The organism is Neisseria sp. P0017.S009 (assembly GCF_051957375.1).
In the GTDB taxonomy this organism is placed as follows: Bacteria; Pseudomonadota; Gammaproteobacteria; order Burkholderiales; family Neisseriaceae; genus Neisseria; species Neisseria perflava.
Genome location: NZ_JBQCWL010000009.1, coordinates 57,672 through 114,438, shown reverse-complemented (window position 1 = coordinate 114,438; position 56,767 = coordinate 57,672). Strand labels below are relative to the sequence as shown.

Below are 56,767 nucleotides of genomic sequence, written 5' to 3'. Positions count from 1 at the left end.
TTACACGAAAGACATCATGAAAAACATTACGATACAAAAATTTGCCGATAAGACCGCAAAAATCGGCATCGTTGGCTTAGGCTACGTCGGTTTACCACTGATGTTGCGCTATGTGGATATCGGTTACCAAGTTTTGGGTTTCGACATTGACACCAACAAAGTCGACAAGCTCAACAAAGGCGAAAGCTACATCGAGCATATCCCTTCCGACAAAATTGCCGCTGCTTCCAACAGCCTGTTTGAAGCAACGACAGACTTCTCCCGCATCGGCGAAGTAGAAGCCGTCATTTTGTGCGTACCGACTCCGCTGAACAAATACCGCGAGCCGGACATGAGCTTTGTGATCGACACTACCGATGCGGTAAAACCTTACCTGCGCGCCGGCCAAGTGCTGTCTTTGGAATCCACTACCTACCCCGGTACTACCGAAGAAGAATTGCTGCCGCGCATGGAAGAAGGCGGCTTGAAAGTCGGTCAAGACGTGTTCTTGGTTTACTCTCCTGAGCGTGAAGACCCGGGTAACCCTAACTTTGAAACCCGTACCATTCCAAAAGTCATCGGCGGCCATACCCCTGCTTGTTTGGAAGTCGGCCTGGCGCTGTACCAACCTGCCATCGATAAAGTTGTTCCAGTAAGCTCCACCAAAGCGGCAGAGCTGACCAAACTTTTGGAAAACATCCACCGCGCCGTAAACATCGGCTTGGTGAACGAGATGAAAATCGTTGCCGACAAAATGGGCATCGACATTCACGAAGTCATCAATGCCGCTGCAACCAAACCGTTCGGCTTCGTTGCTTATTACCCAGGCCCTGGCTTGGGCGGCCATTGTATCCCTATCGACCCGTTCTACCTGACTTGGAAAGCACGCGAATACGGCGTAAACACCCGTTTCATCGAATTGGCAGGTGAAGTGAACTCCCACATGCCCGACTACGTTATCGAAAAAGTCGGCCTGGCTTTGAATGATCACAACCGTTCTATCAAAGACAGCAAAATCTTGGTATTGGGTATCGCCTACAAGAAAAACGTGGACGATATGCGCGAAAGCCCGTCCGTGGAAGTTATGGACCGCCTGCACAAACTGGGCGCAGTGGTTTCCTACTCCGACCCGCACGTTCCGGAGTTCCCGCACATCCCCGGCCACCACTACTTCGACCTGAAGAGCGAAGCGCTGACCCCTGAAACTGTCGCCCAATACGATTGCGTGGTTCTAACCACCGATCACGACAAATTCGACTATGACATGATTACCGAACATGCCAAGCTGATTGTCGATACACGCGGCAAATTCCCAGTGAAAAATCCTAAAGTCATCAAAGCATAATCTTGATTCAGACGCATCCGGCTGCCTCCGGTTTCCCCGACCGGGACGGCGGCCGGTTTCCCAAGGCCATTTGTTTTTTTCAGACGGCCTTGGCAAACCGGCAACGGTAACAACGCATCTCTTACGAAAAACGCTCAGCTCGAACTTCTGGCCGTCTGAAAACAAATAATATGAACGCGAAAAAAATCCTCGGCTACGCATTGGGCCCGGTAGGAAGCGCCGCTTTCGGCCTACTTTCCCTGCCGCTCATCTCATGGTACTTCCCTGCGGAAGACATCGGCCGTATCGTACTCTTGCAGACCATTGCCGGATTGAGCATCCTGTTGCTGGGCTTGGGGCTGGACCAATCCTATATTCGCGACTATTACGCCGTTAAAGACAAGGCCGCGCTGTTCAAATCCGTTTTTTTATCGCCATTGATTCTGACGGTGGCGGTTGTGGTTTTAGTGTTACTGATAAACGCATCATGGCCGTCTGAAATCATTTTTGACATCCCCAGTGCAAATTTGGGGATTCTCTTTCTGATTTTCTTAGCCACCACGCTGATTATCCGTTTTTTAGCCCTGATTTTACGGATGAAAGAGCAGGCATTGGCTTTTTCTGTCAGCCAGCTTGCGCCGAAATTTTTGATTTTGGTGTTGGTTTTTGCCGTAATCGCTTCCGGCCTGCCCGCCAATACCACTTCGCTGGTTTTTGCCTACACCGCCGCCCAAGTGCTGACCGTTGTACTGTTGATATATCAGCTGCGCCAAGACTTGCAAGCCGTTTCCCATGCAAAATGGTCGTCCGATCTGCATCGGGACGGCCTACGCTACGGCCTGCCGCTGGCATTCGGCAACTTGGCCTATTGGGGGCTGACTTCGATTGACCGTTTTGTCCTCAAAAACATCTCAGGCTTGGACGAGTTGGGTATTTATTCAATGGCGGTCAGCTTTGGTGCCGTCGCCTTGATTTTCCAAAGCGTGTTCTCCACCATTTGGGCGCCTTTGGTGTTCAAATGGGTAGAAGAAAAAACCAATCTGGACAAAATCGGCGACATCACGCTTTCCATGACCGTCCTCATCAGCGCAATGATTTGCCTCATCGGAATTTTCTCGCCGATGGCGACCTGGATACTGCCGGAAAAATACACGCAGGTTCAATTTATCCTGCTCTCGTGTATGCTCTTCCCCCTGTTTTACACGCTGACCGAAGTCAGCGGCATCGGTTTGAACGTCGTCCGCTCGACTTGGCTGATTACTGTCATCAACATCGTTGCCTTTATCGTCAATACCGCCCTGCTCTATCTGTTGGTACCGAAATTTGGTGCAAAAGGTGCAGCTATGGCCAGCGCAACGGCTTTTTGGCTGTTTTTCATCTTTAAAACCGAATTCTCTTCACGCCTGTGGCAGCCTTTGCCGCGCCTGAAGATTTATACCAACTCAACGCTCTGCCTGATAATCTGCCTTGCCTACACTTGGCTGGGTACGCGCGACAACTACATTTGGTTCGCGCTGGCATGGGCAGTCGGACTGGGTTTCCTGTTCCTAAAATACAAACACGCACTATTTGCCGCGACCGAAAAAATCAAAGCCAAATTAAACCGTTCGGCAAAATAGCCAACCTGAGATTCACGTCTCTACGATAACAACAGAACGACTATGAAAATAAAACGTCTGAACTTATACACTTACATTCTATACATCATGCTCGCAGCCTATATGCTGGGGCCCGCGCTGTCCTTTAAGGTCGGCGTACCGCGTATTGACAACCCGCTGACCCTGATATTTGTACTGCTTGGTTTTGTCGTATTTTTTCTGGAAAGCAAGCATATTCCGCGCAAGATTTTTGCCATGCTCTGCGCCCTGACCGCCATGTGCATCTGGCCCGCCATCCACATGGGCATTACGTCGCTGACGCCGACGCAGTACATGGATATTTTGTTTTTTATGGCGGTTCCGGCTTTCTTCTACTTGTTTTACCAAGTATTGAAGCGCGCCGACGACCCTTTGGGGACGATTCAGAAGTTCCTCATCGTATTTACGCTGTTTATCGCCGTACCGCCGTTTGCAGAACTGGCCACCGGTATTCAGTTTGTGAGTGCCAGCGATGAGTTGGCTATTGACGAAGGCTCGCTCAAAGGCTTGTTCTTTAACCCGAACAACCTCGCCGCCACCGCGGTCTGCCTTGCGCCTGCCATTTTGTTTTTCTTCCAACTCCAAGGGCGGAAACACAAAGAAAAACTACTTGGCTGGGGCTTGTTCCTGCTGTTGGGCATGGCCATTTTCGCCAGCGTATCGCGTACCGCCATCGGCTGCTACCTGTTGATTTTGTTGGTTTATACGGCCTATCGCAGAAACGGTTTTATTACGGTCGGCGTTGCTGGTTTGCTGGCATTGGTATTGTCGATGATTCCGTCACGCGCGATTGCGGAATTTTTGCTCTCACTCAACGGCAACCAGTTCTTAGAACGCTTTTCCAGCCGCGTGTACCTTTTCCTGTACGACTTGGGCAGCGACAACTCCGTGTCCTACCGTCAGGAGATTTACAACTACTTCTGGAACAATCCGCCCCTGCTGCTGACCGGCTACGGTCCTAAAAACTTCCGCGAATATTTCGGCGGCCATTTGAGCGGCAGCTTGGGCTTTGAAAACCCACACAGCTTCATCATCGAGCTGTATTTGGGTTTCGGCATGATTTCCTTGCTCGGCTTTATTGCTTTTGTGGCGTGTTATTTCCTCTACACCGCCTCAAACCGAGCAGTAACCGGCAAATCGCGCGTTTTGGCTTGGGTTGCCTTGGGCATTTTCCTGCTGGCCGGTTTTATTCCGTCCACCATTTTGCGTATGCCGTTTATCTGGCTGCCCTGCCTGCTGATTTTTATTTACAGCGTATTTGTTGCGCCCAAGCTGAAAGATATGGCCGCTTACGCATACAACGAAACACTATACGATACGAAGAAACCATCATGAAAATCATCCTGACTACCTCCATGTCCGGCCTCGGTGGCACTGAAAACGCCACTTTCCGCCTCGGCCGCCTGCTCAAACAACGCGGACACGATATCGTATTGGCCTCTTCAGACGGCCCTTTGATTCAGGAAGCGCAAGCATTGGGCATCCGTTGGCAGCCGATCGATTTTTACCAAGGCGGATTATTGGGTTACGTCAAAGGCATGTTCGCCTATATGAAACTGCTGAAAAAAGAGAAACCCGATGTGATTCACTGCCAAATGGCGCGTATCGTTCCGGCCTGCGCCATTGCGGCCAAGTTCGCTTCACCGAAAACCAAAGTGTTCTACCACGCGCGCGGCCTTGATCCGGAAACTTATCCGAAAATTGCCAAGCTTTTCGACAAGCTGGGCGTGTACATTATCGGCAACTGCAAACACGAACGCGAAAAACTCATCCGTTACGGTTTCCCTGCCAACCGCATTACCTACACTTACAACGCCCTGCACAAAGCAGATTTCGTTCCTGAAAAAACGGTCAAAGACTATGTCCAACTGGGCACACTTTCCCGTTTAGATACCGTCCGCGCCGTGCATTTAATGCTGGACATTTTGAAGAAAATGGTTGACCGCGGCATGCCTGTACGCCTTAACGTTGCAGGCATCGGCGAAGAAATGGACAACCTCAAAGCCCAAGCCAAACGTTTGGGCATTGAAGACCAAGTTACCTTCCTCGGCGGCGTCCGCGATTTGACCGGCTACTTCAAAGAAGTCGATATTTTGGTGAACACGCCGCATTGCGTGGGCGACCACGGCGCAGGTGTCGGCAACAATATTTTGGAAGCCGGCCTTTACGACACACCTGTCGTGACCTACAACATGGCGGGTATTTCGGAAATGGTCATCACCGGCCAAACCGGCTACTGCATTCCTTTCGGCGATGACGAAGCGTTTATCGAAGCCGTCGATACACTCATCAAGCATCCTGAGTTGCGCGGTCAAATGGGCAAAGCCCTGCACAAACACGTTGAGACCTTATGCTCCGACGATGAAATCTACCGCACCACCATGGCTGCGTACGAAATGTAAGGCCGTCTGAAACATGAACATTACCATCGTCGCCCCTTATTGCTCGCTACCGTCCGAGCCGCATTTCAACCGCTTCTGGTATCTTGCCGAGCTGTTGTCGCAGTCGCATGACGTGTTGCTGATTACCAGCAACTTCAAGCACTACGACAAATCTTTCAGACGGCCCGAAGATGCCGAGGCTGCCTCACAAGGCCGTCTGAAAGTCATACTGTTGGAAGAAAGCGGATACAGCAAAAACGTGTCTTTGGGACGCGTGACCAGCCATCACCGCTTCGTCAAACATTTTGAACAATGGTTGGAAAACTGCCGTCCGGGCGAACAAGACGTCGTCTTTTCCGCCTATCCGCTGATTGCCACCAACCTGCTGTTGGGCAAACACAAAGCGCGTTTGGGTTACAAACTGATTGTCGATGTGCAGGATGTATGGCCGGAGTCTTTCTCCTCGGTCATACCGTTTTTGAAAAAAGTACCGCACAACCTGCTGCCCTTTGCTTCACGCGCCAACCAAGCCTACCGCTACGCCGACGCACTGGTTGCCGTATCGCAGACTTATCTCGACCGCGCCAAAGAAGCCAATCCGAACGTACCTGGCGAAGTCGTTTATATCGGCGCGGATTTTCCCAAACTCGATGCCGCGCCTGCCAAAGATTTTGGCGACGACAAAACCCGCTTTTTCTACTTGGGCACGCTCAGTTACAGCTATGACGTAGAAACTGTGTGCAAAGGCGTTCGCAAGCTGTTGGATGCCGGCGAAAACGTCGAATTGCACATCATGGGTGGCGGCCCCGATTTTGACAGGCTCAAACAATATGCCTGCGACGGCATCAAGTTTTACGGCTACATTCCTTACGCCGAAATGATGTCGGTCGCCAAAGGCTGCGACATTTCCGTCAACGCCATCCACTCTTACGCCATGCAGTCGATTACCAACAAACTGTCCGACTATATGGCTTTGCAAAAACCGATTCTGAACAGCCAGGTCAACGACGAAGTTGCCGAAGTCCTTACCCTGCTGCCGCATGCGAACTATCGTTCCGGTGATGTGGACGGTTTCGTTCAAGCCGCCAAAGATATTTTGAAGCGCAAAAACGATCCTGTTCAGTCCGAAGAAATCGTCCGCCGCTTCAAACGCGACGTTGCCTATCAAAAAATCGTCAACCTGATTGAAAGATTAGCTCATGAATAAATTTTTCAAACGCCTGTTTGACATTATTGCCTCTGCTTCAGGGCTGATTATCCTGTCGCCTGTGTTTTTGATTTTGGTGTACCTCATCCGCAAAAACTTAGGCTCGCCTGTGTTCTTCATCCAAGAGCGACCGGGCAAGGATGGCAAACCGTTTAAAATGATTAAATTCCGCTCCATGCGCGATGCAATCGATAAAGACGGCAACCCTCTACCGGACAGCGAACGCCTGACCGATTTCGGCAAAAAATTACGCGCCACCAGTTTGGACGAACTTCCTGAATTATGGAATGTCTTAAAAGGCGAGATGAGTCTAGTTGGACCTCGTCCGCTGCTGATGCACTACCTGCCGTTGTACAACGACTTCCAAAACCGCCGCCACGAAATGAAACCGGGCGTGACCGGTTGGGCGCAAGTCAATGGCCGCAACGCCATTTCATGGGATGAAAAATTCGCCCACGATGTTTGGTACATCGACAACTTCAGCTTTTGGCTGGATATCAAAATTTTGTTCCTGACGGTTAAAAAAGTCTTCGTCAAAGAAGGCATCTCAGCCGAAGGAGAAGCCACCATGCCTTATTTCACGGGTAATAAAACTGATGAAAAAAAATAACATACTGATTCTGTCGGCAGGTCGCCGTGTCGAATTGGTGCAGGACTTCCAAACCGAAGCCGCACGTTTTTCAGACGGCATCGGCGTTTTTGCTACTGACCTCAACCCCCACATGTCTTCTGCCTGCCATGTTGCCGACCGCGCTTTCAGCGTGCCGCGCATCGATGCAGCCGAATACATTGACAGCATTTTCGAGCTGGCCAAACAACACGACATCGGTCTGATTGTGCCAACCATCGATACCGAGCTGCTCAAACTGGCCGAAGCACGTGACCGTTTTGAAGCTGAAGGAATACATATTGTCATTTCGGATGCAAAACTGATTACCCTGTGCCGCGACAAGCGCCTGACCGCAGGCCTGTTTGCACAATACGGCATCCGTTCGCCTGAAATTTACGAACGGGACCGCCTGGTTTTCCCATGTTTTGCCAAGCCTTATGACGGCAGCCGCGCCATCGGTGCGAAAAAAATCAACACACCGGCTGATTTGACTGTCGACATTACCGAAGACCCGAAAATGATGTTCGCCCAATACATCGATATTGAGAATACTTTCTCCGAGTTTACCGTCGATATGTATTACGACCGTCAAGGCCGTCTGAAATGCGCCATTCCTCGCGAACGTTTGGAAGTGCGCACCGGTGAAGTCAGCAAAGGCGCAACCCGACGCAATGCCCTGTATAAAGAGCTGGTTGAAAAAATGGCCGTATTGGAAGGCGCACGCGGCTGCATTACCGCGCAATTCTTCGTCAGCAAAACCGACAGCACGACCTACGGCGTGGAAATCAACCCGCGTTTCGGCGGCGGTTTCCCACTGACTTACGCAGCAGGCGGCAACTATCCGGGCTGGCTGATTCAAGAATACATCGGCGGCCAAGATGTCCCTTTCTCCGACGACTGGGAAAACAATTTAATCATGCTTCGTTACGATGCTAAGGTTTTGGTAAGAGAACATGATTAAGCCGGAAGAATCTGTCATCGTCTTCGATCTTGACGATACGCTTTACTCTGAGTACGACTACAAATGCTCCGGAATACAGGCAGTTGTAGGGACAATTACGTCGCTTTACCCGCAATACGATGCCGACGTACTAAATGAAATTGCAGACAATAAAAGTAAAGACTGGCTCGACAATTTGTGTCATCATTGCAAATTAAACGAACTAGAGAAACAATCACTTTTGTGGCAATATCGACTACATAGGCCTGTTATCCGACCTTATGTCGAACCGTCTTTTTTACGGAAGCTGATGCGCCCTTTTGCCGCACGCGCCCTGATTACAGACGGCCGCAGCCTGACACAGCGGTTGAAAATACAGGCCTTGGGCCTGACCGATTTGTTTGACGACATTTTGATTTCGGAAGCCATGCAATCGGAAAAACCCGACGATAAGCGTTTTGTCTTCCTGCAAAACAAATATCCGGCCGCAAAACGTTTTATTTACATCGGCGACAACATCAAAAAAGATTTTGTCGCACCCAACAAACTGGGTTGGCTCTCCATAGGCATCATGCCTAAGCCGCACAATATTCATCAAGCCGAGCCCGAGCAATACGGCCGTGAATACCAGCCCACCCTTTGGATAAACACCCTGGAAGAATTGACTACACTGACAACTTCCGCCACCGAAAAAGCAAATGCATAAGGGACATTTCTCCATGAAAATCTTATTTATGGGTCGTAAACAGGTTTCCGCCAACCTGCTTCGTTTTTTGACCAAACAAGACCATATCGAAATCGTCGGCGTCTTGACCGACAGTCATTTGCAAGGCTCGCCGACCACGGCTGCCGCGCAGGAATTGGGCCTGCCCCTGTACACCTTCGATACGGCTTTGGAAGCAATGCGTGAAGGCCGTCTGAAATACGATTTGGGCTTGTCCGTCCTTTACTGGCGCAAGCTGCGTGATGAATTCCTGAGCATTCCGACTTTAGGCACGATCAACTTCCACCCTGCGCTGTTGCCCGAATACAAAGGCACAGGCGGCTACAACCTGGCCATCATGGACGAGCTGAACGAATGGGGCAACACCGCCCACTACGTCGATGCCTCCATCGACACCGGCGAAATCATCGAAGTGGACCGCTTCCCCATCGACGCCGAAACAGAAACCGCCCAATCGCTCGAACGCAAAACCATGCAGGCGCTGGAGCCGTTCGCACAACGCATCATCGCCCGCGCCATCGAGTCGAAAACCAAATTGCCGACCACGCCCAACATCGGCGGCCGCTACGTCAGCCGCGACGAAATGGAAGCCATGAAGCAAATCCTCGACGGCGACAATATCGAGAAGAAAATCCGCGCCTTCTGGTTCCCGCCTTACGACGGCGCATACGTCGAAATCAACGGTCAGAAATACACCCTGATCAACCGCCAACTGCTGGAAGAAATCGCCCCCAAAGGCTCAACCAGTCTTTTCGCAGGAAAAACAAATGCTTAATACATCACTCTCCCCATGGCCAAGCTTTACTCAAGAAGAAGCCGATGCCGTTTCCAAAGTCCTGCTGTCCAACAAAGTCAACTACTGGACAGGTACGGAATGTCGCGAATTTGAAAAAGAATTTGCTGCTTTTGTCGGCACGCAATACGCCGTCGCCCTTTCCAACGGTACGTTGGCTTTGGACGTAGCCCTCAAAGCAATGGGCATCGGCCAAGGCGATGATGTGATTGTCACTTCGCGCACCTTCTTGGCTTCAGCGTCCTGCATCGTAACCGCCGGTGCCAATCCGGTTTTCGCCGATGTCGATTTAAACAGCCAAAACATCAGCGCTGAAACCATCAAAGCTGCGCTGACGCCAAACACTAAAGCCATCATCGTGGTTCACCTTGCCGGCATGCCTGCCGAAATGGACGACATCATGGCGTTGGCCAAAGAACATAACTTGTGGGTTATCGAAGACTGCGCCCAAGCACACGGCGCGAAATACAAAGGCAAATCCGTCGGTTCTATCGGCCATGTCGGCGCATGGTCGTTCTGCCAAGACAAAATCATGACCACCGGCGGCGAAGGCGGCATGGTGACCACCAACGACAAAGAGCTGTGGAGCAAAATGTGGTCATACAAAGACCACGGCAAAAGCTACGATGCCGTGTACCACCGCGAACACGCACCCGGTTTCCGCTGGCTGCACGAAAGCTTCGGCACCAACTGGCGCATGTTGGAAATGCAGGCGGTCATCGGCCGCATCCAGCTCAAACGCATGCCCGAATGGACGGCGCGCCGCCAAGAAAACGCCGCCAAACTGGCTGAAAGCTTGGGCAAATTCGCCAGCATCCGTTTGGTCGAAGTGGCCGACTACATCGAACACGCGCAATACAAGTTTTACGCCTTCGTCAAACCCGAACACCTCAAAGACGGCTGGACGCGCGACCGCATCGTCAGCGAACTGAACGCGCGCAAAGTCCCCTGCTATCAAGGCAGCTGCTCCGAAGTGTATTTGGAAAAAGCCTTCGACAACACGCCTTGGCGTCCGAAAGAGCGGCTGAAAAACGCTGTCCAACTGGGCGACACCAGCCTGATGTTCTTGGTGCACCCGACCCTGACCGATGAAGAAATTGCGTTCTGTAAAGAAAACATAGAAGCCGTATTGACTGAAGCCACGGCATAATCATTTTCAGACGGCCTGCAACTTCAGGCCGTCTGAAAAAAACAAAACAGCCTGCTTCAAACAATCCGTACCAAGCCACATTACAACACTCAGACACGTAAAAAATAAAATGAACTTGGAAACCCTGCTGGCTCTGCCGCGCAATCTAAAAAAAACCTTCTTCGTCATTCACGATATCTTGATGATCTTCGTGGCGTTTTGGTTTGCCCAAAGCCTTAAAGTGCAATATTCCGACGAATGGTTGAGTATCGCCAACTGGCTGGCTTTCGGCAGCACCGCGTTACTGACCATCATCCTTTTCATCCGTATCGGCCTCTACCGCGCCGTTACGCGCTTCGTCAGCGTCCGCGTCCTGACCGCCGCCGCATTCGGCAGCATTATTTCAGCAGTCTTGTTCTGCCTGACCACCCTGGTTTTTGAACAAAAACTGCACCTTGCCCTGCCCATCGTTTATTTCTTGGTCTTGGTGGTCGGCGTAACCAGCTCGCGCATGATCCTGCGCGCGATTCTGACCGACCACCACCGCAAGCAGATGACGCCCGTCATCATCTACGGCGCAGGCCAATCCGGCCGCCAATTACTGGAAGCCATCAAACAGGTTAACGAATATTCGGCCATCGCCTTTGTCGATGACAACCCGAAAATCCAACGCACCGTCATCTATGACCTTGCCGTCTACAACCCCAACGAAATCCCGATGCTGATCAGCCGCTACGGCGTACGCAAAATTCTGCTGGCGATTCCAAGTTCTACGCCTGAAGAACGCAAAGACATCATCCGTCGCCTCGAAGCCTACAAATGCGAAGTCCTGACCATTCCGGGCATGAAAGATTTGGTGGACGGCAAAATCAGCGTCAGCTCATTGAAAAAAATCTCCGTGGTCGATTTGCTCGGCCGCGCCCCTGTGGCACCGCGCCCTGAATTGATGAGCGCCGACATCAGCGACAAAGTCGTGATGGTAACCGGCGCAGGCGGCTCTATCGGCTCCGAGCTTTGCCGTCAGATTCTCAACTGCCGTCCGACCAAACTGCTGTTGTTTGAATTGTCCGAATTCGCCCTGTACAGCATAGACAAAGAATTGCGCGAAACCCAAGCCGCGCAAGGCAGCCAAGTCAAAGTCGTACCGCTTTTGGGTTCGGTTCAAAACAAAGAACGCCTCAGCAGCGTCATGAAGGCCTACCAAGTCGATACCGTCTATCATGCCGCGGCCTACAAACACGTCCCTATGGTCGAGTTCAACACCATCGAAGGCATTCAAAACAACGTATTCGGCACACTCTGCTGCGCACAGGCTGCTGTAGATGCAGGCGTTTCCACCTTTGTTTTGATTTCCACCGACAAAGCCGTCCGCCCGACCAATACCATGGGCGCCAGCAAACGCATGGCCGAACTCTGCCTGCAAGCCCTTGCCGCCGAGCCGGAACAAAAAACACGCTTCTGCATGGTGCGTTTCGGCAATGTATTGGGTTCGTCCGGCTCCGTTGTCCCGGTATTTGAAAAACAAATTGCCGAAGGCGGCCCGATTACCCTGACCCACCAAGACATTACCCGCTACTTCATGACCATTCCCGAAGCGGCGCAACTGGTTATCCAAGCCGGCGCAATGGGTAAAGGCGGCGACGTCTTCGTCCTCGACATGGGCGAATCCGTCAAAATCATCGACCTTGCCCGTCAAATGATTGTCCTCAGCGGCCTCAAAGTCAAAGACGAGCAACACCCGCACGGCGACATCGAAATCAAGATTACCGGTCTGCGCCCGGGCGAGAAACTTTATGAAGAACTGCTCATCGGCGACGAGGTGCAAAAAACCACTCATCCCCGGATTATGACCGCCAGTGAAGTAATGCTTCCATGGACGCAATTATCTGACATACTGTCGGAACTCGAAACCGCTTGTCTCCAAAGCGACCAAAACAGCCTGCGCCAGCTTCTGTTGCGCGCACCGACAGGCTTCGTACCTAAAGACGGCATCTGCGACTTGGTTTGGCAACAAAACAACAAAGCCGTCTGAACATTTTCAGACGGCCCGGACACCATACTGCAAGGACTACTACATGAAAAAAACGCTCTCCCTGCTTACTCTATTTGCACTGGCTGCCTGTAACAGCACGACAGTCATTCCCGGTTCGACCATCAAAACCCGAACCAAAACCATTGTTTACACCGACAACGACACCGCAGCCGATACCAACCTCGACAGCCGCGTTGCCGTTTACCCCATCACGCCCAACCTGATTGAAAAAATGCGTACGCCGCCCGTACTTTCCCAAGCCAACCAAGGCTTGGAGCAAAGCAAGAGCGCTTACCGCTACCGCATCGGCAGCGGCGACGTCCTCAACATCATGGTTTGGGCGCACTCCGACCTCAACTCCCCCATCCAGCAAAGCAACCCGCAAACCAACCAAGTCAGCCGCGGCGCCTGGGTGGATGAGGGCGGTTACATCACTTACCCGTTGGCAGGCAAAATCCAAGCCAAAGGCAAAACTTTGGACGAATTGCAAAACATCCTGACCAACCTTTTAAGACGCTACATCAAAAACCCTCAAGTCGCCATCAACGTTACCGAGTTCCGCTCGCAACGCGTTTCTGTATCCGGCGCCATCAACCAAGCCGGCCAATTGCCGATTACCAATATCCCGATGACCATTTTGGATGCCATCAACCAAGCCGGCGGCGTTACCCAAAGCGCCGACACCCAGCACATCAAATGGACGCACAACGGCGTCGACCGAACCATTTCCCTGCAAAACATGCTGCAATACGGCGATATGTCGCAAAACCACCTCCTCAGCCATGGCGACATCGTTTACGTTCCTAACAGCAGCAACAACAAAATCTACATCATGGGCGAAGTCGGCAAACAAGCGACCCTGCCGATCGGCAACCACGGCCTCAACCTGACCCAAGCGCTCGGCGAAGTGGGCGGTATGAACCAAGCCTATGCGGATGCAACCGGCGTATTCGTGATCCGCCGCGTACCTGAAGATGCGGCCAAACCTATCCACATCTACCAGCTCAACCTGAAAGATGCAACCTCTTACGCGCTGGGCAGCGAATTCAAACTGCGTTCGGAAGACACCGTTTACGTTACCTCCGCCCCGGTTACCCGTTGGAACCGCGTAATGTCACAAATTACCAACTCCATCAGTAACGTCAACACCCTCGACAATACGTTTAAATAAGCAGTGGTTCCTGCTGTCAGACCTTGTTTGACAGCAGGATACAAAATCACGCACAATCCGACCAAATTACATAAACGGCATATAAAAGCCGTACACACCGCACAAACGGAAAAGCAGTACCTTATAGTCTGACTCACGCTTTTTTCAGACCATAAACCGAAACAATATCATGTACCACAACATACTCATTGTCTGCCTAGGCAACATCTGCCGCTCCCCCACCGCAGAGCGGATTATGCAGAAAAAACTACCCGGCCACCGCATCAGCAGCGCCGGCATAAAAGCACTGGCAGGTAAGGATGCCGATTTCCAAGCCATCAAAACCGCACTCAAACACGGCGTTATCGTTGCAGGCCATACGGCACGCCAACTGACTGCCCAAATGTGCGAACAGGCCGATTTGATTCTCGTCATGGAGCCCTGTCAAATCGATATGGTGGCCGACATCCATCCGCCGGCACGCAGCAAAACCATGCTGTTTGCCCAATGGTTGCCGAAGAAAACCGTACCTGACCCATACAAACAAAGCAGCGAAATGTTTGAAGCCGTTTTCGAACAGCTCAATGCTGCCGCAGACACTTGGAAAACCAAACTAAACGGAAAAACTCAACCGGTATAAAACCGGCATGAACAAGAAAGCAAGCAATGAAAAAAACGACCTACACACCTTATAGCGCAGACAACGACGAAATCGACTTCGGCCAACAGCTCCGCGTCATTTGGATGCACAAATACAAAATCCTCGCCGCCCTGCTTGCAGGCGGCATACTCGGCGCAGCCTTCAGCCTGGCATCCACCCCGCAATACCGCGCCGACGCCATGTTGGAAATCGAAACGCGGCAAAACCAAATCCTGACCGAAATCAACAGCATCTTCAACAACCAAACCACGCCGTCTGAAGCAGAAGTCGAGCTGGTTCAATCACGCCTGGTGCTGGGTAAAACCGTTGACGACCTCCAACTCGACCAAGAAGTCAAAGCCAAATACACGCCTGTTATCGGCAGCCTGATGCACAACATCAGCGGCGACCCCGATCCCAAACTGACCGTCGGCAACTTTACCGTACAAGAAGAATGGTTCAACAAAACCTTCACGCTGACCGCCAAGAGCAACAAAGCCTATACTCTTACCCTGCCTGACAAACGCGTCGTCGAAGGCAAGGTCGGCGTGCCTCTGAAAATCAACAATCAAACCACCCTCAAAATCGATCAAATCCTGGCTAATCCGGGTCAAGAATTTGCGTTGACCAAGTTCTCCCGCATCAGCGCCATCGAAAACATCCAAAACAAACTGGCGGTCATCAGCAAAGGTAAAACCAGCCCCATCATCAACCTTACCTTTACCGGCACCGACCCTAAACGCACCAGCGTCATCCTCAACAGCATTGCCGACAACTACGTTGCGCAAAACCGCGAACGCGACGTCCAAGTCGCATCCAGCGGCTTGGCTTTCATCAGCGAAGAATTGCCGCGCCTGAAAGAAACCTTGCAAGACGCTGAAAACAAACTCAATGCCTACCGCCAACAATCAGGCTCCCTCGACATTCCGCTCGAGTCCAAAGGCGCATTGGAAAGCCTGACCGGCATCGAAACCCAAATTACCCTGCTCAAAACCGAAGAAGCAGGGTTGGCCGAGCTGTACACACCGGAACACCCTTCCTATAAAGCCGTATTGGACAAACTCTCCGTCCTCGAACGCGCCAAAAACAAAATCAACCAACAAATCGCCGAATTGCCCAATACCCAACAAGAAGTCATCCGCCTGACCCGCGACGTAGAAACCAACCAAGCAACCTACGTCCAACTGTTGAGCAAACAACAAGAGCTCAACATCATGAAAGCCAGTGCGCAAGGCAATGTCCGCATCGTCGATTATGCTTACGTCCCTGAAAACCCGGTTGCACCGCGCAAAGCCGTCATCACGCTCCTGAGCGCACTTGCCGCAGGCTCGTTGACCGCTTTGTGGCTGATGATCCGCAACCGCATGAAAAACGGCATCACTTCATCCGAAGAAATCGAAAACCTCAATTTGGAAGTCGTCGCTCTTGTTCCGCATTCCAAAACCCAGCAAAAACGCGACTTCTTCAAAAACAAATTCAAGAAGACCGGCGGCCGTTCCAACTATCTGCTGGCCAGCGAAGACCGTACCGACACGGCCGTCGAAGCCATCCGCGCCCTGCGTACCAATATCTACTTCTCCATGCTGGACGCGCCCAACAACGTCCTCATGATTACCGGCGCCGCGCCTGAGGCAGGCAAATCCTTTATCTCCGCCAACCTCGCCGCTGTAATGGCGCAGTCGGGCAAACGCGTCCTGCTTATCGATACCGATATGCGCAAAGGCTATCTTGACCGACTCTTCGGCCTTACCCCCGAGTTCGGCTTGTCCGACATCCTAAGCGGTAAAGCGGCTCCAGCCAAAGCCGTACAAGAGACCGGCATTGAAAACCTCCACCTCATCAGCAGCGGCAGCTATCCCAGCAATCCGTCCGAACTTTTGATGGACAACCGCTTCAACGAGTTGCTCGCCCACGCGCGCCAACGCTACGATTACGTCATCTTGGACACGCCGCCCGTATTGGCCGTGACCGACGCCGTCATCATCGGCCAACATGCCGGCACCGTCCTGATGATCAGCCGTTATGCGCACACCCGTGCACGAGAGCTTGAGGCCAGCGTCGAACGTCTCAAACAAAACCACATCAACATCAAAGGTGTCGTCCTCAACGGCATGAAGCGCGAAGCCAACAACAGCTACGACTACTACGCCTACGATGCCTACCATTCCGGCAACAATAAATCATAAACCGAAGCAGGCCGTCTGAACTTTCAGACGGCCTGAGGCTTGTTAAACGGCACAAAATATTTTTCACAAACGCCGCCCTTGCACCCCAAAGCCGTTTGTTTTAAAGTAAGCCCCGTTCCCATATGGAAGAGAAACATGAAAATTACCGTCATCGGCGCAGGTTCGTGGGGTACAGCTCTCGCGTTGCACTTTGCGCACCACAACAATGAAGTCGCCCTTTGGACACGCAATCCCGACCAAATCCGCACCCTGCAAGCAGACCGCGAAAACAAACGCGGCCTGCCCGGCTTCCCTTTCCCTGAGTCCCTGACCGTTTATGCCGATTTAGGCGAAGCGCTGAAAGACAGCCAACTTGCCCTGATCGTTACCTCCGTAGCCGGCCTCAGAAGCAGCGCCGAGCTGCTCAAACAACATAACGCCGCCGACATTCCCGTTCTCGCCGCCTGCAAAGGTTTTGAACAAGATACCGGCCTTTTGACTTTCCAAGTACTGAAAGAAGTCCTGCCTAACAATAAAAAAATCGGCGTTCTCTCAGGCCCGAGCTTTGCCCAAGAACTGGCCGCCCAACTGCCTTGCGCCGTCGTTCTCGCCTCCGAAAACAAAGAATGGGTGGAAGAAACCACCGCCCAACTGAACACCAACGTAATGCGCCTGTACGGCAGCACCGACGTCATCGGCGTTGCCGTGGGCGGTGCCGTTAAAAACGTCATGGCAATTGCCACCGGCCTTTCAGACGGCCTCGAATACGGCCTCAATGCACGCGCAGCCTTAGTAACACGCGGCCTTGCCGAAATCACCCGCCTTGCCATCGCCATGGGCGCACAACCCAAAACCATGATGGGCTTAGCAGGCATCGGCGACCTTATCCTGACCTGTACCGGCGCACTCTCGCGCAACCGCCGCGTCGGCCTAGGCCTCGCAGAGGGTAAAGAGTTGCATCAAGTGCTTGTCGAAATCGGCCACGTTTCCGAAGGCGTCAGCACCATTGAAGAAGTCTTCAACACCGCCGCCAAATACCAAATCGATATGCCCATCACTCAAACCCTGCTGCAACTCATCCGCAAAGAAATGACCCCGCAGCAAGTCGTTGAACGACTGATGGAACGAAGCGCGCGCTTCGAATAAACGGTCGCGCCGTCTGCCATTCAGACGGCCTGACGCACAATATGGCGGCCATCAGGCCGTCTGAAGGGAAACACATGAACCAATCACTGAACAATCTGGAAATCAACGTTTACCAACTTGTCCAAAAATTTGAAACGCTGGTTTCAGAAAACCGCCGTCTCAACGAAGAAATCGACAGACTCAAACTCGAGCAAGAGCAACAAAAACGCCAACACGACGCGGCCATTGACGAACTCAGCGAAGCCTTGCTGGTTCAAGTCGGCAAACTCAAAGAGGACCTGCAAAGCAAAATTGACAACCTGACTGCCGAAAAAGAAAACTACCGCAACGCACTGGCCCAAAGCGCAGACCAAATCCGCAGCCTCATTACCCGATTGCCCCAAGAAACACAACAATAAAAGGATGCCCCGTGAGTATCGAACAAGTCAATCTCGACATCATGAATGTCAACTTCACCATCAACACACCGAGTGAAGAAAAAGCCACCCTTCTGCAAGCCGTTGAAATGCTCAACAAGAAAAGCGATGCGATTAAAGAAAGCGGCCGCATCGTCGGCACAGACAAAATCGTCGTCATGGCAGCCCTCAACGTCGTGCACGACCTCTTGAAAACCACCCTCAACGACGATTTGGCAATCGGTGAATTTGAGCGTAAAATAACCGACATGAGCAACGCGTGCCAAAAAGCACTGGCGCGCTTGGAGCAAAACTGATTTCCCCCTTTTCCCTGCGGTGTTCGCGAAGGCATATATTCCTTTGAACCAATACGTTCGCTTTAGGTTGCCGGGAGCTGTAGTGGGCGCGAGCGTCCGTTTATTGGACGCACCCGAAACTACCCGAGGTGACCGCCTTGTCAGCAAGGTTCAAGCGGATTCAGCCTAAACGGCACTCGTGGGGATTCCCTAAAAAAAGCCATACCGACAGGTGTGGCTTTTCCCTTTCCAAGTAAAGACTTTCGTAAAGATTTCCGGCCGTCTGAAAAAACCGCATATTCATGCATCAAACACACTCAATTAAGATTGACAAAAACCAATCTCCTCTTTAAAATCCATAACTTTCTATATATATCTGGATTCCAACCATGAAAACCTTCTCTGCAAAACCCCACGAGGTGAAGCGCGAATGGTTCGTCATTGACGCAGAAGACAAAGTTCTGGGTCGTGTCGCAGCCGAAGTCGCACACCGTCTGCGCGGCAAACACAAACCCGAATACACCCCTCACGTTGATACTGGCGACTACATCATCGTCATCAACGCAGACAAACTGCGCGTGACCGGTGCTAAATTCGAAGACAAAAAATACTTCCGTCACTCTGGTTTCCCAGGTGGCATCTACGAGCGTACTTTCCGCGAAATGCAAGAGCAATTCCCAGGCCGCGCTTTGGAACAAGCCGTAAAAGGCATGTTGCCTAAAGGTCCTCTGGGCTACGCCATGATCAAAAAACTGAAAGTGTACGCTGGCGCCGAACACGGCCACGCTGCACAACAACCTAAAGTTTTGGAACTGAAATAATAAGGACACGACATGAACGGTAAATACTACTACGGCACAGGCCGCCGCAAAAGTTCAGTGGCTCGTGTATTCTTGACTAAAGGTACCGGCCAAATCATCGTAAACGGCCGTCCCGTTGACGAATTCTTCGCACGTGAAACCAGCCGCATGGTTGTACGTCAACCTCTGGTTCTGACTGAAAATGCCGAATCTTTCGACATCAAAGTTAACGTAACCGGTGGCGGCGAAACCGGTCAATCCGGCGCCATCCGTCACGGCATTACCCGCGCCCTGATCGACTTCGACGCAGCCCTGAAACCAGCCCTGTCTCAAGCAGGCTTCGTTACTCGCGATGCTCGTGAAGTTGAACGTAAAAAACCTGGTTTGCGCAAAGCACGTCGCGCAAAACAATTCTCCAAACGTTAATACGTTTTCAGAATCGAATCAAAAAGCCTTGCTCTGCAAGGCTTTTTTCATTTATAAAACAATAATCCAATATCCTCCGCAATATATGATGAAAACCCTGCTCCACTACGCCAAATCATTGCTTCAGGCCGTGATTATTTTCATTTTGCTCTCCTTGATTGTCGACTGGGTACGCAAGCCTAACCAGCCCTTACAATCAGCGGCACAAACCATTACTTTAACCGATGGGCAAACCACTTCCCTTCAATCCTTCAGCCAAAATCGGGTTGCCGTCGTTTATTTTTGGGGTAGCTGGTGTCGTATTTGTTCATACACATCATCAACCATAGAAAAACTGCACCAAGACAATATCCCAACATTGGGCGTAGCCTTGCGCTCCGGAAGCGACACGGACATTGCCCACCATATGCAAGAAAACAACCTATCCTTTCCAAATTTCAATGATTCAGACGGCCTGATGGCTCAAAAATGGAATATAGCCGTCACACCGACCATTATCATATTAAAAGATGGCAAAATGATTCATCACACATCCGGGCTTTCTAGCTACATCGGCTTAAAAATCAGAATTTACTTAGCAGACATCTTCGGCTAAATTCATTGAAAATCCACCAAAAATAGAAAATCCAAAGAATCATCTTCGCCGAATATTTTTATCCTATTCCACTTCATAAATAAATAAACTATCTCTTTCCCGATAACATATGATTTTGTTGAGATTATAAAGAAAATAGACTAAGATATAACCATAAGAACAATTGGAAACATTATTATCAAAACAAACTGTTAGAGATCTTCATCTAATATTGTGGCAGTGATGCTTTTGTTCCCATGACCCGGCTGCCGACGGCAGCCTTAAAACAGCAATATTCGCCTTTATCAATCTACCTCACGCTTCAACGGTTTGATTTTTGATAACACCGGAGACTTAGTAATGCCCAACCAATCTAAACATGCATCTATCAATATCGGTCTGATTCAGGCACGGGAAGCATTGATGACCCAATTCCGCCCTATTCTGAACCAAGCCAATATTACTGACCAGCAATGGCGTATCATCCGGCTCTTAGCGGAAAACGGCACACTCGACTTTCAAGATTTGGCCAATCAGGCCTGCATCCTCCGTCCCAGCCTGACCGGCATTCTGACCCGCTTGGAAAAAGCAGGTTTGGCCGTGCGCTTGAAGCCTTCCAACGACCAACGCCGCGTTTATCTGAAACTGACGCCCGAAGGCGAGAAACTCTATGAATCCACCGGCGCATTGGTTGACGAGCGCTATGACGCAATTGAAAAAGTCCTCACCAAAGAAAAAATGGCACAACTCAAAGAACTCTTGGCAGAGCTGGCAAAAATCGAACAGGCATTAAAATAAAGCGAGCCGGATGACAGATTCAACACACACACTCAAGAGATCTTTCCGAGATGCCATGGCCTCCTGTGCCGCCGGTGTACACGTTATCACGACAGACGGTGAAGCAGGGCGCTATGGCATTACTATGACTGCCGTAACTGCCGTTACCGACGAGCCGCCGACGGTCATGCTGTGCATCAACCGCCAATCCGCCATCATTCCCATCCTGCAAGGCAACCGTGATTTGTGTATCAACACACTCAACGACGGCCAACAGGATGTTGCTGAACACTTTGCCGGATTGACCGACCTCTCGCCCGAAGAACGCTTTGAATACCATATTTGGCATAGAGGACAAACCGGACAGCTAGAAGTCGAAGGCGCGCTGGCGCACCTGCACGGCAGCATTGTCGATCAACGCGAAATCGGCACGCATTACGTCTTTTTCGTTCAGATCAATGAAATCCGCAATACCGATACGCAAGCGCCGGCATTGCTGTATTTCCGTAGGCAATTCAAATCTTTGGCATAAATAAAGGTCTCATGCCGTCTGAAACATCGGTTTCATTTTTTCAGACGGCCTGAGACCTTTTCTGTTTCACACATTATAGGCACACCCATGAAAGCAATGATACTGGCCGCCGGTCGCGGCGAACGCATGCGCCCCCTGACCGACCACACGCCCAAACCCTTACTCGAAGTAGCAGGCACGCCGCTTATCGGCTGGCACTTACGCCGCCTGCGGAAGGCCGGCTTTACTGAAATCGTCATCAACCATGCCTGGCTTGGCCAGCAAATCGAAGACACCTTGAAAGACGGTTCAGCCTACGGCGTACACATTGCCTATTCTCCCGAGCGCGCCGGAGGCCTGGAAACTGCCGGAGGCATTGCCACCGCCCTGCCGCTTTTGGGCAACGAGCCGTTTTTGGTCGTCAATGGCGACGTGTTGACCGACATTGATTTCCAAGCTGCACGACTGGCTGCCCAGCGCATGCAGGAACACAACCTTCTCGCCCATTTGTGGCTGGTGGACAATCCACCCCATCATCCCGAAGGCGACTTCGGCCTGCTTTCAGACGGCCTGGTATCCGCATCATCCTCAGACGGCCAGGCCCTGACTTTCAGCGGCGTGGGCGTTTATCATCCCGCGCTTTTCAAAGATACCCCGGCGCACCAGGCTGCCAAGCTTGCCCCTCTGTTGCGTCAAGCTATGAGCCAAAGCCAAATCAGCGGCGAACACCATAACGGCCTTTGGCTGGACGTCGGTACAGTCGAACGCCTGCAAGAAGCTGACCGTATCGCCCAATGCTGGTAAAACAAAAGGAACGTATCCGATACATCCCTTTCAATATCAAAGGCCGTCTGAAAATATTGGTCAACCCATTTTTCAGACGGCCTCAATCTATCATCAAGCTTTAGCCAATTTCTTTTCTTTATTCATTCCTAACAAGCCATTAACAATCATCACGCACAATCCCGACCAAATCAGGCCATAGCCGATCAATGCGCCTTTTTGCACCGGCTCGCCCAGCCATACAATCGACACAATAAAAAGCAATACAGGCTCCAAATAGCTCAACATGCCGAACACTGCCACCGGCAGCAACTGATTCGCCTTCAAATTCAACTGCATGGATATTGCACTATTAAAACCCAGCAACACAATAAAAAAGATTAAAACCGGTTTGGCCGCAATCATCGCCGGCGTATCCGTTGCCAGCAAAATATACGCCAACGCAAACGGCGTAATCATCAATAAATCAAAGGTCAGCCCGATTAAGGAAGGCACGCCCAGCTTGCGGCGCAGCAGATAATAAAACGGATAAGTACCGAACACCCATACAGTCGTCCACGAAAACGCGCCCGACCGCACCAATTCACATGCCACGCCTGCACACGCCAAGATTACCGCCACCCTCTGCAACCGGTTCAAACGCTCTTTAAACCAAATCCGTCCACCCAGCATCATCACCAAAGGAAACAGGAAATAACCCATGGCAATGTTTACTCCTTCCCCATTGACCGGCCCCCAGACAAACAGCCACAACTGGCTGGCAAATATCGGCGTCGGCAATACAATCAGCAGCCACCGTTTCCAATCCCGGCCGACTCCATAAGCAAAACGCATTGCCGCCAGCCAACCGCTGACCATCGTCATCAGCACGCACAAAGCCGACAGCATGGCGACCATGCGCCAGGCAAACACCTCCGTCCCCGTCATCGGCCTCATCCACATACCGTACAGAAACAGCATGGAAAACAACAAATTGGACGCTATCGCAGCCAGCAAACCTTTGGATAAATTCGTCATTTCAGACGGCCTTTTGCAATCAATCAAAGTTAATATTGTAGAAAAAACGGATGAAAAAATTACTCATCTTTTTGAATGAAGTTTTACCGTAAACATCCGTTTCATTAAAGGCCGTCTGAAAACCATGTTTTCAGGTTTTCAGACGGCCTTTCATTGCATCAAAGCAGTCTAATGCATCAACCCTGCTTCACAATATCCGACAGCGGCCAGCGCGGCTTGACATTGAATGCGCCGACAGCCTGACGCTCGGCAAGACGCATCGCGCCGGCAAAGGCAATCATTGCTCCGTTGTCGGTACAATATGCCATCGGCGGGAAATAAACATTGATTTTTTCTTCCTGCGGCTTTGGTTTGCCTTTTTCAGATGGCATTTTGACGGTTAAGCGCGAAAATTCATCACGCAGCTTCCAGTTTGCACCCACACCGCCGGCAACCACCAAAGTTCTGAAGCCGGTATCCAACAACGCTTTTTTGGCTTTGGCCGCCAACACGTCAACCACCGCATCTTGGAAAGCGCGGCAAATGTCGTTACGTGTCTGCTCGGGAATTTCATCGTTGCCGGTTTCGGCGCGGACTTTTTCGACAGCGGTCAAAACGGCTGTTTTCAAACCGGAAAAGCTCATCTGCAAATCGTGCGAATGGAGCATAGGACGTGGGAATGTGAAGGCATCAGGCGTGCCGAGTTTGGCCAGCTCGGATAATTTGGCACCGCCGGGATAAGGCAAACCTAAAAGCTTGGCCGTTTTGTCGAACGCCTCGCCTGCCGCATCATCCACGCTTTCACCCAGCAAGGTGTAATCGCCGATACCGCGTACAGCCATAAATTGTGTATGCCCGCCCGACACCAGCAAAGCGACAAATGGAAATTCAGGCTTGTCGTCTGCCAACAAAGGCGAGAGCAAATGGCCTTCAAGATGGTGGACAGGGATAACGGGCTTACCGATGGCAAATGCCAAGGCGTTGGCGAAGCCTGAACCGGCCAGCAATGCGCCGCCCAAGCCCGGACCTTGCGTAAAGGCAACCGCGTCGATGTCGGCATAGCCTACGCCTGCTTCCTTCAAGCAACCTTGCGTCAACGGCACGACACGGCGGATATGGTCGCGACTGGCCAATTCGGGGACAACGCCGCCGTATTCGGCGTGCATCGCCATTTGTGTGTGCAAATGATGCGCCAACAGGCCGCGCTCGGTATCGTAGAGCGCAACGCCGGTTTCGTCGCAAGATGATTCAATTCCTAATACCAACATGGTTTGAGGCCGTCTGAAAAAATGATTAAAAACGATTCAGACGGCGTTTTCTCCGAAAACGGAAAAAGGCCGTCTGAAATAAAGTGCGGAATAAGCGGTTTACAAAGTGCCGTAAGAATGCAGGCCGCTCAAGAACATATTCACGCCGATAAAGGCAAAGGCGGTAATGACCAGGCCGATGACTGCCCACCAAGCCAACACCCTGCCGCGCCAGCCTGCCACCAGCCGCAAATGCAACCAAACAGCGTAATTCAGCCAAACGATGAATGCCCAAGTTTCTTTCGGGTCCCAGCTCCAATAGCGACCCCACGCAGAGGCTGCCCACAATGCGCCGAGAATGGTGGCAATCGTGAAGAATAAGAAACCGACAGCAATCGCTTTGTACATAACTTCTTCAATGACTTGCGAGTGCGGCAGCCATGATTTTTTGCCCGCATCTTCTTTTCTGAGCGCCAGCAGTTCGGCAATACCCAGCATGGCAGCGATACAGAATGCGCCGTAGCCGATAAAGTTGGCCGGAACGTGGATTTTCATCCACCAAGACTGCAAAGCCGGAATCAGCGGCTGAATGGCATGAGCCTCGCGTGAAACGCTGTACCATAAGACAAATCCGACCACAATTGCCATAAAGCTGAAGACAAAGCCACCCAGTTTTTGTACGGCAAAACGGCCTTCGTAATAGAGGTACATCAGTGCCGTAATGACCAAGAACAAGATAAATACTTCGTAAAGGTTGGAAACCGGAATATGGCCGGCATCGGGACGCAGCAGATAGCTTTCATGCCAGCGTACCAGCAAACCGACAAAGCCCGCCATCGCGGAAACCCACGCAAACACGGTACCCATGCCCAAAAGCGTATTGGACGACACATTTTTGCGCACCGCCGCTATCGCGCCGACGATATAGGCAAACAAGGCAAAGAACACAAACGCGCATTGCCACATAATCGCCGACTGGCTGCTTAACAGATATTTGAGCAGGAAACCGTCTGCGTGTTTGATGTCACCGCCATACAAATCAACGGCCAAATACGCCAAGCACACGCCCAAAGGGATAAACCAGCGCATCGGTTTGAAAAACCAACCCAGAAAAACGGCAATACCGGCACTCGCCCACAAAATCACCATTTCGTAGATGTCCATGTGCAGACCGGCTTGGGTTTGGGCAATAAACGCACTGATGGCAATCAGCAGTGCGAATGCCCAGTCGAAGAGGTTGAGGTTTCGGATAAATGATTTGTGTGTCAGAAGCTCATGCTCGGGCAAGGCCTGATGTTTGTTATTCATGGTTCAAATCCTTGGCAAGCTGCTGCAATTGCCGTGTGTGTTGCGGAAATTCTTTCTGCAAGTCGCGTTCGTTGCGGCTGGAAGACATGGCAAAACGGATACGGCCGTCTGAAAACAGCAGCCAAGCACGTTTTTCACGGATATAGAACATAAACACCGTGCCCAACACCAGCAATACCGAACCCAAATACACCAAGAATGCGCCCGGCGAACGGGTCATCTGCAATCCGGAAGAGCGCACTTCGGAATAGCCGTCCAATTGCAGCAACATCGGCGCAGGATACTCGGTCAAACCGGTGTACGCGTCCATTGCATGCAGCAGGAAGCGGTTGCGCTTTTCGTCTTGCGGCCAAGCCGGCAGATTGTATGTGCTGATCGTATCTTCCAAAGCGGCATTCATCACGCCATAGAGCATCTCGTAGAAATAGCCCTGCATTTTTTCCTGCTGATCTTTGGGAATGTTGGTGGTAACAAATTCGTCCAAAGCCAAATAGCCGCCTTTGGCAAAAATCGACAAAGTATTTTCCGCCGCCGCCATGAATTGCTCGCGGATTTCGGCAGGCGCGCCTTTGACGGCGTTGGCAACGGTTTTACGGCGTGCCGCGTCGTCTTTCAAATATTGGCGCAAAGCCATAAAGGTATCGATTTTACCGTTTTTATCCATCGGAATGCGCAACCAACGATATTGCTGCGCCAAGCCGCTGCGCGTGCCGGTAATGAAGAAATAGTCTTCATCTTGTTTTACCGGCAACATATAGTTTTTATATTCGACCGCCTGCCCTGCTTTGTCGCGGATGCGGTAAACGATAGATGGGCCAATATTGGTGTATTTTTTGCCTTCCTGACGGACAGAACGAACATCATTGATGGCGGATTTCAGGTTTTGCTCTTTTTCAGACGGCTCGCTCATGTCTTCGACGTTCATCGAAGTAAACTGGTCGAATTCCAATTTATAAGAAGCCTTGCCCAAATCCAGCGGAAACTCGCGCATGGAAGTTGCTTTGAGTTTGACCGGAGTGCGGTCGGCATCAGCCAGATTCCAAGCTTTAAACGTCAAGTCTGAGCCTCCGTCGGCGAAACTTGCCTGATAAACCGTAATACCGTGCAGCGTCAAAGGATGGTTGACGCGGATGGTGTGTTCGCTGACTTTGCCGGTCGCCTTGTCCGTGACTTCCAAGTCGCTGGCGAAATCGCGCGGCATACCGGTATCGTAAAAATCAATATGGAATTTCTTCAATTTGACCGAAAACGGCAAGTCTTGCACGAGCATGCCGTTATCCGCATTCAGAAATACCACGTCCGCGCTCTGACCTTCCGAAATATTGACATTGCCCCTAAACGACAAATTGGACGTACCCAACACGCTTTCGGGCTTAAAGTCTTTGGCGTAAACCGCCGTATTGTCCGGCACGACCCGGCCGGTAAGCATACCGATTTTCAGCAGGATATTGCTGTCTATCAAACCGCCCAAACAAATCACAATCAGCGCGGCATGGGCAAAGATATAGCCCCATTTGTTCATCGCACCTTTTTTTGCCGCCACCAAAACCGAACCGTCTTCACGCGTAACGGTTTTGCAGCCATAGCCCTGCACTTCCAAATAACGTTGCGCAACTTCGGGCGTTACCTGTCCGTCTAAAACGATGGAATGGCGCATTGCCACCAGTGATTTTTCCTTGGCGTTTTCACGGAAGGAACGAATCTCGCGCAAAAACGGCGGAACATTGCGAATCAGGCACAATCCGGTGGAAATCACCAAAAACATCATGATGACAACGAACCACGCCGATGCGTACACGTCGTACAGGCCCAAAAAGCCGAAAATCTGCGACCAAAACGGGCCGAATTTCACCAAATAATCGACTTGCGGCTGATTTTGCTGCAAGACCGTACCGATAATCGAAGCCACGCCCAATAGGCTGAGCAGGGCGACGGCAAAACGCATGGAGCTGAAAAAGGCAAACCACGGTCTGCGGATGAGTGGGACGGATGAAGAAGATTTACTCATGTCTCAAATGTCGGCTTGGGGCAACCCGATTGATGGAACGGACTGCAATGACGTGTGATGCGAAAGGAAGAATACTGCATATTGCAGTAAAAATCTTGCCGTCGCTATTTGAAAAAACCAATCAGGCTTATCGGCCTATATTGGCTAAGGCCGTCTGAAGGGTTTTCAGACGGCCTGTATCAATAAACTCGTTTCAGAACGAAATTTAGTGCAAACCTTGAATAAAGTTGGCTACTGCGTTCAACTCTTCTTCGCTCAGGCGGTTGGCAATATCGGCCATGATGGCGTTTTTACGTTGGCCGGACTGGTAAGCTTTCATTTGCTCGACAACGTAAGCTTTGTGTTGGCCGCCCAGACGAGGATAGGCTTGGATTTCAGTACCGCCGCCAGGGATACCTGCGCCGCTAGGACCGTGGCAAGACATACATGCCGGTAGTTTTTTAGCGCTCAGGCCGCCGCGATAGATTTTCGCACCCAGCTCTGGGTTTTCTTTAGGATTGGCTTCGCCCGGTTTGCCTTGTTGTTTGGCGTAGTAGGCGGCAGCGTCGCGGATGTCTTGTTCGGACAAGTTCATCACCATCGGTTTCATCACGCCGGCAGCACCGTGGGCACGGGTACCGTCTTTGATGGCCATGGTTTGGCCGTAGACGTAGGCCGCAGCCTGACCTGCCAGTTTAGGATAAGTTGCGATACCGCTGTTACCATCGGCTGCGTGACACGCCGCACAGATAGTAGTCGCTACCTGTTTGCCTTTTTCAGCATCTGCTTTAGGGGCAGCGGAAACCGCACCGGCAGCCAATACCAAGGCCAATAAAGTCAATCGTTTCATGGAGTGCTCCTGATTACAGCATTGCGTACCGCGTCAATGCCTTTTTTATACTCAAATACCGGGGAATTTTCCCGATTAAAACCGATAATTCTATAAACGTGCTATTCTATACCAAGTTTACATTAAATTACTACTCAAATTACCAAACTGCTGCAACATAAATGCCCGATACAAATTATGATGTTGCAGTTTTGTTTCCACGCAAGGAAATACTGATGAACCTTTTTCAAAACGCCAAATTCTTTACAACGGTCAACCATCTGAAAGACCTGCCCGACACACCGGCCGAGATTGCCTTTGTCGGCCGAAGCAATGCCGGCAAATCCAGTGCCATCAATACTTTAACCAATCATGTGCGCCTTGCCTACGTTTCCAAAACACCGGGCCGCACCCAACACATCAATTTCTTTGAGCTGGAAAACGGCAATTTTATGGTCGACTTGCCCGGCTACGGCTACGCGCAAGTACCGGAGGCCATTCGTGCGCACTGGGTTAAACTCTTGGGCGACTACCTGCAACAACGCCGCCAACTGATCGGCCTGATTTTGATTATGGACTCGCGCCATCCGCTCAAGGCTTTAGACATTCAAATGCTGGACTTTTTCCACATCACCGGCCGTCCTGTGCATATCCTGCTGTCAAAAGCAGACAAGCTGTCTAAAAACGACCAGATTAAAACTTTAGCGACGGTAAAAAAATCACTCAAACCCTACACCGATCGTCAAAAAATCAACGTTCAACTGTTCTCCAGCCTGAAAAAACAAGGCATGGACGAAGTCAATCAAGTGGTCGGCTCATGGTTTGACGCGCATCGCGAAGAAATCGAAAATCTTGCAGGCGAAACATCGCCTGAGTGATTGTAAAACAAGGCGGAATGAGATAAGTTGACCAACCGCAAATCTTATTCCGTCATTTGGTTTCTCACCATCGCATTTACCATTTAATCCGGGGTATGTCTCACACATGCCCTTTTTTTCATCACGCTTTTTTTGTTTTCACACGCAAACCACAATCTGCGCCAAATATGCCATCACAACATATCAGCAAGGCCGCCTGAAAGACGCGGCTTCGATCTCCATTATTATTAAAGTGTTAATTTTAGTATTGCAACTAATTACACATCTTAGCATTTTGCTCATATTCAGCTAATTGTTGAGGCATAGAATGCATTCATCGTTCAACAACACAGTAGGAAAGAAAATCATGAAACGCATTAACGCTTTTATTTCAAAAAAACTCATCATTGCCGGTATTATTGCTTCAAGTTTGGGCGTTGCCGGTGCGGCAGGTACCATGGCTTTCAAAGAAGGTATGTTCGCAAAGGTTTCCGGCCAGCAAGCAGCCGCAGCAGCGGTAGCAGAAGTGGGCGGCGTCGTTAAAGATGTCGATTACAAATACAAACAACATTTGGGCGGCCGTTACAAAGTAGAAATCTTGAAAGACGGCGTCGAATACGAAGCTTTGGTTGATGCTCAAAACGGCAAAGTATTGGCAGTAGCACAAGATGACGATCAGGACAAACGACACTTTGGTAAACATGATAAGCATCATAAACATGACAATGCCGAGCCCTCTTCATCGCAAAATACAGATTATCAGGCTCCTGCCGATGCTGCACCTGGCACACCTGAAAATGCAACCGCTTCCGAGGTAACACAATCTTAATTTAAACTTTAAAAAAGCCAATGCCGTCTGAAACTTTCAGACGGCATTGGCTTTAATGCAGCATTGTTTGAAACACAGCTCCTATCAAGCCCAATCATTTTCAGACGGCCTTTGCACCATCTTCGCCGTCTATCCAACCTGCTTCTTTCAATTTCCTCTGTTGCGCATCATATCGGGCTTTTTCCACCCAATACATTGTCTGGATACAGGCATCGCCGCACTCGCTGCCGCAACATTCCCACGACTCGGGGCGGACGGGTTCGTCTAAAAGCGGCTCGCCCAAGATGGCTTCGGCCTTATTCTTCAGGGTCGTATCCATCGGCGATTTCCAAGCGCGCACCGTCAAATTCAATCACTTCGCCGCCGCGGATTTTGGCGGTCTTACGGGTTTCGGTTTCGCCGTTGCGCAACACCAGCCCTTCGGCGATAAACGCTTTTGCCTGTCCGCCGCTTTCGGCAAGACCGGCCAGTTTTAACAGGTCGCATAAAGCGATGTATTCGTTGTCTTCAAGATAGACGGTTGCTTCCATCATTTAATCCTTTTCAATAATGGCGATATTTTAACATGGCCGTCTGAAAGAAAGCCCCCTTCTGTTTTATTTGCTTTATCCAACCTCATTACATTTGGTTTTCAGACGGCCTTTCGCTGCCAACCCTGCTACAATACACCTTTTATTGTTCACGCCGATTTTGCCATGACCGAGCCGACCTACATCCCCCTGCGCCTGCATACCGAATTTTCGATTACCGACGGTATGGTGCGGATTAAAAAACTGATTGCCAAAGCGCAGGAATACGGTTTGCCTGCTTTGGGCATCAGCGATTTGATGAATGAATTCGGCTTGGTGAAATTCTATAAAGCCTGCCGCGGCGCAGGGATTAAGCCCATCGGCGCGGCGGATGTGTGGATAGGCAATCCGAATGCACCTGACAAGCCGTTTCGCGCCATGCTGATTATCCGCAACGATGCGGGTTATCTGCGTTTGAGCGAGCTTTTGACGGAGGCCTATGTCGGCAAAGACCGCAATATCCATCATGCGGAACTCAACCCCGAATGGCTGGAAAGCGGCGACAACAGCGGCTTGATTTGTTTGAGCGGCGCGCATTACGGCGAAGTGGGCGTGAATCTATTGAACAGCAATGAAGACGCGGCGCGTACGGCGGCGTTGAAATATGCGGCGTGGTTTCCCGATGCGTTTTATCTAGAGCTGCAACGCCTGCCCGAACGCCCTGAATGGGAGGCTTGCGTTTCCGGCAGCGTGAAGCTGGCGGAGGAACTGGGTTTGCCGGTGGTGGCGACGCATCCGACACAGTTTATGAGCCGCGACGATTTCAACGCACACGAGGCGCGGGTGTGTATCGCGGGCGGCTGGGTATTGACGGACAAAAAACGTCCGCGCGATTTCACGCCGAGCCAGTTTTTCATTCCGCCGGAAACGATGGCCGAACGTTTCGCCGATTTGCCTGAAGCCTTGGAAAACACGGTGGAAATTGCCAAACGCTGTAATCTGCACATCACATTGGGCAAAAACTTCCTGCCGCTCTTCCCCACTCCAGACGGCCTGTCGCTGGACGATTATTTGGTGAAACTGTCCAACGAGGGTTTGCAGGAACGCATGGTTCAGCTTTATCCCGACGAGGCGGAGCGTGCGGCAAAAATGCCGGAATATCAGGAACGTTTGGATTTTGAACTGAACATCATCATCCAGATGAAATTCCCCGGCTATTTCCTTATCGTACAAGACTTTATCAACTGGGCGAAAACGCATGGCTGTCCGGTCGGGCCGGGACGTGGTTCGGGTGCAGGTTCGCTGGTGGCGTATTCATTGAAGATTACCGACCTCGACCCGCTCAAATACGCGCTGCTGTTCGAGCGTTTCTTAAACCCTGAACGCGTTTCCATGCCTGACTTTGACGTCGACTTCTGTCAGGCAAACCGCGGCCGCGTAATTGAATATGTGCGCGAGAAATACGGCGCGGATGCGGTCAGCCAGATTGTTACCTTCGGCACGATGTCGTCCAAAGCGGTCATCCGCGACGTCGGACGCGTGCTGGAACTGCCGTTTATGCTGTGCGACAAACTGTCCAAGCTGATTCCGTTGGAAGCCAACAAACCCCTGAGTTTGGAAAAAGCCATGGAGGCCGAGCCGCAAATTCAGGAATTAATCGAAGCAGAAGAAGCGGACGAACTGATTACGCTGGCGAAAAAGCTGGAAGACCTGACGCGCGGTTTGGGTATGCACGCGGGCGGCGTGTTGATTGCGCCGGGCAAGATTTCCGATTACAGCCCCGTGTATCAGGCGGACGAATCCGCCTCGCCCGTATCCATGTACGACAAGGGCGACGTGGAAGACGTGGGTTTGGTGAAGTTCGACTTTTTGGGTCTGCGCAACCTGACCATTATCGAAATGGCGCAGAACAACATCAAAAACACCACCGGCGATATTGTCGATGTCGGCAAGATTCCGCTTGACGACCAAGCTGCCTACCAAATCTTCCGCGATGCGAACACCACCGCCGTCTTCCAGTTCGAGTCGACCGGCATGAAAAAAATGCTGAAAACGGCGCACACGACCAAGTTTGAAGAACTCATCGCCTTCGTGTCGCTCTACCGCCCAGGCCCGATGGACAACATCCCCGACTTCGTCGCGCGCATGAAGGGACAGGAATTCCAATACATCCACCCGCTGCTCGAAGGCATCCTCGCGCCGACCTACGGCATTATGGTGTATCAGGAACAAGTAATGCAGGCGGCGCAGATTATCGGCGGCTACTCGCTCGGCGGCGCAGACTTGTTGCGCCGCGCCATGGGTAAGAAAAAGCCCGAAGAAATGGTGAAACACCGCGAAATTTTCGCCGAAGGCGCGGCAAAACAAGGCATTTCGCGCGAAAAATCCGACGAAATCTTCAACTACATGGAAAAATTCGCCGGCTACGGTTTCAACAAATCCCACGCCGCAGCCTACGCCCTGATTTCCTATCAGACCGCATGGCTCAAAGCCCATTATCCTGCCGAATTTATGGCGGCAACCATGTCGTCTGAATTGGACAACACCGACCAGCTCAAGCATTTCTACGACGACTGCCGCGCCAACGGCATCGAGTTCCTGCCGCCCGACATCAACGAATCCGACTACCGCTTCACGCCGTATCCGAACATGAAAATCCGCTACGCACTCGGCGCGATTAAAGGCACGGGCGAAGCCGCCGTCGAATCCATCATCGCCGCGCGGCAAAGTGGCGGCAAGTTTACCGGCCTCTTGGACTTCTGCGAGCGCGTCGGCAAAGAACACATGAACCGCCGCACCCTCGAAGCCCTAATACGCGGCGGCGCGTTCGACAGCATCGAGCCCAACCGCGCCATGCTCTTGGCGAACATCGACCTTGCCATGAGCAACGCCGACCAAAAAGCCGCCAACGTCAATCAGGGCGGACTTTTCGACATGATGGAAGACGCCATTGAACCGGTGCAGCTCATCGACGCGCCCATGTGGAGCGAATCGGAAAAACTCGCCGAAGAAAAAACCGTCATCGGCTTTTACCTGTCCGGCCACCCGTTCGGCCCGTATGCCCAAGAAGTCCGCCAAATCGCCCCGACCAAATTGGGCCGTCTGAAACCGCAAGACAGCGTACGCCTCGCCGGATTCGTTACCGCTGTGCGCACCATGATGGGCAAACGCGGCAAAATCGCCTTCGTCAGCCTTGAAGATTTGAGCGGTCTGGTGGAAATCATGGTCAGCGGCCACACGCTGGAAAACTGCGCCGACTACCTCAAATCCGACCAAGTGCTGATTATCGAATCCAAAGTCAGCCGCGACGACTACGGCGGCGGCGACGGTCTGCGCATTATGGCAAACCAAGTCATGACCCTGCAAATGGCGCGCGAACGCTACGCCCGCAGCCTCAGCCTCGTCCTCGCCCCCGGCCACGATATCGCACGCCTCGCCGCCATCCTCACCGCCCACCGCCTGCCCGACACGTCGCACATTCCGCTGCAACTGTCGTACAGCAACGGCAAAGCATCAGGCAAATTGAAAATTGCGCCAAAATGGATGGTAACGCCAAGCACCGCCTTGTTTGACGAACTGGAAACATTGCTCGGCAGCAGGGCCGTCCGCGTGAATTGGTAAAACTAAAGGCCATCTGAAACTATACGTTCAGACGGCCTTTAATTTAAAAAGCGCTTTAAAAACATAAATCAGATAAAGATTCAGGCTTTCAGACGACCTTATTGTATAGGGAGATTATCTGAAAAGTTTATTGTACAAAGCCTTTGGCCAATAGGGAAAAGTAGCCCACAATAAAGGGGAACGACAATGCCGAAACAATACCCAGCACCCAGTAAATACATTGGTTCAGTACAGTTTTTGAGGCGGTAAGCCGCAACAGTTTGAAATACAGAGAGAACCAGGTTGATGACAAGGCAATAATCAGCAAAAAGCTGACTAGGGAGAAGGAACCGGAGAAAGCGTATCCCAGCATTGTCCCTATCGTGGCATAAAGCATGCCTGCGCCTAGCGCCCATTTCCAGATGGGATAAAGCCTATCGGGAAAATTCAGTGTTCCGGAGGCTTGGAGCCTGCCGAATACCAATACAAATATGATGTCAAACATAATAATGGCTGTTTTAGTGTAGGGTACGACAATATATATGAAAAGGGGGTGAAAATACCCCCCCTTTCCCTACAGATGCTCCATATTAAAGGCCGTCTGAAAAACAGTTTTATTTAACGATTTCAACCGGGCCGTGGTCGTCGCAGTGGTCGCCATGTTGGTGATGCAGACGGCCGTTGACGATGTAGTCAACGTGATCGCCGTGCGGTACGGCTTCGTGGCCGCAACCTTCGCCGTGAACGTGGCCGTGGCAGGTGTCAACCGGATGGCAGCCGTCAGGGTTGGTTTCATTGACGCTCAGAGCATGCTCGTCGTAGTGGCCGTTGTGCTCATGGTGCAGGTGGCCGTCGTGCAGATAATCGACGTGGCCTTCGTGTTTGATGGCAGTGTGGCCGCAGTTTGCGCTGTGAACGTGGTCATGATGTTCGTGGGTTTTACAGGTCATTTTTCTCTCCTAATGTTCAGTGAATAGCAATCTTTCTCGATTGATTATTCCATCTTATCTTTTTTTGATGCAAACGTAAATAATTTTACAGTTATTAATATATTGTTACGCTATATCATCTGTTGATATATAAGCCTATTTTATTTTTCAGACGGCCTTTCATCTATAATTCATTTATTTTCAGCGAGAACTTCAAACCCTTCCGGCAATGTAAAATATCGAATTTTTCAGCCGTAACAGGTAACATGGAAACAAAGGGATGAATCCTTCAAACAAACAGGTACTGTAATGGGAAAACAAGCCAAACTTTATATGGTTCGCAGCACGCAAGGTGCGCTTTATGATGTATTTTTTGAACGCGGTGTTGCGGCATTGGCCTGGCCTATGCTGGCCGAAGCGGCGGCCAAGGGTTTTGGCCGTGAGGAGCTGACCGATATTTACCGTTCGGCCGTACCGGATGTGAAGTTGAGAACGGCGCAATCGGGCGCGGCTCAGGTGTGGCGGTTTGTCAACGAATTGGCTGATGGAGATGCCGTACTGACCTACTCGCCTGCTTTGCGCCGTTATCGGGTCGGCAGGATTACGGGCGGCGCGGTACATTGTCCGCAATGGGACGATGAAAAAATGTCGCTGGTGCGGCCGGTTGAGTGGCTGGGCGAAGTGTGCCGTGATGATTTGAGTGCGGCTACGCAACGGGCTTTGGGCAGCGTGGCAACTTTGTTTGCGGTATCGGAAGCGTGTGCGGCAGAAATTTTTGAACGCGTGGGTTTTCAGACGGCCTAAGAAGGGAAAGGAAACAGGATTATGTGGAACACCATGCATGAATGGCTGAACGCTTTGCCTGTCAGTGAAGAAATCATTAAATCGGCATTGATGTCGGTATTGATGATTGTGGCCGTCATTGCCGGGCGCAGCATTTTGCTCTCGGCGCATTTTCGCAGCCATCCGGATTTGAGCATTGAAAACAAACGCCGCTCGCTGGTGTTCAGCCGCAACGTGACCATGTTGCTGATCCTGCTCGGGCTGGCGATGATTTGGGCGGCGCAGATTCAAACTTTGGCCTTGTCGATGTTTGCAGTGGCCGCGGCGATTGTGGTGGCAACCAAAGAGCTGATTATGTGTTTGTCCGGCAGCATCCTGCGCTCGGTAACCAAACAATACTCCATCGGAGACTACATCGAAATCAACGGCCTGCGCGGACGGGTGGTCGATATCAATATGCTGAACACGCTGATGATGCAAATCGGCCCTAATCCATTGATCGGCCAACTTTCCGGCAAAACGCTCTCGTTTCCCAACAGCCTGCTTCTGAGCCACACCGTGCGCCGCGACAATATTTTGGGCAATTATGTGATTCATACGGTGGAAATCCCCGTGCCGATTCATTTGGATTCGGACGAAATCATAGGCCGTCTGAAAGCCGTTCTTGAGCCCTTGTGCGCAGCCTATGTTCCCGTTATCCAACAATATTTGGAAAACGTTCAAGCGCAAAAACTCTTTATTACCCCCGCCGCCCAGCCGCGCGTGTCCCGCGTGCCGCATGATGACAAGGTGTACCACATCATCGTACGCTTCGCCTCCCCCGTTTCCAAACGGCTGGAAATACAACAGGCCGTCTTAGACGAATTTTTGCGCACGCAATACCGACTGATCAACCAAACAAAATAGTACGGTTTGTTTATTGATACAATTAAATCCCTTACAATAATGAAGTTCACAATCAACAATAAGGAAAAGTCATGTTGCCCGAATCAGCCCTTGCCGAAATGTATCCCGTCATTATGACCCCCAGCCATGACGGCAAATATTTCCACAACTACACCCTCTCGCTTCTGAACATCGTCCACACCAACGCCTCCCTCGGCCTGCCGCTGCAAGTAATGATGCAGCGCGGCGAAAGCCTGATTACGCGCGCGCGCAACAACTGCGTGGCCAAATTTTTGGAAAACAAAGAATGGACGCATTTATTCTGGATTGACTCCGACATCGGCTTCTCTCCCGACTCATTCTACCGCCTGCTCTTGGCCGATAAAGACGTTGTAGCCGGCGTTTATCCGCTCAAACGCGAAAACTGGCCGAAAGCAGGCCTTCCGGCCGGCATGACCCAAGCCGATTTTGAGCGTATGTACACTTCTTACACCGTCAACACCAACGACAAAGATGAAAACGGTGAAATCGTATTGAAAGTCGATGAAGACGGTTTTATGAAAGTCCATGACGCGCCAACCGGCTTCATGGTTATCAAACGCAGCGTATTTGAAAAAATGATAGAGGCCTACCCCGAGTTGAACTACGTCTCCGACAGCGACTACAGCCCGGAAAACAAAGGCCTGCACTACCGCTTCTTCGACTGCATGGTCGATCCCGAAAGCAAACGCTACCTGTCTGAAGACTACACCTTCTGCTACCTCTGGCGTCAAATCGGCGGAGAAGTGTACGTCGACGTGCAATCCAACCTGACCCACCAAGGCGCAAAAGTGTATCGCGGCTCGTTTGCCGAATCCCTGCAAACCAATGTTGCCAATGCGGTTTATGCCCCAGAAGGCACCACCATGCGCCTCGAGCTGGCTGCGCCATTGCACGCCAATCCGCGCGGCGCAGAATAAGATTGGCCGACAGGAAGGCAGGACACTTTAATTCTGCCTGTCTGCCACCATATAACGCCTATCGTTTTCTTTTCAGACGGCCACAAGGCCGTCTGAATCCATCTTATTCAGGAGAAACCATATGAGCGACAACGTCCTGCTCCACTTGGGCGAAGAACCCCGTTTCGACCAAATCAAAACCGAAGACATCAAACCCGCCCTGCAAACCGCCATTGCCGAAGCGCGCGAACAAATCGCCGCCATCAAAGCGCAAACGCACACCGACTGGGCCAACACCGTCGAAAAACTGACCGACATTACCGAACGCGTCGGCCGCATTTGGAGCGTGGTTTCCCATCTCAACTCCGTAGTCGACACGCCCGAATTGCGTGCCGTATACAACGAATTGATGCCAGAAATCACCATCTTCTTCACCGAAATCGGTCAAGACATCGAGTTGTACAACCGCTTTAAAATCATCAAAAACTCTGCCGAATTCGACACCCTCTCCCCGGCGCAGCAAACCAAGCTCAACCACGACTTGCGCGATTTCGTCCTCAGCGGTGCCGAATTGCCGCCCGAACAGCAGGCAGAACTGGCGCAACTGCAAACCGAAGGCGCGCAACTGGGTGCCAAATTCGCACAAAACATCCAAGACGCAACCGACGCTTTCGGCATTCACTTTGACGATGCCGCGCCGCTTGCCGGCATTCCCGAAGACTCCCTCGCCATGTTTGCCGCCGCCGCGCAAAGCGAAGGTAAAACAGGCTACAAAATCGGCCTGCAAATTCCGCACTACCTCGCCGTCATCCAATACGCCGACAACCGCGAACTGCGCGAACAAATCTACCGTGCCTACGTTACCCGCGCCAGCGAATTGTCTGACGACGGCAAATTCGACAATACGGCCAACATCGACCGCACTCTCGAAAACGCATTGAAAACCGCCAAACTGCTCGGTTTCAAAAACTACGCCGAGCTGTCGCTGGCAACCAAAATGGCCGACACGCCCGAACAGGTTTTAAACTTCCTGCACGACCTTGCCCGCCGCGCCAAACCGTTTGCCGAAAAAGACTTTGCCGAAATCAAAGCCTTTGCACGCGAGAGCCTGAATATCGAAGATCCGCAATCTTGGGATTTGAGCTACGCCGCCGAAAAACTGCGTCAAGCCAAATACGCCTTCAGCGAAACCGAAGTGAAAAAATACTTCCCTATCAGCAAAGTATTGGCAGGCCTGTTTGCCCAAATCAAAAAACTCTACGGCATCGAGCTGGCTGAAAAAACCGTCCCCGTTTGGCACAAAGACGTGCGCTATTTCGAGCTGAAACAAGACGGCCAAACCATCGGCGGCGTTTACATGGACTTGTACGCACGCGAAGGCAAACGCGGCGGCGCATGGATGGACGGCTACAAAAGCCGCCGCCGTTTCGCCGACGGTACGCTGCAACTGCCGACTGCTTACCTCGTCTGCAACTTCACCCCGCCGGTCGGCGACAAAGAAGCGCGTTTGAGCCACGACGAAATCATCACCCTCTTCCATGAAACCGGCCACGGCCTGCACCACTTGTTGACCCAAGTTGACGAAGTGGGCGTATCCGGCATCAACGGCGTCGAATGGGACGCGGTCGAGCTGCCCAGCCAATTCATGGAAAACTTCGTTTGGGAATACGACGTATTGGCGCAAATGTCCTCGCACGAAGAAACCGGCGCGGTATTGCCGAAAGAGCTGTTCGACAAAATGCACGCGGCTAAAAACTTCCAACGCGGTATGTTCCTCGTCCGTCAAATGGAATTTGCCCTCTTCGACATGGAAATCTACCATCAGGAAGATGAAGGCCGTCTGAAAGAATGGCCGCAAATCTTGGACAAAGTGCGCCAAGAAGTCGCCGTAACCCAACCGCCGGCATACAACCGCTTTGCCTTGAGCTTCAGCCACATCTTCGCCGGCGGCTACTCCGCAGGCTATTACAGCTACGCATGGGCGGAAGTTTTGAGCGCGGACGCTTACGCCGCTTTTGAAGAAAGCGACGATGTTGCCGAAACAGGCCGCCGCTTCTGGAAAGAAATACTGGCCGTCGGCGGTTCGCGCAACGCAGCCGAATCCTTCAAAGCCTTCCGCGGCCGCGAACCAAGCCTGGATGCCCTGCTCCGCCACAGCGGTTTCGACAACGCAGCTTGATTTGAAAATCCGCCGTTTTAATTGCTGATTCAACGCTAAAGGCCGTCTGAAATATTTCAGACGGCCTTTTTATAATCCATTCAATATGTTCAGCAAAACAAATAAAACCATTCAACCGATAAAACTACCCGGCGCGGAACGCCGCAATGATTGCCAAGCTCAATATTTTCCCAATGCAGACCAACCGCCCATAAAAACAGGGCATGTTCCCATGCCCTATCATTTGAATTTCAGACGACCTTTCGGTTGTCAAAATTTATTAGGAACAATGAGTACACCTATCCCTAACAAGACTTCGAGAAAAACAGAAGTCCGCATTTCAAACCCCTATCTCCCCCTGCCCATCGCTAAAATTAGTTTTTGCCTTTTTTATCGCCGGCAGCCAAACGCATATTGATAAATTCCATCATCAAATCTTTTTTCGTCCAGAAAAAGGTTTTCATTTTTTCCAAAGAATAGATTTTCCGAATCATCGCCGGCAATCCTGCGTGAACGATGGCCGCGACTTCGCCATTGGTTGTTTCGTTGTCCATGGCGGCTTTGAGGTTTAGATTGTGCGTATTCAGGTAGTTGCTAAGCTCTTTCCTGACGCTGTTGCTGATTTCAAATTGTTTCATGTTTTCCGTCCATAATGTTTTTATAATTAAATAGCATAGGATTTTAACAAGTTTTTTGCATTGTGCATATATTAACTTGCATATTGTTGCGAAATTTACAATTTGGTTTTTGGGTAAAATCGCGCCTGCAACACATTGTTGCGGCGCACTAAATCGGATTGTTTTGACTATTTTGTTTTGGCTCGGGCCGTATTGCGGATAAAATAATGGTTTTAGGTTTTGGGGCCGTCTGAAATGTATTTGTGGTTTAAGCTGTTACACATATTTTTTGTGATTTCTTGGTTTGCCGGACTGTTTTATCTGCCGCGGATTTATGTGAATCTGGCGCAATTGGAACCCGGCAGCGTGGAATATGTACGGCTGACGGATATGTCGCGCAGGCTATACCGCTTTATGTCGCCTTTGGGCTGGGGAACGCTGATATTTGGCGCGGCCATCGGGTTTGTAAATAATTGGTGGGGCAACGGCTGGCTGGCGGTTAAATTATTGTGCGGCCTGCTGCTCTTGGCTTACCAGCTTTATTGCGGCCTGCTGCTGCGCCGTTTTCAAAACGGCAGCAATGTGTATTCGCACCGCTGGTATCGGGTATTCAACGAACTCCCCGTATTGATGATGGTGGCCGCGCTTTATATGGTGGTTTTCAAGCCGTTTTAATCTTCAGACGGCCTGTTTGGTAAATAAGGAAAGAATTCATGACGGTCGAAATCGAACGCCGCTTTTTGCTGGCGGATGACAGTTGGCGCAAAACGGCAGGCGAGCCGCTGGTGTTGCAACAGGGCTATTTGAGCGTGGAAAAAGAGCGCACCATCCGTGTGCGGATTATCGGTTTGCAAGCATGGCTGACCCTGAAAGGCTATATTTCCGACATGACGCGCAGCGAGTTTGAATACGAAATCCCGCTGGCTCACGCGCAAGCGATGATGGCGGACATGTGTCCGTTTAAAATGGAAAAATACCGCTATCGGGTCGAATTTGAAGGCTTTGTGTATGAAATCGACGAATATTTCGGCGACAATGCGCCATTGATTGTGGCGGAAATCGAATTGCCGTCTGAAGATACCGAGTTTCCCAAACCGTCTTGGCTGGGCAAGGAAATCACGTCAGACGGTAAATTCACCAATGCGTATTTGAGCAAACATCCGTATTCGTCTTGGACGGAATAAGGGCGACAGCTGCACTGCACAGACAAAAAAGGCATGTATCGAACATGCCTTTTTTCTTTTCAGACGGCCTGATTTACCTTACCGATATTTGTATCAAGCTGCTTTCGACATACCGTTTCAAATATCGGGCAAGCCCGTGTGTTTTATCAGTTGAACTTTACGCCGGACGGCAGGCCACCATATAGTTAACCTCGGTCGAGTCGCACAGGGAATAACGACCGCTCAACAAATTGTAGGTCATGCCCTTGCTGCCGACGGTATCCAATCCGGCTTGGCGGCACATACGCGCAAGTTCTGCCGGCGTAATGAATTTTTTCCAGTCGTGCGTGCCTTTGGGGACGAATTTCAACAGATATTCCGCGCCGACAATCAGATGCAGATAAGATTTGGGATTGCGGTTGATGGTGGAGAAAAACACCATGCCGTCAGGTTTGACCAGTTTCGCACAGGCTTGAACGATGGCAGACGGATCAGGAACGTGTTCCATCATTTCCATACACGTTACCACGTCAAAGCTATGCGGCTGCTCGGCGGCGAGGTCTTCAACGCGGATGCAGCGGTAATCGATATTGGCAACGTGTTGGCTGGCCGCATGGGCAGCGGCGGTTTGCAGGGATTTTTCCGCCATATCGATGCCGGTCACGTGTTCTGCACCGCGTTTGGCCATGCTTTCCGACAAAATACCGCCACCGCAGCCTACATCTAACACACATTTGCCTGCCAATCCGGTATAGCCGTCGATATAGTTTAGGCGCAAGGGGTTGATGTCATGCAGGGGCTTGAATTCGCCGTTTTTATCCCACCATTTGTCGGCGATTTGGCTGAACTTGGCGATTTCGCCGGCATCTACGTTGTCGTGTTGATTGCTCATGGTTTGCTCCTGCATAAAATAATTCGCCTGATTTTAGCCGATTGTGCTTCAAAATAAAATGTTTCAGACGGCCTTTGCCTGTTTATCGGCCCTATTTCAACTTTCATCCGTCTGCCCATAAAAAACGCACCTTGTGACAAGGTGCGTTTCAATCGGTGCGGTTTAGAATTTAGCGCCGGATTCGTTGGCCATGTAGTCAACTGCGGCTTTCACTTCATCGTCGCTCAAGCTGCCGTTGCCGCCTTTGGCAGGCATGGCTTGGAAGCCTTCGATTGCGTGTTTGTGCAGAGTGTCTTTACCTTGTTTAATGCGAGGCGCCCAGTCTTCTTTTTTGCCTACGGCCGGAGCGCCGGGAATCAAGCCGCTGTGGCATGCTTTACAGTTCGCTTCAAAAACAGCTTTGCCGTCCACTTTGGCGGATTCGGCAGGCTTGGCTTCAGCGGCAGGCGCTTCGGCTTTCTCTTCAGGCTTGGCGGCTTCTTCAGGTTTGGCGGCTTCCTCTGCTTTGCTGGCGGCGGCTTCAACCTTATCGGCAGCTTCTTGAGCGGCAGATGCAGTCGCATCGGCAGCAGAAGCGGCTTCGTTTTTCACTTCAGATGCAACGGCTTGAGCAGTCTCTTGTGTCTCCTGTTTAGCCTCTTGGGAACAAGCTGTCAAACCAGCCATCATCATTACGGCAATCAGTAATTTGTTCATGTTCTGTCTTTCCTTAATTTTATTTAAATCACTGTTTTATATAAACAGCTTAAAAATTCTAGCATAGAAACTAATACTTTTGACCTACACTATAATAAATATTGGTATAAATCAGATTTTGTCTCAAAAACTGAAAAACATATTGACACCACCTCTCCACTCGGATAGAAATTCACCCCATTTGTCATGAAATGCGATAACTTTCATTTTATTGTTCAAGCAGTTACTCATTTTATTTTCAAAGTTTCTTTTAGAATTCAACTTTTTACCGACTTCTCCATAAGTAGCGTCAACCTAAAAGCCATCCCCATCCAAACAGGCCGTTTGAATCCCAATCAGGTTTCAGACGGCCTTTTTGAATCATGTTAATAAACATTTGCCGCTTGGCCATGCAAAAGACACCGGCAGGCTTACTTGTTTATAGAGTTTTTCATATTCCGACTACAATTTAATCCAATGCCATTAGCCTTTTGCCAAGGTTTCAGCTTCAGTCCACAATCCCCGCTTCTGCTCTGCCGTCAATTTCTTAATGCCGATTTCCTGTTTTAGCGCTTCACTCTTGTTCAGGCCGTCTGAAACGATGCGCATCTCGACAGGCTTGTTCAAACGCGTGTATTTCGCGCCTTTTCCTGACAAGTGCGCCGCAAATCGCTCTTGCGGACGGTTGCTGATGCCGCAATAAAACGCGCCGTTTTCGCACAAAATCAGGTAAACGCTCCAATTTTCCGCGTTCATAAATCCCCTTCCTTGGCAAAACTCTCGGTAAAAATGCGCACGGCAGCCTCGGTTTTGGCAGACTGCACACGATAAGGCGTTACCAAATAAAGGCTGACCGGTGGTAATGTCCATTCAGGCAAAACCGCTTTCAGACGGCCTTGTGCAATTTTCTCCCTCACTTCGCCGCCCACTTGCAAAGACAAACCAAATCCACTTTCGGTCAGGCTGCACACGGCGGCAAGATGCGTACAGGCAATGCTGTCGGCGACGTCAAGGAAATAGCTTTCTTCACCATTTTGCAAGGTCGTGCGGACAGGTAAAAAATGCAGCCAGCGGTGTGCATGAAGCTGAGAGGGATGGGTAATGGGCGGATGTCGGTCAAGATAATCCGGCGCGGCGCAAATTATGTACGGCCAAGTCACGAGATGACGTGCGATAAGATTGGGATCGTCCAAAGCTCGGTCGCCGCCGCGTATGGCGATGTCGGTCTGATTGTGTTGCAGGTCGTCCAAAGTATCGCTGAAATTAAGGACAGGACGGATTTTGGGAAACTCGGTTTGCAATCGTGAAAAGGCCATCTGAAAAGCGCGGGACTCGATGACCGTAGACGTCAAGGAAATCCGCAATTCGCCGACGGGTTCGGTTTTCAGATTGTCGATAACGGTACGCGTATCGGCAAGCGTGGCGGCGAGGCGGCGGCAGTATTCGCCCAAGGCGCGGCCGGCATCGGTCGGCGCAAGACTGCGCGTACTGCGGTTTAACAGCTTGATGCCGTGCAGGGTTTCGAGGCGGTTGATGTGCTGGCTGACGGCAGACGGCGTCATGCCCAACGTGGCCGCAGCGGCGTTCATACTGCCGTGTTCGAGGACGGCAGCGAAAACGAGCAGGGGTTTGATGTCTTGCATTTCGACTAATTATGTAGTTCAACTTCACAATAATAACAGTAAATCAGGGATTATCAAGCGCTTCAGACGGCCTTACAATGCACTCATCTAATCAATCACATCCCCACAAGGAATCAAACATGAAAATCGCAGTTATCGGTGCAACTGGTTATGTCGGCAACGCAGTCGTTCAAGAATTGGCAGGCCGCGGTCATGAAGTAACCGCTTTCGCTCGCAACACAGACAAAGTTTTCCAAGCACAAAATGTTGCCGCAGTCTCCGCAGATGTCAATGCAGCCGACTTTGCCGACAAACTGGCAGGCTTTGACGCCGTGGTCAGCGCGTTCAACCCGGGCTGGACCAATCCCAACATCGGCGCGGATTTCACACGCGGCGCAAACAGCATCGTCGAAGCGGCAAAAGCAGCGCAAGTGCCTTATTTGTTGGTTGTCGGCGGCGCGGGCAGCCTGTATGTGGCACCCGGTTTGCAAGTTATCGATACGCCCGACTTCCCGAAAGAAATTTTCGACGGTGCCAATGCCGCACGCCATCTCTTGGCAGAACTCCTGCCGCGCCGCGACGTGAACTGGTCTTTCGTTTCCCCTCCGGCACGACTGGGCGCAGACGGCGGTTTCAGCGAAGACCAAACCGGCAAATACCGCTTGGGCAAAGACGATTTGCTGATGGACGGTGAAATTCCGGCAGGCATCAGCGTGGCCGATTTGGCAGTCGCCATCGCCGACGATGTGGAAAACAAAGCGCATTTGTTTGAACGTTTTACCGTCGCCGCTGTTTAATCATCTTAATTTAAAGGCCGTCTGAAACTAAAAGTTTCAGACGGCCTTTGCATGCGCTCATCTCATCAATCGAATCTCAACAAGAAGTCACACATGAAAATCGCAGTGATTGGTGCAACAGCTTATGTCGGCAACGCAAGCAAAGTTTTCCAAGTGCAAAATATTGTCGTCGTCTCCACATACGAATAAAATCTGTCGGCAATTTATATCAAAATTACAAAAATATTTTGAACAAAGTGAAGGAACTGTACCAGAGTAGTAAGGAGCCCATCCTGAAAAGATGTAGATCATAAATTGCATATTGTGAGCAACAATCCACTCCGCTACCGATCTTTTCTCACGCAAGCGCTGATGGTTAAGATGATCTGAAAGCATCTCTCTAATTTTTCAGACGGCCTCAATTTTCCCTGTACTCTATTTCAAGGAGTTTTCATGACACCTCAAACTGTCTTAGATTTCTGGTTTACCGAAGAAAACCACCCTTTCCAATTTGCCCGCAACAATGGATTCGATGCCCAAATTCGCGCTCAATTTTTCGATATCTGGCAGCAGGCAGCTCGCGGCGAACTTTCACACTGGCGCGATACTCTGCAAGGCAGGCTCGCCGAAATCATTATTCTTGACCAATTCTCGCGCAATCTGTTCCGCGACAGCCCTCAAGCGTTTGCCCAAGATACTGCTGCACTCATTCTTGCCCAAGAAGCCGTTCGCCAACCCGGCTTTGCCGACCTCCTTCCGCATGAACGCCATTTCATGCTGATGCCGTTGATGCACAGCGAAAGCCAAGTTATCCATGAACAAGCCGTACCGCTGTTTGAACGCTATACCAATGAAAACGCATTGGCCTTTGAAATCAAACACAAAGTCATCATCGACCACTTCGGACGCTATCCGCACCGTAACGCCGTATTGGGGCGTAAAACCACGGAAGAAGAAGCAGAATTTCTGAAGCAGGAAGGTTCATCATTTTAATTCCATCAAAGTCAAAGGCCGTCTGAAACCGAAATCAAGGTTTTCAGACGGCCTGCATCATCGTGAAATCACTATATAATACCGTCTATTAAATTCCAGATACGAGCCAACCATGTCCGCAACCCAACCCACCATCGCCGCCATCGCCACCGCACCCGGACGCGGCGGCGTCGGTGTGATCCGTCTTTCCGGCAAAAACCTGCTGCCTTTGGCGCAAACCCTCAGCGGCGGCAAAACGCCCAAACCGCGTACCGCGCTTTACACCGACTTTCTCGGCGGCGACGGGCAGCCGATAGACAATGGCATCCTGCTCTACTTCGCCGCGCCCGCCAGCTTTACCGGCGAAGACGTGATTGAATTGCAGGGACACGGCGGCCCCGTCGTGATGGATATGCTGCTTTCGCGCTGCCTCGAACTGGGCGCGCGCATGGCGGAGCCGGGCGAATTTACCAAACGAGCCTTCCTCAACAACAAACTCGACCTTGCTCAAGCCGAAAGCGTCGCCGACCTCATCGACGCCTCCAGCAAGTCCGCCGCACGCATGGCGTTGCGCTCGCTCAAAGGCGCGTTTTCCCAACACATACACGAGCTGGTGGACGACCTTATTACCTTGCGGATGTTGGTCGAAGCTACGCTGGACTTCCCCGAAGAAGACATCGACTTTCTCGAAGCCGCCGACGCGCGCGGCAAGCTCCAAGCCCTGCAAGGCCGTCTGAAAACCGTGCTCGCCAGCGCGGAACAAGGCGCGATTTTGCGCGAAGGCATGAACGTCGTCCTTGTCGGCGCGCCCAACGTCGGCAAATCCAGCCTGCTCAACGCCTTGGCGGGCGACGACATCGCCATCGTAACCGACATCGCCGGCACCACCCGCGACACCGTGCGCGAACAAATTACCCTTGACGGCGTGCCCGTCCACATTATCGACACCGCCGGCTTACGCGAAACCGACGACGTGGTCGAACAAATCGGCATCGAGCGCAGCCGCAAAGCCGTCTCTGAAGCCGATGTCGCCCTGATTCTGATTGACCCGCGCGAAGGCGTGAACGCCAAAACCCAAGCCATTTTGAACAGCCTGCCCGAAGGTTTGAAAAAAATCGAAATCCACAACAAAGCCGACCTGACCGGCGAACCCGTCGCTGTCCATTCAGACGGCCTCGCGCAAACCGGCGCGGACACCGTCATCAGCCTGTCCGCCAAAACCGGCTCGGGTCTCGACTTGCTCAAACACGCGCTGTTGCAGGAAGTCGGCTGGCAGGGCGAAAGCGAGAGCCTGTTCCTCGCCCGCAGCCGCCACCTCAACGCCCTGCACGAAGCCGAAGCCGAGCTGGAAAACGCCGCACTCTGCAACAACAACCAAATCGAGCTTTTCGCCGAACACCTGCGCCTCGCCCAAAACGCGTGCAGCGAAATCACCGGCGAATTTACCGCCGACGATTTGCTGGGCGTGATTTTCTCGCGCTTCTGTATCGGCAAATAAAACGGTTTGCCATCAAATACAAAGGCCGTCTGAATGTTCAGACGGCCTTTTTATCACCAAAACAAGCTTTGTTTTACTCGTATTTATTTATTGGCAGCTTCTGCCATATTCTTGACGATATTGGTCGCACCCACTGTCAAACCGGACATGCCGATCAGAGAAGCCGCGGCCAATTTGATTAATTTTTTCATTCTGACTCTTTTCTGTGTATTGATTGAGGAAGCGTTGTGTGTTTTTATTTGTCGGCATCAGCCATATTGTGGGCAATATTGGTTGCACCGACGGTCAGGCCGGACATGCCGATTAAAGAGGCTGCAGCCAGTTTGATTAAAGTTTTCATTGTTTGTCTCACTTTCTTGTCTGTCGGCCGAAAAACGGCCTAAGTTGCGTTTTCTAAGGTATTGTAATTGATTCGTTTATAATTGAATTATTTGTGTATGGCCGTTTCGATATTACGGGAGATGCCGATGGCAGAAGCCGATATTCCGGACATACCGATTAAAGAAGCGGCAGCAAGCGTTATTAAATTTCCCATTTTAAGTAGTCCTTTTTCATAGAAACAAAATGTTATTTAACAACATACACATTACATTTTTTCATCGGCATCTGCGCTACCGACAGGGCGAATCATACCGTTTTAAATGTAAACTAATACAGTTTAATCGTAAATATATAGCGCAAAAATCAAACATACTAATATTTTTTGTTAATTTTCATTATTTTTTGAAAATGACACCGATGTCTTACCAGATGACACCGATGTCTTGATTACATACGCACTACAAACGTGTTTCATTTTCCCCATAAAATCGCACTTTTTTTGTTGCAAAATTGCACTCTAAATAAAATATATTTTAAGATTCAATATCTTATGAATTTATATTTTTTACAACAAAAATATTTAATTAGTCAAAACCAATACCTTTGATAGCTTCTTTTAAAGAAAACACATGTTTCTAGCGCATATCCGACCATAAAATGCGTTGCAAATATATGATATAGTGAAACATTCCGCATATTGACTATTTCCAGCATGAACACCACCCTAATCCTGACCAGCGCGGCCGCATTTTTTATCGGCGCGCTGTTTGCTTGGCTGATAACACGCTACCAAGCCCAAAGCCGACACTTTACCGTTTTGCAAGAATTGGCCGAAAGCCGCCGCCTGCATGAGTTTGCCGAGCAGGTGCAGGCCCAGACTGCGGCAGACTTGGCGCAAAGCCGCCATACCGTGCAGGAATTGCAAGACGAATTGCAGGAGACGGGCAACCGCTTTGCCGCAGCCGAAAAACAAATTGCCTATCTGCAAGATTGCGAGGCCGAAGCCGAAGCTTTAAAACACGAATGTGCAAAATGGCAGCAAAGCGCACAAAACCTGCAAATCAACAACGAACGCCTAAACACGCAGCTGGTTCAAGAACAGGCCTTGAGTGCGGATAAAAATACGCTTTTGCAACAACAAGAAACCGAAAAAGGCCGTCTGAAACAAGAATACGACACGCTATTAGAGCAAAACCATGCGCTGCAAGTCCAAAACGAGCGCCTCTCCACACAACTGACCCAAGAAAAAGCCAATATCGACGACAAAAACAGACTTTTACAGCAACAGGAAGCCGAAAAAGGCCGTCTGAAACAAGAATACGCCGCCCTCTTGGAGCAGAACCACGCGCTTCAAGTCCAAAACGAGCGCCTCACCACCCAATCGGAAAAAGACCGTCAGGCCGCCGAAGAAAAATTAGCCCTGCTGGCAGATGCGCGTCAAAACCTGAGCGATCAGTTCCAAAACCTCGCCAACACTATTCTGGAAGAGAAAAGCCGCCGCTTTACCGAGCAAAACCACGACCATCTCCAACAACTGCTCAATCCGCTCAACGAACGCATCCACGGCTTCAGCGAGCTGGTTCAGCAGACTTATGAAAAAGAAGCCAAAGAACGCCTGACCATCGAAAACGAGCTCAAACGCCTGCAATCCCTCAACACCCAGCTCCACCACGATGCCAAAGCGCTGACCACCGCGCTGACCGGCACGCAAAACAAAACCCAAGGCAACTGGGGCGAGATGATTTTGGAAAGCGTATTGGAAAACTCCGGCCTGCAAAAAGGCCGCGAATACATCGCCCAAGCCTCCAGCGTCCGCCACGAAGCAGACGGCACCCAACGCCGCCTTCAGCCCGACGTCCTCATCAATCTGCCCGACAACAAACAAATCGTCATCGACTCCAAAGTATCGCTGACCGCCTACGTCCGCTATACGCAAAGCACCGGCGCAGAAGCAGAGCGCGAGCTTGCCAACCACGTCGCCAGTATCCGCGCCCACATCAAAAGCTTGGCAGCAAAAGATTACACCGACCTTGAAGGCGTCAAAACGCTGGACTTCGTCTTTATGTTCGTCCCTGTCGAACCTGCCTACCTCCTCGCCCTGCAACACGATCCGAACCTCTTCCAAGAGTGTTTCGACAAACGCATCATGCTGACCGGTCCCAGCACCCTGCTCGCCACCCTGCGCACCGTTGCCAACATCTGGCGCAACGAGCAGCAAAACCAAAACGCGCTGGCCATTGCCGAGGCCGGCAGCAAACTCTATGACAAATTTGTCGGCTTTGTCGAAAGCATGGACGGCATCAATAAAGCGCTTGGTCAGGCACAATCCCAGTTTCAGACGGCCTACAGCCGCTTGGTTTACGGCAGGGGTAACCTCATCAGCAGCACTGAAAAACTGCGCAAATTGGGCATCAAAGCCGGCAAACAACTGCAACGGGATTTAGTAGAAAAAGCTATGTCGGAAACCGAAGACCACGCTGCCTTACCGACTGCACAAGACCAAGAAAATAACTGACAAAATTTAAGACATTGCAAATAAAGGGAATTTAACCAATGAGCAACATCACCATCGTCCTTGCCGCCGATACCGGCTACGCCGAGCAGGTTCATACCCTGATGAAGTCCGTCTGTACGCACAATACAGGTGTCAATTTCTACCTTATGCACAACACCTTCAGGAAAGAATGGATCAACTATACCAACCAAAAACTCGCCGCCAGCGGCAGCCGTCTGAATGATGTCAAAATTGAAATGGACTTCAGCCAATATCGCCGCCTGTCCCATATTTCGGATGCCGCATTTTTCCGCCTGATGATGCAGCACCTGCCCGTCGACTGCGCCCTTTATCTCGACAGCGATATGGTGGTTACCCAATCCTTACACGATTTGTTCAACCTCGATATGCGCGGCTATCCCGTCGCCGCCGTACAAGATTCCTATCTTGCCCGTACCGATTGGAACCATCCGACCGGCCTGCACACCACACCCTATTTCAATTCCGGCATGCTGCTGGCCGATTTGGGTCAATGGCGCAAACACAATATCGCGGAGCAACTGCTGCAAACCGCCGCCACCATTGATAAAGCCGTCCCCTATGGTGACCAATGCTTTCTAAACACCGTATTTCAAGAAAACTGGCTGCAATTGGAAGAGTCTTGGAATTACCAAACCGGCGCCAGAAGATTTTTCCAAACATACGACCTTGACGAAATGTTCCCTCTGCCGGATACCGTTCCGCCCGTCATCCATTACACCACACGCGCCAAACCGTGGTTGTGCGATTACGGCAAGATTCCTTTTGAAGAAATCTATTGGCAATACTATTGCGCCGACTGGCCGGAAGCGTAGTCGCAGACAGGGAATACCCTTCCCTTGCCTCAATTGACCTTAAAACAACCCATCATCAAAAACAAAAGGCCGTCTGAAATCGTTTCAGACGGCCTTTAAGCCATAAAAAAACAGGCAGAATATTCTACCTGTTTTGTGTTCAAACCCGACTGTAAAGTAAGCATTGCCACCCTCAGCCGGCGTCATCGTTATCCGATTAAATACCGCGCAACAATTCATTCACGCTAGTTTTTGCACGGGTTTGCGCGTCCACACGTTTGACGATAACTGCGCAGTAGAGGCTGTGGCTGCCGTCTTTGGAAGGCATACTGCCGGATACGACAACCGAACCAGCCGGTACGCGGCCTTGATAGATTTCGCCGGTAGTACGGTCAAGGATTTTGGTAGATTGACCGATGAACACGCCCATAGAAATCACGCTGCCTTCTTCGACAATCACGCCTTCAACGATTTCAGAACGCGCACCGATGAAGCAGTTGTCTTCAATAATGGTAGGGCTGGCTTGCAGAGGCTCGAGTACGCCGCCGATGCCGACGCCGCCGCTCAAGTGCACGTTTTTACCGATTTGCGCGCAAGAGCCGACAGTCGCCCAAGTATCGACCATCGCACCTTCGTCAACGTATGCGCCGATGTTGACATAAGAAGGCATCAACACGACATTTTTCGCCACAAAGCTGCCGCGGCGGGCAACGGCACCCGGAACTGCGCGGAAACCTGCGCTGCGGAATTCATCTTCCGACCAATCGGCAAACTTGGTCGGCACTTTGTCGAAGTATTTGTTCACGCCGTCGTTGAGGATTTCATTGTCCTGAATGCGGAAAGACAGCAATACGGCTTTTTTCGCCCATTCGTTAACTTTCCACTCGCCCACGCCCAAACGCTCGGCAACGCGCAGTTTGCCGGAGTCGAGTTGATGAATGGTTTCCAAAACCGCTTCACGCACTTCCGGAGTAACGGTATTCGGATTGATTTCGGCACGGTTTTCAAAAGCCGTTTCAATGATGTTTTGCAAAGACATGTTGATTCCTTCAAGAGATCAGGGCCGTCTGAAACCTATTCAGGCCACCCTATTACAAATTTTTAACTCGTTATTTTGCCATGTAAAAGCGATTTCGTCAGCTATTAACATGATGAGCGCCAAGCGTTACACGGCCGGATTTCGGCTAAGCCAAGATTTTCAGACGGCCTGTTCAAGTGAATGGAATGGCGTTTATTTTCCAACCGTTTTCCCAGCCGCAATATGCAGGCTGTCGATTCTACCGACACGCCGTGCCGATAAATCAATCTTCGCCGCCAATCTTTTGCAGCAGATTTTCAGCCACCGCGCCGCATTCGATATTCCGCTTTAACGGTTTCGCGTTCCAATCTTTCAAGGCCGTCTGAAAATCGGTGAAATCCATCAACTGCGAACCGAAACGGCGCATATGTTCGGTATCCTGCTGGCAGTCTATCAGCGCAACACCCAAATCCGCCAAAAACGGGACGGCGCAGGCAAACGCAATCTTGGACGCATCGGGACGCAAGGCAAACATCGACTCGCCATAAAACACGCAGCCGATTTGCACGCCGTAAAATCCGCCAACCAACTGCATTTCGCCTTGCTCATCCGGCAGCCAGCATTCAAACGAATGCGCATGCCCCTGATGGTGCAGCTTCAAATAGGCCGTCTGAAACGCAGGCTCTATCCACGTTCCGTCCTGTTCCGGACGCGGCACATTGGCGCAATGGGCAATCACTTTTTCAAAACAGCGGTTGACCGTTACCCGATAGGGCTTGTGGCGCAAAGTTTTGGCGAGCGAACGGCCGATATACAGGCTTTCCGGCACGATCACGGCTCGCGGCGCAACCGCATACCAGAAAAACCAACCGTCGCGGCTAAACCACGGAAAAATCCCCTGCCCATACGCCGACAACAGCCGCCCCGTATCCAAATCGCCGCTGACGCCGACCAAGCCGTCGCATTCTGCCAAAGCGTAAGACGGGTCGGGGAAACGATAATCCCGTGGCGCAAGAAAAGGAATCTTCATCGTAAAGCCCATAAAGTTTCAGACGGCCTCAGGCTGAAAATGCCCAAGGCCGTCTGAAAAATCAACATACAAACTGCTTAACGTTTGGTTTTGGTTTGGCATTCGCCGCATACGCCATACATATACAGCGCGTGATCGACGATGCGGTAGCCGTTTTCTTCGGCGATTTTGTCCTGCAGCGCTTCGATTTCCGGATTGTGGAATTCGGTTACTTCGCCGCATTTCACGCAGACGATGTGGTCGTGGTGATCGCCTTTATCCAATTCGTAAACCGCTTTGCCGGTTTCAAAATGGTGGCGTTGCAAAATGCCGGCCTGTTCAAACTGGGTCAGCACACGGTAAATCGTCGCCACGCCGATTTCCACACCCTCTTCCAACAGGATACGGTACACATCTTCCGCACTCAAATGCTCCTCGGCATGAGTCTCGAACAAGTCCAAAATTTTCAAACGTGGACCAGTAACTTTCAAACCGCTGTCTTTCAATTGCGCAATGTTGCTGAATTTTTCCATAATATTCAATATCCCTGTAAGGTAATAACCGTTATAATACGCACTTTCCGCCCGTTTGCCCACTATTGGGCCGTTAAAGGGCGGCAATCTGCCGCCGGTCTTGCAATTGAAAATCGGCGAAAAGAAAAATTAAGAAGATGATTATCGTTTGCTTTTTAAAAATATTCAAGCGATGATAAACATCTTTCCCGAAATGACACAGAAAGGTAAGCCCGTGAATAAAGCCTTATGCCTTGCCATCGCCGCTATTTTAGGTCTGGCCTCATGCAGTGCCGAGCGCGTATCCAACTTTCCATCCTACAAACTCAAAATCATTCAAGGTAACGAGCTCAATCCCCGCTCCGTGGTTTCCCTGCGCCAAGGTATGACCCGCGACCAAGTCCAACTGCTGCTCGGTACGCCACTCCTGCGCGATGCCTTCCATGCCGACCGCTGGGATTACACTTTCAACACCAGCCGCAACGGCATCATCAAAGAACAAAGCAACCTGACTCTGTACTTTGAAAACGACGTCCTCGCACGCGCCGAAGGCGATGCCATCCAAAAATCCATCGAAGCCGTTCAAGCCGGACAAAACATCGTTCCGACTACCGAAACCAACGCGAAATAAGGAAATCCCATGAGCGCATTGAAAATCGCCATTGCCGGCGTCAACGGCCGCATGGGCCGCGTTTTGGTTGAAGCGGTCAACAACCATCCCGATGCCGTCCTCTCCGGCGCACTCGAGCATTCTGGTTCGGAAGTATTGGGTTTGGATGCAGGCTTCGCCTCCGGCCTCAAAACCGGCGTTACCATTTCAGACGACGTGGATGCCGTACTGGCTCAAAGCGATGTCCTTATCGACTTTACCCGTCCCGAGCCAACCCTGAAACACCTGCAAAAATGCGTGGAAAAAGGCGTCAACATCATCATCGGCACGACCGGTTTTGACGATGCAGGCAAAGCCGCCATCCAAGCCGCAGGCGAAAAAATAGGCGTTGTCTTTGCAGCCAACTTCAGCGTCGGCGTCAACCTGACCTTCCACATCCTCGACACCGTCGCCCGCGTGTTAAACGAAGGCTACGACATCGAAATCATCGAAGGCCACCACCGCCACAAAGTCGATGCCCCAAGCGGCACTGCGTTACGCATGGGTGAAGTCATTGCCGACGCACTCGGCCGCGACCTCAAAGAATGCGCCGTTTACGGCCGCGAAGGCCATACCGGCCCGCGTGATCCGTCCACCATCGGTTTTGCCACCGTCCGCGCAGGCGACATCGTCGGCGACCACACCGCCCTCTTCGCCACCGACGGCGAGCGCGTGGAAATCACCCACAAGGCCAGCAGCCGCATGACCTTTGCTGCCGGTGCCGTACGCGCCGCAGTTTGGGCAAACGGCAAAAAAGGCCTGTACGATATGCAAGACGTACTGGGTTTGAAAAACCGATAAACCCGCATCATCAGGTTTCATACCTTACAAGGCCGTCTGAAAGCACAACGTCGATTTTCAGACGGCCTTATTAACAAAGAAAGCCCCACCATGTCCTATCAACAAATCACCATCAACGTCAACGATGCCGTCGCCGAACGCCTTGCCGACGCGCTGATGGAACACGGCGCATTGTCTGCCGCCATTGAAGATGCCTACGCCGGTACAGAAAACGAGCAGGCCATTTTCGGCGAGCCGGGCATGCCGACCGAGCAAATCTGGCAACAAAGCAAAGTTATCGCCCTTTTCGGCGAAAGCGATGATGCCGCTTCCATTATCAAAGCCGCCGCGCAGGAATGCGGTTTGAACGATTTGAAATACACCGGCGAAATCCTTGAAGATCAAGACTGGGTACGCCTGACCCAAGCGCAATTCGACCCGATTCAAATTTCCGACCGCCTATGGATTACCCCGTCTTGGCACGAAGCGCCCGACGGCAATGCCGTCAACCTGCAACTTGACCCGGGTCTTGCCTTCGGCACAGGCAGCCATCCGACCACCCGCCTCTGCCTCAAATGGCTCGACACACAGCTCAAAGGCGGCGAAAGCGTATTGGACTACGGCTGCGGCTCAGGCATTTTGGCCATTGCCGCCCTCAAACT

At 51.2% G+C, this 56,767-nt stretch carries 59 protein-coding genes and 1 other RNA gene (1 of these 60 running past the window's edge); 43 read left to right on the top strand and 17 right to left on the bottom strand.

From position 1 onward, the window contains the following. The first annotated feature begins 16 nt into the window (after positions 1-16). From ACTHTG_RS10825 to murU, 24 genes are all read left to right on the top strand, one after another. The gene (locus ACTHTG_RS10825; RefSeq protein ID WP_004520865.1) at positions 17-1,324 is read left to right on the top strand and encodes a nucleotide sugar dehydrogenase; all 1,308 of its coding nucleotides are present in this window, start codon (positions 17-19) and stop codon (positions 1,322-1,324) included. Positions 1,325-1,494: 170 nt separating this feature from the next. Then, positions 1,495-2,922, top strand: coding sequence for an oligosaccharide flippase family protein (locus tag ACTHTG_RS10820; protein ID WP_070587530.1), 1,428 nt, complete (start codon positions 1,495-1,497; stop codon positions 2,920-2,922). 42 nt (positions 2,923-2,964) lie between these two features. Further along, complete coding sequence (locus ACTHTG_RS10815) at positions 2,965-4,275, top strand: O-antigen ligase family protein (protein ID WP_070503964.1); 1,311 nt, start codon at positions 2,965-2,967, stop codon at positions 4,273-4,275. Next, positions 4,272-5,342, top strand: a complete 1,071-nt coding sequence (locus ACTHTG_RS10810) for a glycosyltransferase family 4 protein (protein ID WP_070503967.1) — start codon at positions 4,272-4,274, stop codon at positions 5,340-5,342. Before ACTHTG_RS10815 ends, ACTHTG_RS10810 begins: the two co-directional genes overlap by 4 nt. A 13-nt stretch (positions 5,343-5,355) precedes the next feature. Continuing rightward, positions 5,356-6,528: a glycosyltransferase gene (locus ACTHTG_RS10805; RefSeq protein ID WP_070503970.1), complete on the top strand. Its 1,173-nt coding sequence runs from the start codon at positions 5,356-5,358 to the stop codon at positions 6,526-6,528. Further along, a complete protein-coding gene (locus ACTHTG_RS10800) occupies positions 6,521-7,138 on the top strand; it encodes a sugar transferase (protein WP_004520870.1) in 618 nt (205 codons plus the stop codon). The genes ACTHTG_RS10805 and ACTHTG_RS10800 overlap by 8 nt, the downstream gene beginning before the upstream one ends. Continuing rightward, a complete protein-coding gene (locus tag ACTHTG_RS10795) occupies positions 7,125-8,099 on the top strand; it encodes an ATP-grasp domain-containing protein (RefSeq protein ID WP_004520871.1) in 975 nt (324 codons plus the stop codon). The genes ACTHTG_RS10800 and ACTHTG_RS10795 overlap by 14 nt, the downstream gene beginning before the upstream one ends. Next, a complete protein-coding gene (locus ACTHTG_RS10790) occupies positions 8,092-8,784 on the top strand; it encodes an HAD family hydrolase (RefSeq protein ID WP_070814985.1) in 693 nt (230 codons plus the stop codon). The genes ACTHTG_RS10795 and ACTHTG_RS10790 overlap by 8 nt, the downstream gene beginning before the upstream one ends. 13 nt (positions 8,785-8,797) lie before the next feature. Continuing rightward, positions 8,798-9,577: a methionyl-tRNA formyltransferase gene (locus ACTHTG_RS10785; protein WP_049322614.1), complete on the top strand. Its 780-nt coding sequence runs from the start codon at positions 8,798-8,800 to the stop codon at positions 9,575-9,577. Continuing rightward, positions 9,570-10,745, top strand: a complete 1,176-nt coding sequence (locus tag ACTHTG_RS10780; RefSeq protein ID WP_440360686.1) for a DegT/DnrJ/EryC1/StrS family aminotransferase — start codon at positions 9,570-9,572, stop codon at positions 10,743-10,745. Before ACTHTG_RS10785 ends, ACTHTG_RS10780 begins: the two co-directional genes overlap by 8 nt. A 109-nt stretch (positions 10,746-10,854) precedes the next feature. Continuing rightward, the gene (locus ACTHTG_RS10775; protein ID WP_440360685.1) at positions 10,855-12,756 is read left to right on the top strand and encodes a polysaccharide biosynthesis protein; all 1,902 of its coding nucleotides are present in this window, start codon (positions 10,855-10,857) and stop codon (positions 12,754-12,756) included. A gap of 43 nt (positions 12,757-12,799) precedes the next feature. Then, on the top strand, positions 12,800-13,927 hold the full coding sequence (locus ACTHTG_RS10770; RefSeq protein WP_070836772.1) for a polysaccharide export protein: 1,128 nt from the start codon (positions 12,800-12,802) through the stop codon (positions 13,925-13,927). Positions 13,928-14,096: 169 nt separating this feature from the next. Next, positions 14,097-14,546 (top strand): low molecular weight protein-tyrosine-phosphatase, encoded by a 450-nt coding sequence (locus tag ACTHTG_RS10765; RefSeq protein WP_004520878.1) that lies wholly within the window; start codon positions 14,097-14,099, stop codon positions 14,544-14,546. 26 nt (positions 14,547-14,572) lie between these two features. Then, a complete protein-coding gene (locus ACTHTG_RS10760) occupies positions 14,573-16,732 on the top strand; it encodes a polysaccharide biosynthesis tyrosine autokinase (protein ID WP_440360684.1) in 2,160 nt (719 codons plus the stop codon). Between the two features lie 135 nt (positions 16,733-16,867). Then, positions 16,868-17,857, top strand: coding sequence for an NAD(P)H-dependent glycerol-3-phosphate dehydrogenase (locus ACTHTG_RS10755; RefSeq protein WP_003749007.1), 990 nt, complete (start codon positions 16,868-16,870; stop codon positions 17,855-17,857). A 74-nt stretch (positions 17,858-17,931) separates the two neighbouring features. After that, the gene (locus tag ACTHTG_RS10750) at positions 17,932-18,255 is read left to right on the top strand and encodes a hypothetical protein (protein ID WP_039862529.1); all 324 of its coding nucleotides are present in this window, start codon (positions 17,932-17,934) and stop codon (positions 18,253-18,255) included. A gap of 11 nt (positions 18,256-18,266) precedes the next feature. Continuing rightward, positions 18,267-18,569, top strand: coding sequence for a cell division protein ZapA (locus ACTHTG_RS10745; RefSeq protein ID WP_315611552.1), 303 nt, complete (start codon positions 18,267-18,269; stop codon positions 18,567-18,569). 8 nt (positions 18,570-18,577) lie between these two features. Further along, a non-coding RNA gene (gene ssrS, locus ACTHTG_RS10740) (6S RNA) lies at positions 18,578-18,758 on the top strand. Between the two features lie 179 nt (positions 18,759-18,937). Beyond that, positions 18,938-19,369, top strand: a complete 432-nt coding sequence (gene rplM, locus ACTHTG_RS10735) for a 50S ribosomal protein L13 (protein ID WP_003684605.1) — start codon at positions 18,938-18,940, stop codon at positions 19,367-19,369. A gap of 12 nt (positions 19,370-19,381) precedes the next feature. Next, positions 19,382-19,774, top strand: a complete 393-nt coding sequence (gene rpsI, locus ACTHTG_RS10730; RefSeq protein ID WP_003681515.1) for a 30S ribosomal protein S9 — start codon at positions 19,382-19,384, stop codon at positions 19,772-19,774. A gap of 85 nt (positions 19,775-19,859) precedes the next feature. Continuing rightward, complete coding sequence (locus ACTHTG_RS10725; protein WP_039862516.1) at positions 19,860-20,369, top strand: protein disulfide oxidoreductase; 510 nt, start codon at positions 19,860-19,862, stop codon at positions 20,367-20,369. A 339-nt stretch (positions 20,370-20,708) separates the two neighbouring features. Further along, complete coding sequence (hpaR, locus tag ACTHTG_RS10720; RefSeq protein WP_004520883.1) at positions 20,709-21,146, top strand: homoprotocatechuate degradation operon regulator HpaR; 438 nt, start codon at positions 20,709-20,711, stop codon at positions 21,144-21,146. Positions 21,147-21,156: 10 nt separating this feature from the next. Then, on the top strand, positions 21,157-21,657 hold the full coding sequence (gene hpaC / locus ACTHTG_RS10715; RefSeq protein ID WP_049336944.1) for a 4-hydroxyphenylacetate 3-monooxygenase, reductase component: 501 nt from the start codon (positions 21,157-21,159) through the stop codon (positions 21,655-21,657). Between the two features lie 87 nt (positions 21,658-21,744). Continuing rightward, positions 21,745-22,440 (top strand): N-acetylmuramate alpha-1-phosphate uridylyltransferase MurU, encoded by a 696-nt coding sequence (murU, locus tag ACTHTG_RS10710; RefSeq protein WP_004520885.1) that lies wholly within the window; start codon positions 21,745-21,747, stop codon positions 22,438-22,440. A gap of 93 nt (positions 22,441-22,533) precedes the next feature. On the opposite strand, the gene rarD is transcribed toward murU, so the two are convergent. The 5 genes from rarD to ACTHTG_RS10685 all read right to left on the bottom strand — a co-directional run bounded on the left by rarD (position 22,534) and on the right by ACTHTG_RS10685 (position 28,807). Next, complete coding sequence (gene rarD / locus ACTHTG_RS10705; RefSeq protein WP_039862520.1) at positions 22,534-23,436, bottom strand: EamA family transporter RarD; 903 nt, start codon at positions 23,434-23,436, stop codon at positions 22,534-22,536. 176 nt (positions 23,437-23,612) lie between these two features. Then, the gene (gene tsaD / locus ACTHTG_RS10700) at positions 23,613-24,683 is read right to left on the bottom strand and encodes a tRNA (adenosine(37)-N6)-threonylcarbamoyltransferase complex transferase subunit TsaD (RefSeq protein ID WP_004520888.1); all 1,071 of its coding nucleotides are present in this window, start codon (positions 24,681-24,683) and stop codon (positions 23,613-23,615) included. Between the two features lie 99 nt (positions 24,684-24,782). Continuing rightward, on the bottom strand, positions 24,783-25,970 hold the full coding sequence (gene ccsB / locus ACTHTG_RS10695) for a c-type cytochrome biogenesis protein CcsB (protein WP_004520889.1): 1,188 nt from the start codon (positions 25,968-25,970) through the stop codon (positions 24,783-24,785). Then, entirely contained in the window at positions 25,963-27,915 is a 1,953-nt protein-coding gene (locus ACTHTG_RS10690) for a cytochrome c biogenesis protein ResB (RefSeq protein WP_070587546.1), read from the bottom strand. The genes ccsB and ACTHTG_RS10690 overlap by 8 nt, the downstream gene beginning before the upstream one ends. 268 nt (positions 27,916-28,183) lie before the next feature. Then, positions 28,184-28,807 (bottom strand): c-type cytochrome, encoded by a 624-nt coding sequence (locus ACTHTG_RS10685; protein ID WP_070587549.1) that lies wholly within the window; start codon positions 28,805-28,807, stop codon positions 28,184-28,186. A 215-nt stretch (positions 28,808-29,022) separates the two neighbouring features. On the opposite strand from ACTHTG_RS10685, the gene yihA reads away from it, so the two are divergent. Together yihA and ACTHTG_RS10675 are read left to right on the top strand one after the other, a co-directional pair. After that, positions 29,023-29,664 (top strand): ribosome biogenesis GTP-binding protein YihA/YsxC, encoded by a 642-nt coding sequence (yihA, locus tag ACTHTG_RS10680; protein WP_070587551.1) that lies wholly within the window; start codon positions 29,023-29,025, stop codon positions 29,662-29,664. Between the two features lie 346 nt (positions 29,665-30,010). Beyond that, positions 30,011-30,472, top strand: coding sequence for a PepSY domain-containing protein (locus tag ACTHTG_RS10675; protein WP_234394609.1), 462 nt, complete (start codon positions 30,011-30,013; stop codon positions 30,470-30,472). Positions 30,473-30,572: 100 nt separating this feature from the next. Here ACTHTG_RS10675 and ACTHTG_RS10670 read toward each other — a convergent pair whose 3' ends face one another. Together ACTHTG_RS10670 and ACTHTG_RS10665 are read right to left on the bottom strand one after the other, a co-directional pair. Beyond that, positions 30,573-30,791: a hypothetical protein gene (locus ACTHTG_RS10670; protein ID WP_070503978.1), complete on the bottom strand. Its 219-nt coding sequence runs from the start codon at positions 30,789-30,791 to the stop codon at positions 30,573-30,575. Further along, complete coding sequence (locus tag ACTHTG_RS10665; RefSeq protein ID WP_002221492.1) at positions 30,769-31,002, bottom strand: RNA-binding S4 domain-containing protein; 234 nt, start codon at positions 31,000-31,002, stop codon at positions 30,769-30,771. The genes ACTHTG_RS10670 and ACTHTG_RS10665 overlap by 23 nt, the downstream gene beginning before the upstream one ends. Before the next feature lie 165 nt (positions 31,003-31,167). On the opposite strand from ACTHTG_RS10665, the gene dnaE reads away from it, so the two are divergent. After that, complete coding sequence (dnaE, locus tag ACTHTG_RS10660; protein WP_070503980.1) at positions 31,168-34,602, top strand: DNA polymerase III subunit alpha; 3,435 nt, start codon at positions 31,168-31,170, stop codon at positions 34,600-34,602. Between the two features lie 127 nt (positions 34,603-34,729). Here dnaE and ACTHTG_RS10655 read toward each other — a convergent pair whose 3' ends face one another. Together ACTHTG_RS10655 and ACTHTG_RS10650 are read right to left on the bottom strand one after the other, a co-directional pair. Further along, positions 34,730-35,086 carry a hypothetical protein gene (locus tag ACTHTG_RS10655; RefSeq protein ID WP_004520896.1) on the bottom strand — a complete coding sequence of 119 codons (357 nt, stop codon included), beginning with the start codon at positions 35,084-35,086 and terminating at the stop codon, positions 34,730-34,732. A gap of 109 nt (positions 35,087-35,195) precedes the next feature. After that, positions 35,196-35,531 carry a hypothetical protein gene (locus ACTHTG_RS10650; protein WP_039862525.1) on the bottom strand — a complete coding sequence of 112 codons (336 nt, stop codon included), beginning with the start codon at positions 35,529-35,531 and terminating at the stop codon, positions 35,196-35,198. 288 nt (positions 35,532-35,819) lie between these two features. On the opposite strand from ACTHTG_RS10650, the gene ACTHTG_RS10645 reads away from it, so the two are divergent. From ACTHTG_RS10645 to ACTHTG_RS10625, 5 genes are all read left to right on the top strand, one after another. Continuing rightward, positions 35,820-36,314 carry a restriction endonuclease gene (locus ACTHTG_RS10645; protein WP_004520899.1) on the top strand — a complete coding sequence of 165 codons (495 nt, stop codon included), beginning with the start codon at positions 35,820-35,822 and terminating at the stop codon, positions 36,312-36,314. Positions 36,315-36,335: 21 nt separating this feature from the next. Continuing rightward, positions 36,336-37,199, top strand: a complete 864-nt coding sequence (locus tag ACTHTG_RS10640; RefSeq protein ID WP_004520900.1) for a mechanosensitive ion channel family protein — start codon at positions 36,336-36,338, stop codon at positions 37,197-37,199. A 71-nt stretch (positions 37,200-37,270) separates the two neighbouring features. Then, positions 37,271-38,137 (top strand): hypothetical protein, encoded by an 867-nt coding sequence (locus ACTHTG_RS10635; protein WP_004520901.1) that lies wholly within the window; start codon positions 37,271-37,273, stop codon positions 38,135-38,137. Positions 38,138-38,258: 121 nt separating this feature from the next. Beyond that, entirely contained in the window at positions 38,259-40,295 is a 2,037-nt protein-coding gene (locus tag ACTHTG_RS10630) for a M3 family metallopeptidase (protein ID WP_049336939.1), read from the top strand. A gap of 85 nt (positions 40,296-40,380) precedes the next feature. Then, positions 40,381-40,692: a hypothetical protein gene (locus tag ACTHTG_RS10625; RefSeq protein WP_440362647.1), complete on the top strand. Its 312-nt coding sequence runs from the start codon at positions 40,381-40,383 to the stop codon at positions 40,690-40,692. Here ACTHTG_RS10625 and ACTHTG_RS10620 read toward each other — a convergent pair. After that, positions 40,649-40,912, bottom strand: coding sequence for a hypothetical protein (locus ACTHTG_RS10620; protein ID WP_004520905.1), 264 nt, complete (start codon positions 40,910-40,912; stop codon positions 40,649-40,651). The genes ACTHTG_RS10625 and ACTHTG_RS10620 overlap by 44 nt on opposite strands. 234 nt (positions 40,913-41,146) lie before the next feature. On the opposite strand from ACTHTG_RS10620, the gene ACTHTG_RS10615 reads away from it, so the two are divergent. Both ACTHTG_RS10615 and ACTHTG_RS10610 read left to right on the top strand, forming a co-directional pair. Next, positions 41,147-41,566 carry a CopD family protein gene (locus tag ACTHTG_RS10615; RefSeq protein ID WP_004520906.1) on the top strand — a complete coding sequence of 140 codons (420 nt, stop codon included), beginning with the start codon at positions 41,147-41,149 and terminating at the stop codon, positions 41,564-41,566. Positions 41,567-41,604: 38 nt separating this feature from the next. Continuing rightward, positions 41,605-42,075, top strand: a complete 471-nt coding sequence (locus tag ACTHTG_RS10610; protein ID WP_308538619.1) for a CYTH domain-containing protein — start codon at positions 41,605-41,607, stop codon at positions 42,073-42,075. A 157-nt stretch (positions 42,076-42,232) separates the two neighbouring features. On the opposite strand, the gene ubiG is transcribed toward ACTHTG_RS10610, so the two are convergent. The 4 genes from ubiG to ACTHTG_RS10590 all read right to left on the bottom strand — a co-directional run bounded on the left by ubiG (position 42,233) and on the right by ACTHTG_RS10590 (position 45,264). Beyond that, a complete protein-coding gene (gene ubiG / locus ACTHTG_RS10605) occupies positions 42,233-42,946 on the bottom strand; it encodes a bifunctional 2-polyprenyl-6-hydroxyphenol methylase/3-demethylubiquinol 3-O-methyltransferase UbiG (RefSeq protein WP_191620595.1) in 714 nt (237 codons plus the stop codon). 162 nt (positions 42,947-43,108) lie between these two features. Further along, the gene (locus ACTHTG_RS10600) at positions 43,109-43,642 is read right to left on the bottom strand and encodes a c-type cytochrome (protein ID WP_049336936.1); all 534 of its coding nucleotides are present in this window, start codon (positions 43,640-43,642) and stop codon (positions 43,109-43,111) included. A gap of 462 nt (positions 43,643-44,104) precedes the next feature. Continuing rightward, positions 44,105-44,377, bottom strand: coding sequence for a GIY-YIG nuclease family protein (locus tag ACTHTG_RS10595; protein ID WP_049336935.1), 273 nt, complete (start codon positions 44,375-44,377; stop codon positions 44,105-44,107). Next, complete coding sequence (locus ACTHTG_RS10590; protein ID WP_049336934.1) at positions 44,374-45,264, bottom strand: LysR family transcriptional regulator; 891 nt, start codon at positions 45,262-45,264, stop codon at positions 44,374-44,376. Before ACTHTG_RS10590 ends, ACTHTG_RS10595 begins: the two co-directional genes overlap by 4 nt. 119 nt (positions 45,265-45,383) lie before the next feature. On the opposite strand from ACTHTG_RS10590, the gene ACTHTG_RS10585 reads away from it, so the two are divergent. From ACTHTG_RS10585 to ACTHTG_RS10560, 6 genes are all read left to right on the top strand, one after another. Continuing rightward, the gene (locus ACTHTG_RS10585; RefSeq protein WP_128582097.1) at positions 45,384-46,040 is read left to right on the top strand and encodes an NAD(P)-dependent oxidoreductase; all 657 of its coding nucleotides are present in this window, start codon (positions 45,384-45,386) and stop codon (positions 46,038-46,040) included. Between the two features lie 51 nt (positions 46,041-46,091). Then, positions 46,092-46,229: a hypothetical protein gene (locus ACTHTG_RS10580; protein ID WP_371509011.1), complete on the top strand. Its 138-nt coding sequence runs from the start codon at positions 46,092-46,094 to the stop codon at positions 46,227-46,229. Positions 46,230-46,472: 243 nt separating this feature from the next. After that, positions 46,473-47,012, top strand: coding sequence for a DUF924 family protein (locus ACTHTG_RS10575; protein ID WP_004520918.1), 540 nt, complete (start codon positions 46,473-46,475; stop codon positions 47,010-47,012). A gap of 112 nt (positions 47,013-47,124) precedes the next feature. Next, the gene (gene mnmE, locus ACTHTG_RS10570; protein ID WP_440360683.1) at positions 47,125-48,489 is read left to right on the top strand and encodes a tRNA uridine-5-carboxymethylaminomethyl(34) synthesis GTPase MnmE; all 1,365 of its coding nucleotides are present in this window, start codon (positions 47,125-47,127) and stop codon (positions 48,487-48,489) included. A 1,033-nt stretch (positions 48,490-49,522) separates the two neighbouring features. Next, the gene (rmuC, locus tag ACTHTG_RS10565; RefSeq protein WP_440360682.1) at positions 49,523-51,325 is read left to right on the top strand and encodes a DNA recombination protein RmuC; all 1,803 of its coding nucleotides are present in this window, start codon (positions 49,523-49,525) and stop codon (positions 51,323-51,325) included. Positions 51,326-51,363: 38 nt separating this feature from the next. After that, positions 51,364-52,158: a glycosyltransferase family 8 protein gene (locus ACTHTG_RS10560; protein WP_440360681.1), complete on the top strand. Its 795-nt coding sequence runs from the start codon at positions 51,364-51,366 to the stop codon at positions 52,156-52,158. Positions 52,159-52,354: 196 nt separating this feature from the next. Here the strand turns inward: ACTHTG_RS10560 and dapD are convergent, their stop codons facing one another. The 3 genes from dapD to fur form a co-directional block, all read right to left on the bottom strand. Then, positions 52,355-53,176, bottom strand: coding sequence for a 2,3,4,5-tetrahydropyridine-2,6-dicarboxylate N-succinyltransferase (dapD, locus tag ACTHTG_RS10555; protein WP_003749076.1), 822 nt, complete (start codon positions 53,174-53,176; stop codon positions 52,355-52,357). A 262-nt stretch (positions 53,177-53,438) separates the two neighbouring features. After that, on the bottom strand, positions 53,439-54,185 hold the full coding sequence (aat, locus tag ACTHTG_RS10550) for a leucyl/phenylalanyl-tRNA--protein transferase (RefSeq protein WP_440360680.1): 747 nt from the start codon (positions 54,183-54,185) through the stop codon (positions 53,439-53,441). Between the two features lie 77 nt (positions 54,186-54,262). After that, the gene (gene fur / locus ACTHTG_RS10545; protein ID WP_003682812.1) at positions 54,263-54,760 is read right to left on the bottom strand and encodes a ferric iron uptake transcriptional regulator; all 498 of its coding nucleotides are present in this window, start codon (positions 54,758-54,760) and stop codon (positions 54,263-54,265) included. 151 nt (positions 54,761-54,911) lie between these two features. On the opposite strand from fur, the gene ACTHTG_RS10540 reads away from it, so the two are divergent. The 3 genes from ACTHTG_RS10540 to prmA form a co-directional block, all read left to right on the top strand. Next, positions 54,912-55,307, top strand: a complete 396-nt coding sequence (locus tag ACTHTG_RS10540; RefSeq protein WP_070587613.1) for an outer membrane protein assembly factor BamE — start codon at positions 54,912-54,914, stop codon at positions 55,305-55,307. Positions 55,308-55,316: 9 nt separating this feature from the next. Then, positions 55,317-56,126, top strand: a complete 810-nt coding sequence (dapB, locus tag ACTHTG_RS10535; protein WP_070587563.1) for a 4-hydroxy-tetrahydrodipicolinate reductase — start codon at positions 55,317-55,319, stop codon at positions 56,124-56,126. Between the two features lie 90 nt (positions 56,127-56,216). Then, positions 56,217-56,767: the 5' portion of a 50S ribosomal protein L11 methyltransferase gene (prmA, locus tag ACTHTG_RS10530; RefSeq protein WP_440360679.1), read on the top strand. The gene runs 337 nt beyond the window's last position; only the first 551 of its 888 coding nucleotides appear in the window; the start codon lies at positions 56,217-56,219; its stop codon lies beyond the right edge, outside the window.

Excerpts from the sequence above, each read along its gene's own strand:
- hpaR (WP_004520883.1), top strand. The coding sequence starts at position 20,709 with ATGCCCAACCAATCTAAACATGCATCTATCAATATCGGTCTGATTCAG.
- ACTHTG_RS10805 (WP_070503970.1), top strand. The coding sequence starts at position 5,356 with ATGAACATTACCATCGTCGCCCCTTATTGCTCGCTACCGTCCGAGCCG.
- ACTHTG_RS10750 (WP_039862529.1), top strand. The coding sequence starts at position 17,932 with ATGAACCAATCACTGAACAATCTGGAAATCAACGTTTACCAACTTGTC.
- murU (WP_004520885.1), top strand. The coding sequence starts at position 21,745 with ATGAAAGCAATGATACTGGCCGCCGGTCGCGGCGAACGCATGCGCCCC.
- ACTHTG_RS10760 (WP_440360684.1), top strand. The coding sequence starts at position 14,573 with ATGAAAAAAACGACCTACACACCTTATAGCGCAGACAACGACGAAATC.
- ACTHTG_RS10755 (WP_003749007.1), top strand. The coding sequence starts at position 16,868 with ATGAAAATTACCGTCATCGGCGCAGGTTCGTGGGGTACAGCTCTCGCG.
- ACTHTG_RS10575 (WP_004520918.1), top strand. The coding sequence starts at position 46,473 with ATGACACCTCAAACTGTCTTAGATTTCTGGTTTACCGAAGAAAACCAC.
- rpsI (WP_003681515.1), top strand. The coding sequence starts at position 19,382 with ATGAACGGTAAATACTACTACGGCACAGGCCGCCGCAAAAGTTCAGTG.
- ACTHTG_RS10810 (WP_070503967.1), top strand. The coding sequence starts at position 4,272 with ATGAAAATCATCCTGACTACCTCCATGTCCGGCCTCGGTGGCACTGAA.
- ACTHTG_RS10785 (WP_049322614.1), top strand. The coding sequence starts at position 8,798 with ATGAAAATCTTATTTATGGGTCGTAAACAGGTTTCCGCCAACCTGCTT.
- tsaD (WP_004520888.1), bottom strand. The coding sequence starts at position 24,683 with ATGTTGGTATTAGGAATTGAATCATCTTGCGACGAAACCGGCGTTGCG.
- ACTHTG_RS10815 (WP_070503964.1), top strand. The coding sequence starts at position 2,965 with ATGAAAATAAAACGTCTGAACTTATACACTTACATTCTATACATCATG.
- ACTHTG_RS10625 (WP_440362647.1), top strand. The coding sequence starts at position 40,381 with ATGTTCAGCAAAACAAATAAAACCATTCAACCGATAAAACTACCCGGC.
- ACTHTG_RS10650 (WP_039862525.1), bottom strand. The coding sequence starts at position 35,531 with ATGACCTGTAAAACCCACGAACATCATGACCACGTTCACAGCGCAAAC.
- ACTHTG_RS10610 (WP_308538619.1), top strand. The coding sequence starts at position 41,605 with ATGACGGTCGAAATCGAACGCCGCTTTTTGCTGGCGGATGACAGTTGG.
- ACTHTG_RS10645 (WP_004520899.1), top strand. The coding sequence starts at position 35,820 with ATGGGAAAACAAGCCAAACTTTATATGGTTCGCAGCACGCAAGGTGCG.
- dapB (WP_070587563.1), top strand. The coding sequence starts at position 55,317 with ATGAGCGCATTGAAAATCGCCATTGCCGGCGTCAACGGCCGCATGGGC.
- ACTHTG_RS10620 (WP_004520905.1), bottom strand. The coding sequence starts at position 40,912 with ATGAAACAATTTGAAATCAGCAACAGCGTCAGGAAAGAGCTTAGCAAC.
- mnmE (WP_440360683.1), top strand. The coding sequence starts at position 47,125 with ATGTCCGCAACCCAACCCACCATCGCCGCCATCGCCACCGCACCCGGA.
- rplM (WP_003684605.1), top strand. The coding sequence starts at position 18,938 with ATGAAAACCTTCTCTGCAAAACCCCACGAGGTGAAGCGCGAATGGTTC.
- ACTHTG_RS10665 (WP_002221492.1), bottom strand. The coding sequence starts at position 31,002 with ATGGAAGCAACCGTCTATCTTGAAGACAACGAATACATCGCTTTATGC.
- ACTHTG_RS10795 (WP_004520871.1), top strand. The coding sequence starts at position 7,125 with ATGAAAAAAAATAACATACTGATTCTGTCGGCAGGTCGCCGTGTCGAA.
- ACTHTG_RS10615 (WP_004520906.1), top strand. The coding sequence starts at position 41,147 with ATGTATTTGTGGTTTAAGCTGTTACACATATTTTTTGTGATTTCTTGG.
- aat (WP_440360680.1), bottom strand. The coding sequence starts at position 54,185 with ATGAAGATTCCTTTTCTTGCGCCACGGGATTATCGTTTCCCCGACCCG.
- ubiG (WP_191620595.1), bottom strand. The coding sequence starts at position 42,946 with ATGAGCAATCAACACGACAACGTAGATGCCGGCGAAATCGCCAAGTTC.
- ACTHTG_RS10820 (WP_070587530.1), top strand. The coding sequence starts at position 1,495 with ATGAACGCGAAAAAAATCCTCGGCTACGCATTGGGCCCGGTAGGAAGC.
- ACTHTG_RS10800 (WP_004520870.1), top strand. The coding sequence starts at position 6,521 with ATGAATAAATTTTTCAAACGCCTGTTTGACATTATTGCCTCTGCTTCA.
- ACTHTG_RS10560 (WP_440360681.1), top strand. The coding sequence starts at position 51,364 with ATGAGCAACATCACCATCGTCCTTGCCGCCGATACCGGCTACGCCGAG.
- ACTHTG_RS10685 (WP_070587549.1), bottom strand. The coding sequence starts at position 28,807 with ATGAAACGATTGACTTTATTGGCCTTGGTATTGGCTGCCGGTGCGGTT.
- dnaE (WP_070503980.1), top strand. The coding sequence starts at position 31,168 with ATGACCGAGCCGACCTACATCCCCCTGCGCCTGCATACCGAATTTTCG.
- ACTHTG_RS10585 (WP_128582097.1), top strand. The coding sequence starts at position 45,384 with ATGAAAATCGCAGTTATCGGTGCAACTGGTTATGTCGGCAACGCAGTC.
- ACTHTG_RS10580 (WP_371509011.1), top strand. The coding sequence starts at position 46,092 with ATGCGCTCATCTCATCAATCGAATCTCAACAAGAAGTCACACATGAAA.
- ACTHTG_RS10630 (WP_049336939.1), top strand. The coding sequence starts at position 38,259 with ATGAGCGACAACGTCCTGCTCCACTTGGGCGAAGAACCCCGTTTCGAC.
- ACTHTG_RS10780 (WP_440360686.1), top strand. The coding sequence starts at position 9,570 with ATGCTTAATACATCACTCTCCCCATGGCCAAGCTTTACTCAAGAAGAA.
- yihA (WP_070587551.1), top strand. The coding sequence starts at position 29,023 with ATGAACCTTTTTCAAAACGCCAAATTCTTTACAACGGTCAACCATCTG.
- ACTHTG_RS10600 (WP_049336936.1), bottom strand. The coding sequence starts at position 43,642 with ATGAACAAATTACTGATTGCCGTAATGATGATGGCTGGTTTGACAGCT.
- rmuC (WP_440360682.1), top strand. The coding sequence starts at position 49,523 with ATGAACACCACCCTAATCCTGACCAGCGCGGCCGCATTTTTTATCGGC.
- ccsB (WP_004520889.1), bottom strand. The coding sequence starts at position 25,970 with ATGAATAACAAACATCAGGCCTTGCCCGAGCATGAGCTTCTGACACAC.
- ACTHTG_RS10790 (WP_070814985.1), top strand. The coding sequence starts at position 8,092 with ATGATTAAGCCGGAAGAATCTGTCATCGTCTTCGATCTTGACGATACG.
- ACTHTG_RS10725 (WP_039862516.1), top strand. The coding sequence starts at position 19,860 with ATGATGAAAACCCTGCTCCACTACGCCAAATCATTGCTTCAGGCCGTG.
- ACTHTG_RS10690 (WP_070587546.1), bottom strand. The coding sequence starts at position 27,915 with ATGCGTTTTGCCGTCGCCCTGCTCAGCCTATTGGGCGTGGCTTCGATT.
- ACTHTG_RS10775 (WP_440360685.1), top strand. The coding sequence starts at position 10,855 with ATGAACTTGGAAACCCTGCTGGCTCTGCCGCGCAATCTAAAAAAAACC.
- hpaC (WP_049336944.1), top strand. The coding sequence starts at position 21,157 with ATGACAGATTCAACACACACACTCAAGAGATCTTTCCGAGATGCCATG.
- ACTHTG_RS10590 (WP_049336934.1), bottom strand. The coding sequence starts at position 45,264 with ATGCAAGACATCAAACCCCTGCTCGTTTTCGCTGCCGTCCTCGAACAC.
- dapD (WP_003749076.1), bottom strand. The coding sequence starts at position 53,176 with ATGTCTTTGCAAAACATCATTGAAACGGCTTTTGAAAACCGTGCCGAA.
- ACTHTG_RS10825 (WP_004520865.1), top strand. The coding sequence starts at position 17 with ATGAAAAACATTACGATACAAAAATTTGCCGATAAGACCGCAAAAATC.
- ACTHTG_RS10640 (WP_004520900.1), top strand. The coding sequence starts at position 36,336 with ATGTGGAACACCATGCATGAATGGCTGAACGCTTTGCCTGTCAGTGAA.
- ACTHTG_RS10670 (WP_070503978.1), bottom strand. The coding sequence starts at position 30,791 with ATGGATACGACCCTGAAGAATAAGGCCGAAGCCATCTTGGGCGAGCCG.
- ACTHTG_RS10770 (WP_070836772.1), top strand. The coding sequence starts at position 12,800 with ATGAAAAAAACGCTCTCCCTGCTTACTCTATTTGCACTGGCTGCCTGT.
- ACTHTG_RS10595 (WP_049336935.1), bottom strand. The coding sequence starts at position 44,377 with ATGAACGCGGAAAATTGGAGCGTTTACCTGATTTTGTGCGAAAACGGC.
- rarD (WP_039862520.1), bottom strand. The coding sequence starts at position 23,436 with ATGACGAATTTATCCAAAGGTTTGCTGGCTGCGATAGCGTCCAATTTG.
- ACTHTG_RS10765 (WP_004520878.1), top strand. The coding sequence starts at position 14,097 with ATGTACCACAACATACTCATTGTCTGCCTAGGCAACATCTGCCGCTCC.
- ACTHTG_RS10655 (WP_004520896.1), bottom strand. The coding sequence starts at position 35,086 with ATGTTTGACATCATATTTGTATTGGTATTCGGCAGGCTCCAAGCCTCC.
- ACTHTG_RS10675 (WP_234394609.1), top strand. The coding sequence starts at position 30,011 with ATGAAACGCATTAACGCTTTTATTTCAAAAAAACTCATCATTGCCGGT.
- ACTHTG_RS10635 (WP_004520901.1), top strand. The coding sequence starts at position 37,271 with ATGTTGCCCGAATCAGCCCTTGCCGAAATGTATCCCGTCATTATGACC.